The following is a 40,931-nucleotide window of genomic DNA, read 5'->3' as shown; positions in this document are numbered from 1 at the left end:
CTTTAGCTGTACTTTTAGTGGGGATAACTGTAAATTACGGCATTAAAGAAAGGAAGGAATTACAAGCTTTCTCTGAGTAACGAAGTGAAGAGGGGGCTAAAAGAAATAGAATTGTTAAAAAAAAGAATTTTTGAGCTCAGAAGAGCTCGTGAAGTTTGAACTGATACTTACCCAGTTTGCCGCCGTAGTTACCTGCAGAAATCTTCTTGATTCCGGGGACAGTTACCGCAGCTTTTATTCCGGCTTTCATGGCTGCTTTTATGCTCTCTTCATCAAGTCCGTTGATGACGATTTCATAGACAGCATTGACATCAGCAGGAATTTCGGTGTTTTCCACTTTGTCCTTTATGGAGGGGCAGAACTTTTCATTTGCAGTAGCTTTCAGGAATTTGTACTTGTTTGCTCCGGCCTTGGATCCGCTTGAGACAATGCCGCCCGGGAATGGGGTAATTGTGCCTTCAAGTTCCGTAATTGCATCAACAGCAACCTCGGCTGCAGTCAGGGCGCTCATCTGGGAGTCTCCGAAGATAAAGAAGTTTCCGCCTGCAATTCCGGCTACTGCTCCTATATTTTCTTCACTCACAAAGTCTCCTTCCATGATCGGGACTTTGTATACTTTGCGGCCTGCAATCTGGGCCTCGGACTCCATACCGTCTCCGAAGAATTTGAGTTTGAAGCCAATATTAAATTGCTTCTCAGCGTCAGGCAGCCCGTTAAAGACTGCAGTTGTAGGAGCTGTAAGTACGCACTGCCCTATCCTCTCAAGCAGCTGTTCTTCAAGAGCTTCGTATTTGAAAGTACAGATCTGGATATAGACTCCAGGCCTTCCGTCAGGGGTCTCGCTGGGGCTTGCGAACCTTTCAATTCCTGCCTCTGCAGGGCACATTATAACTGATGTCCCGAAGCCGGTGGCTTCAGTGGCTGCTACCTGTGCCCAGCGCTTTGTGACTGCTGTTATGAGAACCCTTGAAATCTTGATCGGAAACGCTTCTGCATATGTATCTTCAATTTCTACTCCATTGATTTCCATGAAAATCCCCTAGTTTACTTTTCATTATTAATTATTATGATATCCAGGCTTGACATCTGTGCTTGAAATCTGCTACAAATTAGCATGTTTTAGCATATTCTTAATCCAGCACAGTCCAGCATAATGCATTATTTTCTTTTAGCCTGCTTTAGATATTTTTGAACTATTTATGCTGTTTTTATGCTGTGTTTATTCTGTGTTCGAATTGTTTCTTCTATGCTGGTTGTTCATGCTCGGTTGGATTGTTTATGCCGTACAGAAAAAGTCACATAATCGCAGCGTTACTTAATCTCAGGCATACACTTAAAGTTTTATGGTACTTTTATCTTCGATGGTTTAATTAATCGGTTTAATCGGTTTAATCGATTAGCTAATGAATGTCTATTATAATATTTATATCAAATATATAATTTTTCAAAGAAAAGAACTTAAAAAAAGTTGAGTATTATGTTAGGATGAATCAGAAAATAGAATTAGGAAATACGTTCTGCCAGATAAACCATATATAAATTGTAAAGAATATTTTAAAAAAGAAGGTTTTTTAAGGTTTTTTATTAATTCTTAAATGTTTTCATCAATTCTTAAATATTTTCATCAATTTTTAAGGTTTTTTATTAATTTTTAAGGTTTTTTATTACTTTTTAAGGGTTTTATAGGTCCTTATAAGGTCTTTATTATTCTCATATTACTTTATCCCCTCTGAGAACTGTCTTTATGAGGAGGTCGCCAGTAAAGGTATCAAATATTATTGTACGTCCGTAGTTTTTCCCTGTATCTTCAGCTATGATTGACACTCCCAGTTTAGTCAGGGTTTCTTTCGCACTCTTTATGTTTCTCTCACCTATATTCATGTGTGAGTTTTCGAACATGCTTGCTCCCCCGACAATTTTTGCTTCAAGTTTTTTTCTGGAACCACCTTTTTTTATTATTTCGTCCACCAGGTACTCTATTCCTGCGTCTGTAAATTTGGCGGGATTATCCTTTATCCTTGCTTCTTTTATATTCGGAAGCATGGTATGGAGAAGGCCTCCAATTTTTTCCTGTCTGTCATAGAGGGTTATTCCCAGGCAGGAACCCAGTCCGGAGGTTTTAATTTTTACAGGGCTTCTAACTATTGCGCAGTCACCTATACCCACCATAACTATGCCTGAATAGGCCAATCTGTAAAAACCTCCTGATGATTTGCTCATAATTTTTCATAATTTGATGGTTCATATTCGGTACAGGGTGTTTGATCAATCATTGAATTAATTTTTTTTAATAGATGGTTCAGAGATTCCGGATCAAGTAAAGTCAATATATTTCCATTAATTTTATTTTCTTTTATGAGGAACTCTGCATCAAGTATAAGTGCAAAATCTGCTATGCAGCTCATCTCTGTAACGGCTGAATTGAAAATGGAGTCAGACATATCATATGCTGCGTAAGGTGTTGAAATAGAAAGATTGAGTTTCAAAAATTTCGCAAGGGAAGTTATGTAGGTTCCTGCCAGGATATGGCTAACTTCTTCAATTAAAGACAGGTTCATAGGATTTGTCAGGTCCCTTTTTTCTTCTTCACCTGAGAGAGTCAGGCAGAGACTTCTTGCACTGTTTTCAGGAAAAAAGACAAGGATATAACCATTGAGATCATCTTTGATACGCATTAATGTACCTAGTACCGGTAACTCTGAAAAGCCTGCTATTTTCGGTATATTTTCGATTAATCCAAACTTCGTATCGAGAACTCTGGTACAGACAAGACTGTTTACGAGTCTGGAAAGAGAAACAGCTGAGTTTCCGATCCCTATATTTCCTATCTCTTTCAGTGCTCCGTATTCAAATTCGCTCAAGCTTCTTATCTTTTCCATGAATGTCCCCTTTAATTCTCTTCAGGTCTTTTAGATCTTTCAAGACTTTCAGGTCTTTTAGATCTTTCAGGACTTTCAGGTCTTTCAGGTCTTTCAGGACTTTCAGGTCTTTCAGGACTTTCAGGACTTTCAGGTCTTTTAGATCTTTCAGGTCTTTCAGGTCTTTCAGGTCTTTTAGATCTCTTTAATTATTCTATGTTTCTTTTATATACAGTCGTTCTCTTGCATTGTAAGGCTTAAAACGGTTTGAGGCGGTTCCCAGCAGTGTTTCTGCTTTTCCTATCACAAAGAACCCTCCTCTGTTCAATGCATTATGAAAATTAAGCTGCAAATGTTCCTGAATTTCTTTTTTAAAGTATATCATGACGTTTCGGCAGATTATAAGGTCAAAATGGTTTGTACAGGATTCTGATATCATATCCTGCCGTTGAAAACGTATCATACTTCTTAACTGGTTGGAAACCTGGTATGTCTCCCCCTGCCGTACGAAATAGCTTTTTATTATACTGGCATCCACATTTTTAAGCACATTTTCACGGTAAACCCCTTTTCGGGCTTTTTCAAGGCTGAAATTGTCAATATCAGTGCCTAGAATACTTATTCTATACTTATCGAAGTCTCTCCCAAGAACTCTATGCAGCAAAATGGCAAGAGAATAGGCCTCTTCTCCTGTTGCACAGCCTGCACTCCAGATACGGATTGATTTTACAAGTGAATCTGATCTGGATTTTATCAGAAAGGGAATAACTTCTTTTTCAATTACTCCAAAGGTTTCCGGGTTTCGGAAAAACTCACTGACGTTTATGGTAAGGGTTTTAATGAGATTCTCATGTTCTGCTGAGTTCTTTTTCAGCAGCCTGAGGTATTCTTCGTAATTCTCTGAATTGGTAGCTCTGACCCGAACGTTAATTCTACGCCTGAAATGGGCTTCTTTATATTGCTCACAGTTAAAACCAGTACTTTCCGTAATCACTCTTTTTAATAGTTCAAATCCCGGGTCTTCCTCGAGATTTCTGCTCGCCTTTATTTTGTCTTCAACTATCTGTCTTCTCTCTCCGTTTACTTTTACTGATTCTCTACTTGCTTTTATTCCATCTTTGCTTCCTTTTACTCTCTCTTCATTTCCTTTTATCCCATTTTTACTTCTTTTTACTCTCTCCTCATTTCCTTTTATCCCATTTTTTCTTCCTTTTATTCCTTCCTCACTTACGTTTATTCCACCTTTATTCTTCATTCATTTTTATCCCATTTTTACTTCCTTTCACTCCTTTTTCACCTGTAATTTCTCTGCTGAAGATTATTACTGGCGTTTGCTGAAGATTATTACTGGCATTATTAGTTCCTCGAATTAAGATTTCAGATTATGGAGTTAACATCAAGAATTAAAATGACACTTCCGTCTCCCATAATTGTTGCTCCCCCAAATCCCCGGGTTTTTTCCATCAGTCGGCTTCTAAAATTTTTTATAATAACTTCCTGCTTTCCAAGCAGTGCATCTACAACAAATCCTATATCCCGTCCGGCTTTTTCCACTATAACAATGACCAGATTTTCTTCTCTCTGGTCAGCAGGTAATTGAAACAACTTACGCAATCTCAGGAGAGGGAGCGCTTTTTCGTTTATCACAATAACTTCTTCACCCCTGATATGCCGGACTTCTTCTTTCCTGACTGAGATACTTTTTACTATGCTGGTGAAAGGAATCGCATATCTTTCCATTCCGACCTTTACAAGCATAGCCTGATAAAGAGCGATTGTTATGGGCAGCTTCAGTTCGAACTTCGAGCCGGATCCGAGTTTTGATTCTACTTTTACGGACCCTCCCAGACGTTCAATCCGGTTCTTTACAACATCCATTCCAACTCCTCTGCCTGAAAGATCTGTGACTGCGCTGGCAGTACTGAGTCCCGGTGCAAAAATTAGCTGTATTGCTTCTCTTTCCGAAAGCTGTTCCGCTTCCCCCCTTGAAATGAGTCCTTTTTCCAATGCAGCTTTCCGGATTTCTTCTGTGCTTATTCCTCTTCCATCATCTTCTATTTTGATAAGAACATAATTTTGCTGCTTTGAAGCTGTAATCATTATAGTGCCGCTTTCCTCTTTCCCAAGCTCCACACGTTCCTCGGGAATTTCTATTCCGTGGTCCACTGCGTTTCTTAACAGGTGCACCAGAGGGTCTCCAATTTCTTCCATAATAGCTCTATCGAGCTTGATCTCTTTTCCCTTTATTATAAAGTTAATTTTTTTATTTTGCGCCCTTGCAAGATCCCTTATCATTCTAGGAAAAATATTGGTTATATGATCCAGAGGAACCATTCTGATCTCTAACACTTCTTCCTGAAGCTCCCTGGTTAACTTCTGAAAATCGGAAAGTGCAAGCTCCAGATCCTTTGATTTCGATTCTTCTGTAAGCTCTTTTACCCTGCTTCGGTTGATTACGAGCTCACCAACAAGATTCATCAGTTTATCTAACTGTTCCGTGCTGATCCTTGAACTCTGTATCCTTGTAACCCGTGTCTTTGAATCCTGTATTTTTGAATCCCGAATCTTTAGATCCTGAATCTTTGAATCCTGAATCTTTGAATCCTGTATTCTTGAGTTTTGCACATTTTTTACTTTGAAATCCAGTCCAGAGTAAGTAAAACTTTTCTTTTCTTTTAGTTCCTCATTTATACTTTCGAGTTTCTTTTCTTCTTCTCTTTCTTCTTTTTTCTCTACTTTTTCCTCTATCTTTTTGTCTGCAGAAAAGGACTCGAATTCACTTTTTAGAGGGAGAACTTCTTCTGAGGAATTATTTATATTCCTGAGAGTTTTCAGGACTTCTACTGCATCAGGATAAGACTTATTACCTTCACTTCTATCGTTTTTTCCCTCTACGGCTTTACTTTCCATGCCCTTGCATACATTTTCAACAAGTCCCTCCAGAGCATCCAGACATTCGAAGATGATATCAATTAAAGAAGAATCAAGGGTTAGCCTTCCCTTACGGAACCTGTCAATAAGGCTTTCCATCTCATGTGTTAGTTCGACAATCTGCTTGAACCCCATGGTCGCAGCCATGCCTTTGAAAGTATGGGCTGCACGGAACATTACATTCATCTGCTCCATATTTCCAGGGTCCTGTTCGAGCTCCAGCAGGGAATCACTGATCTCTTTAATATTTTTCTCAGATTCAGATCTGAAAATGCCTATATATTTTGACATATCCATGATTTTCCCTGCCTTTTATAGTCCTGAGAGGTACCCGGATTTCCGAAATGTTTTAAATTTTTTATCTCTCTTTATTTATCTCTCTTTACTTTCTCTTTACTCTCTCGTTGTCTTTTTTCCTTTGTTTTTTGTCTTATTTCTACTTTTTAATTTTCCGGTTAATTTTCTTTTTCCGGTTAATTTGGCGGTAAACAAAAGATATTCTATCTTTAACTTCATTCTAATATTCTGATAATTTCTTCAGCCATTCTGTCCAGAGGGAGCACGAGGTCTGCAAGGTTTCGCCTTATTATTTCTCCGGGCATTCCGTATACCACGCATGAACTCCGGGCTTCTGCGATTACTTTGCCCCCCATTTTTTTAATTTCTTCAGCTCCATCCGCTCCATCGCAGTTCATTCCTGTAAGGACAAGGGAAATAACTCTGGAGCCGTAAACCAGTGCAACTGATCTGAAAAGGACATTTACTGAAGGTCTGGATCCCAGTTCTTTAGGGCTGCAAGATAAATGTACTACTTCTTCTTCAAGGCTGTTTATTTTATTTCGTACAATTTCCATATGATAATTACCCGGGGCTATAAGCACAGTTCCTTTCTCTACTCTATCCCCTTCCTGTGCCTCTTTTACCCTGAGAGCTGACTTTTCATCAAGTCTTTTTGAAAGAGATGCTGTAAAACCCGGGGGCATGTGCTGTACTACAAGAACTGCAGCTGGAATCTCAGCGGGAAGTGAACCTATAAGTTTTTCCAGGGTCCTTGGACCTCCTGTGGACGCACCTATCGCCAGTATATTTCTCACAGAGGTTACTTTCTCCCGGAGCCTGTTATCTTTCTTCTCCCCTTTCTTCTCCCCTTTCTTCTCCCCTTTCTTCTCCCCTTTCTTCTCCTCTTTTTTCGGACTCCAGGGTTCTAAATCTCGCATGCACTCCAGGTTTTTAAGGTTAGCTTTTGCAGCTGTCCTGACTTTCCTGCAAATTTCCTCTGCCATCTCAGGCATGCTCTGACTGAGAACACCTGAGGGCTTTTCGATTACATCCACTGCTCCGTACTCAAAAGCTGTAAGGGTAATCTCTTCAGCTTTTTCCCCCAGAGCTGACACTATAATTACAGAAGTAGGATATTCTTTCATGATATGGGCAAGAGTCTTAAGACCGTCAAGAACAGGCATTATATTGTCCAGAAGTACTACATCGGGCCTAAGTTTCTTGACTTTTTCAAGACCGTCCTTTCCGTTGACTGCCGTTCCGATAACCCTTATCTTCGGGTCTTCTTTAAGAATATCGGAAAGAATCTTGCGAATTAAAGCAGAATCATCTACTATGAGTGCGCGGATAGTCATCTCAAGCACTTTTTTGTTGAATCGGTTTATTTAAAACGCGTTTTTATTTAACTCGAATATTTCGAGTCACTCTGTCTTGATCCAGAACTCAGTTACTTAATCTAAAAACTAACTGTTTAATCCAATAATTGAATACTTAATCCGGTAATTGAATACTTAATCCGGTAATTGAACGCTTAATCCATAAATTAGATATTTAATCTAAAATTAATCTAAAATTAATCTAAAATTAATCTAAAATTCAGATATGTAATTAGAATTGGACGCTTAACTTAATACTCTTCAGTTAATTTGGCTCAGCAATTTTTTTGATTACATCAAGCATGCCATCTGGCTCAAAAGGTTTTACTATGAAACCCATGGCACCTATTTTCATAGATTCTGTTATCAGAGCTTGCTGACCAAGAGAAGAGCACATTACTACTTTTGCATCAGGATCCATTAAAAGAAGTTTTTGCAATGCCTCTTTCCCATCCATATCTGGCATTATTATGTCCATTAGCACAAGGTCAGGTTTTATCTCCAGGTATGTTTGAATTGCTTCTTCCCCATCACCTATCTCAGCAACCACTTCGTGTCCGTGCTTTAAAAGAATGTCTCTGATTACCATCCGCATAAATTCGGCATCGTCCACGATCATTACTCTTGCCATTTATTTTCCTTCTTTTATTTTTTATTAAATGAGTGACAATATCTTTGTGACAATGTCTTATGTGACGGTATTTGTTCTACTGTATATTTGGAACCGCCCTGAAGTTATCTGACCACACAATTTCATAAACCCTCAGCAGAAAACCCCTGATCCTTTAGCTCAGGGTTAGTTGACTTTTGAGAATACTCAGAGTTTCAGAATAATAATGAATTCTATTGAAGCAGTCAACTGAAGGGTTCCTATTAAAGCTATTAATCAAATAACTTTTATCAGAGTACACATAAGGTTAACGTAATTGATCAATACAAGTTTTTTTGCTAACGTAAGTCTTTCTTTTTAGTGTGAAAAAGTATATGCTAGACGTGCTATATTAAACTTTTTTAATTATCTTTTGCAAATTATCTAGCTTTAAACCCTTCTTAATTTTGGAATGGTTGCATGTTAACAAAACGTTTCTAAAAGTTTGTTATGTTTTAAAAATCCTATTTATATTGTCAGGGTTTGTTACTGCATAGAATGACTTCTACAGGTTTGAATGTGCTTGTTTTCATATCATGCGGAGAATCAACTCTTCCTAAAGACACATTCAAATAAAATAGGATGTTTTTATTCTCACTTTATATATTAAAACAGTGGTATATATATTGATAAATAACTTTATATTCTACGGGAATTCATATTATCTTTATTAAGTCGGGGAATTTACTGCTATCTACTATATCGTTATGTAAAGGATCAACACTGGGAACTGAATATCTTCTTTTTGTCACTGAAATCCACTTATTTGGTGTTAAAATTTGGTTGTAAGTGTTTGAGTGCCAGCCTGCAAATTCCAATCGATTTGCCTTCAAATCTTACAAATTATGTTCAGAAATGCAATATATAATGGAAATTTGCTTGCGATATAAAATTTATAAGGGTATTTAATAGAATTTTTACTCAGATAAGTAATGATAAAATATTCCATATAATTAAGCCGTTTATCTGTTCCCACCAGTAAAATTCGTTTCACAAAATAACCCCCTGTAAGAATAGTCTCTAAGAATAGTCTCTAAGAATGGTCTCTGTAAGAATAGTCTCTGTAAGAATAGTCTTGTAAGAATAGTCTCTGTAAGAATGGTCTCTGTAAGAATAGTCTCTGTAAGAATAGTCTCTGTAAGAATAGTCTCTGTAAGAATAGTCTCTGTAAGAATAGTCTCTGTAAGAAGGATATCGTTCAGAGAATTCTTAAGCAAGCACAGGAGTTGATCAAATGCCTGAAATCCTGATCGTTGAGGATAACCTGCTTAACCTTGTTATTGAAGCTGACCTTCTGAAATCCTATGGATATGATCCGAAGAAGGCAAAAAATGGCTTTGAAGCGCTGGAAGTTCTCAGTAAGGTCAAAGTTGATCTTGTACTGATGGATATGGAACTTCCAAAGATGCATGGTCTTGAACTGCTTCAACGGATAAAATGCAATCCTGATACACGAAGCACAAGAGTGGTTGCTGTCACAGGACATTGTGATCCTGAAAGTGAGCAGGAATTCCTAAAAGCCGGATGTCATGCTGTCCTTTCCAAACCCATAAATTTTGATATTTTTGGATCGCAGGTCAAAGAGTTCCTTACAGTAACAAGTTCTTCATTGAATTTTCCTGAGTAATATCTCCAGAAGGAGTATTCTTGATGAATGCCGAACCTCCAATTCTCCTATTATTTGAGGTTCTTACTCTTTTCAAGAATCAGGAACTTTATAGATTCTTAAATAATCTATATCAGGAAATTTATGAATTCTTAAATAATCTATATTGAGCACTAGTTGGGAAATCTGGATAAAAACCTTTTACAGGCGTTTATAGCTTTCTGCCCTTTACAATAAGTATCTCCTATGGGTTATAGTTCGGTTGCGGGAGAGAAAGGGCGCAAAGGCGAAGAAGCTGGAAGCACGGGTGAAAAAGATGTACAAAAGCACAAAGATGGGGCATGTGGTGATAGGATTTGCCCTTCTCCTCGTTTTGATCTTTTTTGTAGGTTATACGGGTTATCGGGGCATGAACGAAGTCGAGGAGAAGAGCCGTGCTATCCAGAATATGACTTTTATCATGAATAATATGCAGGGCGCCCTGCAAGCAGAGGAAAGCTACATTATTCACGGCGATCCCGTTTACAAAGAAGAAGTTTATTCCCATCTTAACCTTGTGCCCACACAGGCAGCGATATCCAAAGAAATATACATAGGCTACATTGATCCTGCGAACCGCGACCGGATGGATTTAGTTCTTGCAGCTTCCAGCGATTTCAGGGAAGCTTTTGACAGATATGTTGAAGCAGATGACGAACAGGCAGATGTGAGAGATAATCTGACGGTCTATAGTGAAACTCTAATAACAAACGCAGACGAGCTTTCTAAAAATCAGATGACTCAGTACAGGGAGGAGTTCGAGAAGGGCTATTCAAATGAAACTCTCGAGAAAAAGTTCTCCAACGCCGAGAGCGCTCAGAGGATCATTGTATTGACAATGAAAGCCAGAAACGAGTATCGAAATTATGCTATGAGTCCTGATCAGCAATATGCAGATAAGTTTGATACTTTTATGGAAGAGATTATTGAACTTTCTACAGACTTGAACGGGCGAATGGAACGGCCGGAAAATATTGCTGCAGGAAAGGAAATACTTACAAGTGCAGAAAATATCCAGGCCGGTTTTGAGCAGTTTAAGGCTCTGGAAGAAAGAAAAGCGATCGAAGAGGCAAATATGACAGATATAGCTGCGCAGGTTGGGGAAGTAGCTACTGCTGCCAGTGCTGACCAGAAAGAAAAACTGGATACACTGATCGTGAACTCTATAAATAAGATCTTTCTGGTCACTTTTCTTTCAATGCTTATTGGTGCTTTACTTGTTTTTGTAATTTTGAATATCTACAGAAAGCCTATCTACGAATTGCTTGAAGCTGCTGACAGGATCTCTGAAGGAGATCTTGATGTTGATATTAAAGGTTCCTCGAGAAGCGAGATCTTCCAGCTTTCAGAGGCTTTTAAAGCAATGGTTGAAAACCTGCGCAACTTGATTAAAGAAATTCAGGGAGGTTCACTGCGCCTTGCCACACTTTCGGAAGAAATGTCTGCCTCTTCCGAAGAAGTGGCATCTGCATCAAGGAGAATTTCAGAAACCGCAGCTGAAATCTCTAACGGGGCAGAGATGCAGAGTACAAAAATTGTTGATATAACTCATGCAATGCAGGATATGACCCACAATATCCAGGAAGTTGCGGATAACACCCAGAAAGTTTCTAAAAGTACAAATCTGGTGAATGATGCCGTTCGTAATATTGGAAACGTTTCCAGAGATGTCCTGTTTAAGATGAATCTTATCAGTTCTTCTGTTGATGAAACTGAAATTGTTATAAAGGAACTTGACTCCAAGTCTCAGCAGATCAATGAGATCATAACGCTGATAACCAGAATTGCAGACCAGACCAATATGCTTGCACTGAATGCCGCAATTGAAGCTGCACGAGCAGGCGAACACGGCAGAGGATTCTCTGTTGTAGCCGATGAAGTCCGCAAACTTGCTGAAGAATCCGGAAGTGCAGCCAAAAATATTTCCAGGCTGATTGATGAGATCAGGGAGAGTATCAGTGATACAGTGGAAAGCATAGAAGCAAGTAAAAATAATGTGAAGAATGGCTCAGTATCGGTTAGTGAAGAGGTTGAGATGGTTACCGAGATCGTCTCCACAATCAATGAAATCACAAATATGATAGAGGATGTTGCAGCTTCTACAGAAGAACAGTCCGCATCCATTGAAGAAATTACCTCTACACTGGAAGATATATCCTCTATATCGGAGCAGTCCGCTGCAGGAACCCAGGAAACTGCTGCAGCGCTTGAAGAACAGAGTGTTTCAATGTCTGAGCTTGCCAGCATGGCGAATGATCTCTCTTTGCTTGGGGAAAAGATGAAAAAAGCCACTGAAAAATTCAGGCTTGGTAATTCAAAAGGAGAGCCCGAAAATATTGCTGACTAAATATTGCTGACTAAATACGGCTGGCTAAATATAGAGGGTTAAAATCCTTAAATTGGCCTGAGGGATTTAAATGTTTGAGGAAACGGCAATAAAGGAAGATTCTACACTTCCAGAAGAATCGCTTCAGCTGGTGGTGTTTGAACTGTCAGGAGAAGAATTCGGAGTCGATATCATGCAGGTCTCCGAGATCATCCCGATTTCAAAAATCACTCGCATTCCTCAGGCGCCGGAATGCATAAAGGGACTAATTAACCTGCGCGGAAAAATTATCGTAGTAATAGATCTCAACAGGCGCCTTGGTTTTAGCTCCAAAGAGAGGGACAGCCTGTCCAGAATTATTATAGTGGAAGTCAGGGATACAATGATAGGAATGCTTGTAAACTCCGTAAGTGGGGTGTTGAAACTGCCTATTACTTCTGTTGAACCGACTCCAGATATGATTAAATCGAAAATTAATGCAGAATATCTAATCGGAGTCGGGAAAAAAGGGAACAGGCTTCTTATCCTCCTGAACCTTGCAAGGGTACTTGGAGAAGAGGAAATTGACGAACTCAGCCAGCTTTCTTCTTCCGCTTCATCTCCTTCTTCCGAGCAACTTCCTGAGAAGGATATTTAAAAATTTATATGTAAAAACTGACTGATAAAAACTTTCTATTGTCTATAATTCATTGTTTATGATTTCAGAAGAATTTTATGATTTCAGAAGAATTTTATGATTTCAGAAGTGATTTATAGCTTCAGAATAAATTTAAACGAATATGCACCCTGTCCTTATTTTCCTTTTCGCCCTTATAGCCATACTGCTTCTTACAGCAAAACTCAGGCTTCACCCTTTCCTTAGCCTTGTCCTTGTATCTCTTTTCATAGGGGTGCTTGCAGGAGAACCTATGGGGGCAGTTGAAGCGGTAACTAAGGGACTTGGTAATGTTTTTTCCCGTTTTGCTATCATTATCACCAGTGGTAGTATCATCGGACTTCTGCTCCAGAAGAGCGGTGGAATGTCTTTAATAGCTTCTGACATTATGCGTTTTTCCAGAAATCCCCTACTTGCCCTGAACATTCTTGGTTTTCTTTTTTCCGTGCCAATGATGTGCTATATCCTTGCCTATGTCATCTTTATTCCGATAGCAAAAGAGTTGGCTACCAAGCTTAATTACCCCCCCATTTCCACTGCAACTGCACTTGCACTCGGGGCCGTTGCCTCATTTAATCTGGTATATCCTTCCCCTGTAATTATTTCCGCAGCAGAAGAACTTTCAGCAAATACGGACACACTCATTCTTCTTGGATTTTTTATTGCTGTTCCTACTTCTACTGCAGGTTATCTCTACGCCAGAAGATTGGGGAAGACTGAAACCGCCAGAGTTTCCGAACACGATAATCAGAGGCAAGCTCAGCCAGAATTTTCAGAAATTACAGAAACTCCACAAAAGGAGAAGACAGGAGTAATGCAGGAAAAAGGTATCGAAGTGCAGAGAAAAGATGGAGTACAAAGGAAAGATGGAGTGCAGGGAAGAGATACTGGAAAGTCAGGCAGACTTGAAGCTTATGCACCAATCTTTCTTCCTTTGCTTCTGATCCTTTTCCAGGCTGGCTTTGAGCATCCCCCTCTTCTGTTTTCTTTTCTGGGAAACCCAAATGTTGCCCTCCTTATAGGAGTTCTTCTCTCCATTTTTTCCAGCAGGGCGCTGGGGTTGGAAATGGTCAGGACCCTGGTTGAAAAAGCCGTAAGGAGAAGTGGTGTTGTCCTTCTTGACCTGTGTGGAGGAGGAGCTCTTGGTGCAACTCTTGCCATGACAGGAGCAGGAGAAGCCCTTGGCAGGTTTTTCCTGCAGATTAACCTTCCTCATATCCTTGTTCCTTTTCTTGTTGCAGCAGCTCTTCAAACCGTGCAGGGGTCAAGGGTTGTAACAATGCTTGTTGCGCCATCCCTTTTGCTTCCTCTGGTTCCGGAACTTGGGCTTCCTGCGGAGATTCTGATCCTTGCAATGGCGTCAGGTACTTTCGTGATTTCGCATGTCAATGATCCATTCTTCTGGATTTTCGGAGAGCTGGCAGAACTTGAACCATCCGAGGTTTTCAGGGCAAATACTCTTGGGGGTGCTGTGATGGGCGTGGTAAGTTTCCTGCTTGTTTCCGGAGTGTATGTTTTCTTCTACTGAATTTTTCATACCTGCCAGTTTCGCTAGTTTCATACCTGCTAGATTTCTATTCTTGCCGGTTCTTTCATACTTATTGTGTTTTTTATACTTACTGAGTTCTTCAGACTTGCCGGTATTTTATACTGGAACCTAATTCCTTTGATTTTAATGCCTTTCATTTTTTGCAGGAGGTACATTCCGGCGATTCTAAGTTTGATACACCACAAATATAATTTTGTAATTTGGTACATGACAAACAATAAATACCAGTTTTTTATATTTATCTATATGAATGAGCACAATTATCCTGATTTTACGGGCCTTGAGCTCTCTCCGAGAAAGGCAGATTACCTCAAGTTTATTTTTGAAAAAAGAGGCACGGTAAAAACTACTGAAATTTCCTCCTGCCTGCAGGTTGACCCTTCAACAATAAGCAAGACCTTAACTGAACTTGCAACTGCTGGCTACCTGAATCATGTTCCATACAGGGGGGTGGATCTGACAGAAATGGGGAAGGCATATGCAGAATTTCTTGTCCGGAGACACAGGATTTTGAGTCTTCTCTTTACCCACTACGGTCTCTCGACGGAGGAAGCATGTGCTGAGGTTTCTCGCTTTGAAGCTTTTGTTTCCAGGGATGCGGTAAACAAAATCTGCAACTCAATGGGTCATCCGATGGTCGGGGTATGCGGAGAAATAAGCCACGAGAAATGCTTTCATGAGGAGCATTGTCATTAATTGCCAGCATGAATGGGGAGTTGAATAAAGCCTTTGATCCAAGCTTTTGATCCAAGCTTCTGATCCAAGTTTTTGATCCAAGTTTTTGATCCGGTTTCAAGATGAATTTGGATTGACCCCAAAAAATTTCCTAAATAACTCATATTTTTGGACATACTACAAATTTATCTCACTTATATCAGCCTTATTTCAACTCCTTCCAGAAATGAAACTGATTGAAGCAATGAAGTAAAAATGAAAGTGAAAAAACAGGAGCTCAATTATGAAATTAAAAATCATAACTATATTAGTACTTTTGATTGTTGGTCTGAGCATTTTTGTCAGCGGCTGTACAGATGCCGGCGACACTGGGGATAATGAGACTAAAGAACAGGAAACTGAAATGTCAGGAACGGACGAGCCCATGACAGTTGCCGTAAGTGTTGTTCCCCTTGCTGAATTTGTAGAAAAAGTCGGAGGAGATAAAGTAAAAACCGTTGTCATTATCCCTCCCGGAGCAGATCCTCACACCTATGAACTTTCTCCAAGGGAAGTCCAGGAAATTAGCAAAGCCAGCATGTTAGTGACAGTCGGGGTTGGTATGCCCTTTGAGAAAGTCTGGATTGACAAATTCGAGACCATGAATAGTGGCACTCTGATTGTAAATTGCTCCAAAGGGCTCGAATTGAGAGAGCTTGAGAAACATGATGAAGAGCTTGGAGCCGGGAACAAAGAAGAAAGCGATGAGGATCATGAAGGACTGGATCCCCACATCTGGACATCTCCTTCAAACGCAAAAATGATGGTCGAAGATATTTATGAAGGACTTGTGGAACTGGACCCTGAAAACAAAGCTTACTATACTCAAAATAGAGATGCTTATCTTGAAGAGCTGGATGCTCTGGATGCGAGGATTCGGGAAAAGCTGGAAGGAAGCGAGGAAAGAAATTTCATGGTTTATCATCCATCCTGGGGATATTTTGCCGCAGATTACGGGCTTACTATGATTCCTGTTGAGGTTGAAGGAAAAGAGCCAAGTGCGCGGGATCTCGCGAAGCTCATAGATCTTGCAAAGGAAAAGAAGGTCAAAGTTATCTTTGTCCAGTCTCAGTTCAGCCCGCGGAGTGCGGAAGTTGTAGCTCAAGAAATTGGCGGCGAAGTTGTGGCTGTTGACCCTCTTGCAAAGGATTACATTGCAAACATGGACAACGTGTCCGATGTCTTTGCCAGAAACCTTGTGTAAAATCAGTATTCAGGTTCTATAGCTAAATATAAAAAGAACATAATTCGGGATAAGATAAAAACGATAGTCTGAAGGAAGGGTAATGGAGAAGGTTATAGAGCTAGAGGATGTCTGGGTCCGCTACGGAAACCAGACAATCCTTGAGGCCGTAAGTCTGGAATTAAAAGAGCCCAATGGGTTGCTTGGGATTATTGGACCCAATGGTGGGGGAAAGACCACATTTCTCAAAGTGCTCCTTGGGCTTTTGAAGCCCTATAAAGGCAGCGTGAAACTCTTTGGGAAGCCTCCGGAAAAAAGCAGAGACCTTGTAGGGTATGTCCCCCAGTACAAAGGTTTTGACTTTGATTTTCCGATCAGTGTCTGGGAAGTCGTCCTGACAGGCAGGATGAGCCATACGGGTTTTCTGAAAAAGTACAGTGACGAGGACAAAAAGGCTGCTGAAGAGGCTCTGAAAACAGTGGAAATGTTCGACCTTAAGGACCGGCAAATAGGCCAGCTCTCGGGTGGGCAGCGGCAGAGGGTTTTTATTGCCCGTGCTCTTGCAACGAACCCTAAACTCCTGCTTCTTGACGAACCCAATACCGGGCTCGATCCTCACATGCAGGATGAACTCTACCGACTCCTGGACAGGCTCAAGCAGGAAATGGCAGTCATTATGGTTACACATGACCTCAGTGCAGTTTCTGTCTATGTGGACAGGATAGCCTGCCTGAACCGCACGCTTCACTACCATAACTCAAGAGAAATCTCGGTTGAGGACCTGGAAGCCACCTACCAGTGCCCTGTCGAACTAATTGCTCATGGAGTGCCCCATAGAGTGCTGGAAAGGCACAAAGGGAGTTCCTGAAGATCAAGATAGGGTTCGAAAGAAGTCTCTCAAGGAGAAATAAAAAATGTTTGATCTTCTGCAATATACTTTTATACAGAACGCCCTTATAGCCGCAATCCTTGCAAGCGTTGCCTGCGGAATCATAGGCGCCTACGTTGTCGTTAAAAAGATCGTCTTCATCAGCGGTGGGATTGCCCATGCCTCTTTCGGAGGGGTCGGGCTTGGTTATTATTTAGGGATAAACCCCATGTTCGGAGTTCTTCCTTTCAGCTTGCTCTCCGCTCTTGTCATGGGCATCGTAAGCAAGAAATCTAAAATCCCGGAAGACAGTGCAATAGGCATTCTCTGGTCTCTTGGAATGGCTCTGGGAGTTATTTTTGTCTATCTTACTCCCGGATATGCCCCGGACCTGATGACCTACCTCTTTGGAAATATCCTTACGGTTCCCCGGCTTGACCTGTACCTGATGCTGGTTCTTGATATCGTCATAGTGGGTGCGGTCTATCTGTTCTATAAGGAATTTCTTTCTTTATGCTTTGATGAAGAGTTCACAACTGTACAGGGCGTCCCTACCGAAAAGCTCTATCTCCTCCTTCTCTGTATTATTGCCCTTACAATTGTTGTCCTTATCAAAGTCGTGGGAATTATCCTTGTGATCGCCCTTCTGACCATTCCTGCAACTCTGAGCCGTAAATTCACCAATAACCTGAAGCGGATGATGCTTATCTCCACTGTCTTCGGGATCGCGATCAGTGTTACCGGAATAGGCCTTTCATATGCTCTGGATGTTCCATCGGGCGCCACTATTATTCTTGTACTGAGCTTTGTATATGGGTTTGTAGCTGTCGGGATGGATATACTCGAGAGCAGGCATGTTTCGAAGAGCTGAAAACATGCCGTTGTTTTTTAAAGGTTTTTTGAACTTGCCGGCACCTCTATTATAAGTGTATTTAGTGAACATGTCTGACTGTTCACTAAAGTTCAAAAATAAATTAAGGTTCAAAAATACATTTTTTCTGAGATTAATTATAATGTACAGGACTCGGGCATGAGGCTCAGATATATATTCTATCATCTTTCAGTATATTATGCACTTTATAATTTTTTTTGGCCCAACTAACTGCAGCCAACTATAAAATTATATTTCGTTAGTTTTATTAAGACATAATTTTATATATGGTAAAATGCAAGAAGCCTAATTGTTAAATCAAGTTTATTTTATACGACTTCAGGATCAGAACTGCAAGATCAGCATCTCTGGAGTGAATTGGTAATGGAAAAACGGAGTCCAAAATGGAATTCAAAAACGGAGTCCAAAGCTCCATGTGAAATGCCACAAAGCCGCTTCTAGTGGGGAAGCGATGCACTTGTAGCAGGTTAAGGCAGCCTGCACAGGGCATATAGTACTTGGATGCACTTCAACTGATAAACTTATGCCACCTCCATAACAAGCCAGTAGGTGTATCCAAAAGCCACCTCTAAAAGGTAAAAGACTGGTTCCGTTGGTATAAAGCGGAAACAACCAGATCCACCTATTAAAATATAAACCCCTTTATATAAACCCCTTAATATAAACTTCATACCAGGGTGATAAAATGGACCGTGAAACAACCCGGGATCAAAATATTGAAGAAAACGAAACATTTGATGGCGAAAACCTCAATCTTCCGGATATCCTCCTTCCGGAAACCGATAATGTGCTATATTCAATCCTAAACTCCTTAAATCAGAACATCGCAGACTTTTATACGTTTGTGAAATTCAACAGCTACCTCTCTGAGGGTCACCTCAACGTTGAGCTGCTTAAAAGAAGCATGGGTATCCACAGAGACTTTACAGCCCTTTTCCTGCACACCAAAGAAGAACTGTTATTTACCTATCCGGAATTCATAGAAAAGACAGAAAAGCTGCTGTTTAAAGGTGAAGTTGGTACCGATTGCATAAAATATACACACAGGGTATGCAGAGCAATAAGTGATTATAAGATTGCTCTTCATAGAGAAGGTTATTTGCCAGACCTTAGAAGGCAGCTGCCCTTAGTTGACATTTAATCCTCAGGCAGCTTACTTTTTTCTATTTTTTTCGATTCAATTTCACTTCTACACACCTTCTCTTTTTGCCAACGTCTAAAATTTTGTAAAAGATAGGTTTTACAAACCTGAGCTTTGTAAAATCCATGCTTTGTAAATTTAAAATTGATCTAAATCTAAATCTAAATCTTTTTAAGGAGCTAATACCCACTTAAAAATTTTGAAAAGTATGCGCAAGCTCTTCTGTTTTTGATTTTAGTTTCATACGTTCTGATTAATTTACAGTACCTCTGGAGACTTATATCCAATTTTCAGTACATCCGTAGTCTTATATTTAGGAAAAGATATTTGGCGTGCAAGGCATCTGTGAAAAAAACGGTAGCCTAAAAAACGGTGTCTTGAAAAACACTGGCTTAAAAAACAGTAGCCTAAAAAACGATATATTGAAAAACACTGGCTTAAAAAACAGTAGCCCAAAAAACGATATATTGAAAAACACTGGCTTAAAAAACAGTAGCCCAAAAAATGATATATTGAAAAACGGCACAAAAACGGAATTCTTGAAAAACGGTGATTAAAAACGGCATTATAAACAGATGCCTGCACCATTCAATATGTGAATCTTTTTTAGATCAGTTAGTTTCAAACGTGGTTATATCCCTTTGTTTTTAACGGTTTAGTTTTCTAAATAGCTCTCGCGTTAAAAATGTGAATTTTGCGAGTCTATACTATTCTTAATTTCATTATGAAGCCCTCTAAAAACCAACCTTCGAAAAAAATACTTTTTATCTATTTTTCCTGGCTTTCTGCTCTTTGAAATGGACCAAAGTAGACAGCACATTTCTTGCACATCTCTTCTTGAGCTGAAAATAAAAATGTACAAACATCTTCTTTGGGTGAGAATAAAAATGTACAATTAGATGAAGGTTTAAACCCCTCATCTAATTTTTTTCTAAGCCTAGCTCTCTTTCAATGCTTTTTTATCTGATTCGCTTTGCTTTTACTTCTTTTTATACAGGAATATTGCAGCAAGCAGTCCGAATGCGCCATAAATGATTTCAAACCCAGGTATACCTGCGCTTTCCTGTTCTGGTTCCTTGTCAACATCTGCTTCGGCACTTTCAGTGTTTTGTTCAAAGTTTTTAATATCAGGTCCAAGCTGCGTTTCAGTGCCAGTTTCTCTCCATGTAGTTTCGTTCATTTCAACGTTTTTGGTAGGTTTAGAGATGATGCGGGCGTGACCAGTGCCACCGTTACCATGGTGGGCGCTACGAGTATCACCACTGTAATCAATATCATCTGAGCTAAGGACTATCAGTTGTTGCACACTGCTGCTTTCATCAGGAATTTCGTTGCAACTTACTATTGCCGTATTTTCGATAAATCCGTCCCCACCACCATTGCTGTTAATATCGTCCTGGGTTAACGTATAGTTTCCAAAGAATTTCCACGTCTCTCCCGGATTCAACACCCCTGAGTCAACATCATCTCCAGTCGGTCCTGTCAATGTAATCATGGGGTCACTTACTGAAACTCCTGTCAGGTTCGTGCTGCCTTCATTCTTCACCATTATCTGATATTCTATTATGTCTCCAGCTTTGTTGACTATGTTATCTCCGGCTTCATCAGCTCCGATTATTGATTTGTATATAATGTAATCCTGGTTCCCTTCTGTCGAATCATCTCCTGTTGAATCATCTCCTGTTGAATCATCTCCTGTCGAATCATCTCCTGTCGAATTATCCCCTGTCGAATCATCTCCTGTCGAATCATCCCCTGTGGATGCTTCTTCTATCAGTACCCTGGCACTGTCACATTTTGGCTCCAGCTGATCACAGTCTACCATTGCTACGTTGTCGATGTATCCATCACATCCCCCATTGGTATCTATGTCTTCCTGCGTTACCGTGTAGCTGCCGGTATATGTCCATATCTCTCCTGTATCAAGAACTTCATCGGTATCTTTTGATTTTGTTGGTCCTGTTAGAGTTTCAATTAACTGGTCCGTGACAGTTACATTTGTCAGGTCGACATCTCCGGTGTTAGTAACTGTTATCCGGTAGGTTATGACATCTCCTGCCTTTTTTACACTGGCTTTCGATCCACCGCAATTTACGTCTGTAATGCACTTTTCTATTCTATATGCCGGACTGGGTTCGCAAGCCGAAGTTACTTTTATAGGCGCGGTTTCAATATCAGATTCGGTTTTCAGTTGGTCGGAGGATGCGGTTGCCGATGCGACTTGCATAAATGGTGCCGCACTGGACATGATCAGCATCACTGAAAACATCAGCGCAAATAGCGCATATAGTCCGTTTTTTCTTATCCAATGGTTGATGGATAGCATGGTCATCCCCACAAAGTTTGTAATATTCTTTCTCATTTATTCACTTCCAGATTTTCTTCTCAAAATTTGAATCTATATTTAGAATTAAACTCAAAAAAATCAACATTTGTCGAAAAGATAATCTAAGCTGGACAAACACCAGTTTTTAATTCCTCACTCCTTATTGAATAAATTTTGGAAATAATATTGCTAATAAATAAATTTAGAAAATCAGTTTTTTAAACTGTAAAACCAAAGTTAAACAAACTTTAATTTTTTATTCTTTTTTTCCTTCCCATTGAGTCTTTAATCATCAGACTTATTGTATTTTATAGTACAATACTAATAACAATATTAATTATAAGATACCTTGTAATATATAATTTTAGATCTAAAATATTTGATGTAATTTAGTCTGTTTTTTAGGGTTTTAAAGCTTTATTTTTGCTTTTTAATAGTTTTTAAATGTTTTTTTGCATTCTATTTTTTCTAATGTTTCTTCTTTTTTATCTGAAAAACTCTTTATTTAATCTTTATTTAATTCACATTGTAATAGAGGAAATACTCAATTTTTTTCCATATGATGTTTAAGATTTTAGTTTTTAAAATTTTTACACCGCTTCACATTATCTTTCCCCTTATAATGCAAAAAATCCAAAAAAAAGACGAATGTTTCTTTTTTAATAAACATTCTTGACTAAAATCATTGGGGGTTAAATGGGATCGAATCAAAAAAGTAACATCCAGAAATCATATCCTGGTGATCTAAAAAATCAAAAAGATTAAAAAAACTCTCTAAAATAAATAAATAAATAAATAAATAAATAAATAAATAAATATAAAAAAGTAGAACTTCAGTTTTCACTGAAGTCCGTAGTGTTTAATATTCCAGTCTGCAGCGGCCTGGATCTTTGCGATTTCTTTGTCTCCGCCTTCCATGGTGAAGAGGTGTTTGAACCGCTTCTGGGCTCTGAGGTATTCCTCGACGGGCCTTGGGTCCTTGACTTTTCTTACCTGGGTGATCTCGCCGTTTTCCATTTCGTACATCGGCCAGAGGCAGGTTTCTACTGCGAGTTTTGCAAGTTCGATGGTCTTGGAGCCGTCAAAACCCCAGCCGGTTGGGCAGGGAGCGTGGGCGTGGATGTAGGTCGGGCCCACAGTTTCGGTGGCTTTCTTGACTTTCCTGATCATGTCCCTTGGGAATCCGATTGATGTTGTGGCCACATACGGAGAGCCGTGGGCTACCATGATAGCGGGCATGTCCTTCTTCGGGCGCTGGTTTCCAAAGGAGACTTTGCCTGCGGGGCTTGTTGTTGTGGAAGCATCGAAGGGGGTTCCGGAGCTTCTCTGGATCCCGGTGTTCATGTAGGCTTCGTTGTCTACACAGACGTAGGTGATGTCGTGGCCCCGCTCAAAAGCGCCTGAGAGGGACCGAATCCCTATGTCCATTGTCGAGCCGTCGCCGCCGACTCCGATGACCCTGGTGTTTCCTTTCCTGCCAAGGGCTTTTAAGGCAGCCTCGACACCTGATGCCACTGCGCCTCCGTTTTCGAAGAGGGAGTGTATCCACGGGACCTGCCAGGCAGATTCCGGGAAGGGTGTGGTCATAACTTCCAGGCAGCCTGTTGGGTTAATGATGATACAGTCCGAGCCTGCGCCCATAAGCATGAACTTTGCGGCAAGGGCGTCACAGCAGCCTGCACAGCCCCTGTGTCCCGGAGCAAGGTAGGTTTTAGGTGCGGGTTTACTCATAGCAACTCCTCCCTGACGTCAGCAAACTGGCTTTCAACCGTAATACCGGATTTTGCGACCTTTTTGGTCTCTTCGATTATCTTCCTGACAAGCTCCACTTGAACATCGCGGCCACCGTGGTTTAAGGTGTAGCCAATAATCGGAATATCGCACCTGCTGTTGTACATACAGGACTTGGTCTCGGTAAAGAGGGCACCTTCGTTGGTTCCGAGGGAGATGTTCTTGTCGAGCACGACCACAGCATTGGCTTTTGCCAGGGCCTTTCTGATCTGCATCTTCGGGAAGGGCCTGAAGGACCTGACTTTCAGGATACCGATCTTCTCGCCCTTTGCCCTGTACTCGTCAACTACATCCTTGAGGGTACCTATCAGGGAGCCCATGGCCATGATTACAACTTCAGCATCTTCAAGCTGGTAACCGTCGATAAGGCCTCCGTGATCCCTGCCAAAGATCTCTGCGAATTCCTTGGAAACAGCTTCGATCTTCGGAAGGGCCGCCTGCATTGCCTTTTCCTGCAGGTATCTGAATTCGGTGTAAGTCGAGGGGTCTGCAAAGGCTCCGAAGGTCATCGGGTTTTTGGGGTCAAGCACATATTCCGGCTCATATTTGGGCAGGAACTCGTCGGTAAGGTCCTGCTCAAGCAGCACCACGGGTTCGTAGACGTGGGAGAGGATAAACCCGTCCATACAGGCCATGCCCGGCAGGAGCACATCTTTGTCCTCTGCGATCTTGAAGATCTGGGGGACCATGTCTGCGGCTTCCTGGACATCCTCGGCATAGAGCTGGAGCCAGCCTGTGTCCCTCTGGGAAATTGCATCCTGGTGATCGTTCCATATATTGATCGGGGCGCTGACTGCTCTGTTTGCCACTGTCATGATGATGGGCATCCTCATTCCTGCGGCGTTGAAGAGTACCTCGTGCATGAGCAAAAGCCCCTGGGAGGTGGTTGCGGAATATGTCCTTGCTCCGACAGCTGCGGCTCCCACAAGGGCAGAAATTGCCGAGAATTCGGATTCCACGTTGATGTATTCACAGTTCGGGATTTCCCCGTCTGCTATAAACTGAGATAAGTCCTCAACGATATGGGTCTGAGGGGTGATAGGATAAGCGGAAATCACATTTGGACGGGAGACCTTTGCTGCATGGGCAACTGCGTAGGAGCCTTCCACGACGACCATTTTGGCCTTGTCAGCTGAATTGAGCGGCATTATTTCTCCTCCAGAATCATTTCAATTGCATCTGCAGGGCATTCATTTGCGCAGATGCCGCATCCCTTGCAGTAGTCGTAGTTGTATTCGAAAAAGCCGTCTTCTTTGAGATGGATTGACATGTCAGGGCACACAATCTCGCAGATTCCGCATTTGGTACATTTTTCGTAAATATATACGGGACGGAAGTTTCTCCAGCCTCCGGTTTTGTTTACCAGGGTTGATCCCGGTTCACAAACTCCTCCTATTGGGATCTTCATGCTTCTCTCCTCCTGATAAGCTCATAGGCTTTCTGGATAGCCTGTGAGTTCTTTTCGGCTACTTTGCCGGAAAAGCGGTCCCTTACGGCTTTCTTAATGGATTCCACATTGATCTCTCCGGTCGCGCCTGCAAAAGCTCCCAGGAGGACAGTGTTCACAATAGGGAGGCCTATGATGTCCATTGCCACCTTTGTGGCGTCCACGGTCATAACCCTGGCTTTTGTGTCAAGTTTCAGGCTCTCCGGCTTTTCGGTGGTGTTTACTATGATGACTCCATCATCTTTTATCCCGCTTGCAACATCAACGGTTTCAAGCAGAGTGGCATCCTGGACAATAACGTAATCCGGGGCGTAGATCTGGCTTCGGAGCCTGATAGGACTATCACTGATTCTGGTGAATGCCTGCACCGGGGCACCTCTGCGCTCTACCCCAAAAGCGGGGAAGGCCTGGCTGAATTTTCCGTCTTCAAAAGCTGCAATGGAGATCATTTCAGCCGCAGTAACAGAACCCTGGCCTCCTCGACCGTGTATTCTGATTTCCTTCATCTGGATTCTCCTTCTAAACGCGGTTTTAATTTAATGTTTTTCTAATATTTTTCGCTGTTTTCGGCAGTCTGTATGGCACCTTATAGTTTAGTTGTCGGCACACTGCTGTTAAGCGAGTTAACCTGATGTTAATCTCTATTAATTCTTGTCAGATTAGGAACTCCGTACCTACCCTTGTACGGGTCCGTATCTGGTTTTTTTCTTCAGGCACCACTGCAATATGCAAAAGCAGATTTGCAGTAATTCGAAACTTTGGACGGCAAATTGTTAACCTGAAAGTATTCATAATTAATGGATCATAGGTATCTCGAGTGTAATATATTTTCAATTATATGTTTACGCCGTTTTGTGCCTGATAGTTCATGGATAATTGTGTAGATTATTATTAGTTTTTCGGTGAAAGTCGAAAAATTGTTTATATATACTTCTAATTCATAATTATTTTTTAGACGTTTTATTATTATTTTTCACCGGTTAACCTGTCTCTTAACCATGTTTTTTACTAATACTGTTGTAAACAATGTTCATTTCTAAAAAGATAAGATCTTTTAATATTTTTCCTGGCAGGAACTTCTCATCAGTTCAGTTATGGCCTTTCCATCCGTCAAACCATTCATTTTTTCCCTGACCTGCCGCGAGCCGGGCAGTCCTTTTGTAAACCAGTGTGCGTGCGTCCTGAGGTTTATGGATGAGAGCAGGTTGTGTTCCTCAAGGAGGGCAATATATTTTTCAAAATCCTCCAGTTGCCGGGACTGCTTATTCGCTTCAAGTTTTTCACCGGTTTCCAGGTAGTGCCTGATCCTTCTGAAAATAAAAGGGTTTCCCATTGCTGCGCGACCTATCATAAGCCCGTCACAGCCTGTCAGTTCCAGAGTTCTTTCTGCCGACTCCTCATCCCTTATGTCCCCGTTTGCAATAACGGGAATCGATAGCTCATTTTTGACGGCCTTTATTTCTATAAGGTTCGAGCTGCCTGAGTACATCTGTGCTGCTGTTCTGCCGTGCACGGTCAGGGCCGAAGCCCCGGCTTTTTCTATCAGGCGGGCAATTTCAAGAGTTTTATCCTCTCTCCCAAGGAGGCGGATCTTTGCGCTGACCGGAGTCTTCAGGGTATCTGTAAGCTCTGAGATTATTGCATAGATAAGTTCCGGAGAATTGAGGAGAGCTGAGCCGCAGCCAGCTCCTGTGATGCATCTTGCGGGGCATCCCATGTTAATGTCTATAACTTCAGGACTGTATGCTTCTTCAACAATAAGTGCAGCTTCCCTCAGTTTCTCAGGGCAGCCTCCCACAAGCTGAACCCCGAAGGGCCTGTCTTCAGGAGAACTCAGCCCTCTAATATAAGATTTCCTGCTTTCATTGAGCAGGGCATTTACATTGATCATCTCTGTGTACGTCAGGTCAGCTCCGTACTGCCTGCAAAGCAGTCTGAAAGCCATATTTGTTACATCTGCCATAGGTGCAAGGAGAAGGTTTCCAGGAAGCTCTGTCCTGCCAATTTTCAGTTTTTTAAGTTTCATGTTTCTTATGATTTTTCAGCTGTTTTTTATTCCTTATCTTCTGCTTTATCCATTTTTTATTTCTAATCTCTTACCTGCTACTTCATTTTAAATTACTTCTATTTTTTAGGCTTATTTTTAGTTTGGATTCACTTATAGTTACGGTCTACTCTGATTTGTTAAAGCTCAAAAAGATTTCGCAAAATATATGGAAAAGGTTTGAACAACTGCCGAAGGTGAAAGTTTGAGTGACTATTCTAAAGTGAAACTATTTGATAGTGAAAAGAATAGAGAAATAAGTTCAGATTAAGGAATAAATAGAAACAAATAGAAACTATCTGAAGGAAAATAAGTTAAAAACAAGATGCTTGAACCAGAGATTAAAAATCTGGTTCAGGATCTTTATGAAGAGTATGGAAATTGATTGAAGTTAAATGTACAGCTAAGAGATTATACAACTCAAGAGGCTCATGAAAAGAAAAGCCTGATATGTCCAAGATAGGGAATCCTGTATCTTGCAACCCCTATTACCCATTCATCCTTCACAGGCACATAGTAACTTATCTGTCCTTCCTGATCAAAGTGCTTGTTGGTCACAGGGTTATCTCCTTTTGTAATGTATCCTGAGTAAGGGGCAGCAGGACCGTTTTTCCACATAGGTTCTCCGGCTTCAACCCTGTACATCGCTCTATGTATTATAGGAGTTGTACTTTCCTGCCCATAGGGTCGATAGAGGATCACGTCTCCGTAGTCACCAAAGGTCATATAGCCTGAATCTTTTCCATCCTCATTGGTAACAAGAGCAACTCGATCGATGTTTTTTATGAAGATAATATCTCCTACCTGCATATGCGGCTCCATACTTCCGGACTCCACTGCGACCATGGGTGTCCAGAGCCCGAACGCCAGTTTGGAAAGAATCATAAAGGCTATCAGGACAGCCGCAACTGACAGCAAATCCTTTCCAAGGGAAACCAGGAAGCTTTCTTCCTCCTGGGTACTGTTTTGTGTATTAGTTTTGCTCATAGTAAGCCTTTATTCCCTTTATCTTATTCTTCTGGTACCGTATTAAATTTCACAAACCCTCAGCAGGAAACCTGTTTAATCTTTAGATTTAGCGGGTAGTTGACTCGGTAAGTATTGCCTGTGTCAGCATTTCATCAGCTATGTAATTTATATTTATGTATCAATTCCACTCTCACGCTTTTAACTGTACAGGACTTTTTTGTTTTATTATACGACTCTTTTCAGTATATTTGCCTATGCAATTTGTTTTTATCCTATATTTAACTTACAATTTATCATCAGGTTATGATATTTTTATATGCAACTCCTTAAAAATTAGACTGAAATCCCATGGAATCCGAATAAGTTGTTTAGAAATCTGAGTTGTTTAGAAATCTGATTATGCCGATACCTGGGAAAAATTATGATGTTCAGGAAATTGAGTTTCTGGAATGCTTGCATGTTCCTGGCAGTCCCCGGTGGTCTTAATATTTTTTCAACGCTTTCGAAGTGGTCTGGATAACAACAAACATTGGCTCTAAGGCTGACAACGAAGATAAACATCCAATCAGAATCTAAAATATAATTCTGTTGATAGGTTATTCTCACGAGAATAAAACCTGATAATACTTTTAAAAATATATAAATGTTATTTTGCTGGCATCGAAGCAATTTTGTATGTGTTTAGTTTTTATATTTTAAGTGGGTCTTTGCCTTAAATCTTTTTGACCTCAGGTTGATTGATCTTAGGTTAAATTAGGTTCAACAGACGCTGGTATCCATAAGGCCAGGTCGAGAAAGTCAGGTTGGAATTATGAATGAGATCGATATTGTACGGGCAGTTATAGAGGAAGGGTACCAGATAAGCCCGCAAGCCGTAGAACTAATCAAATTAAGTAATTCCCCTGAAAGCCTTCTAAAATATATCCTTTCAACTATTGATGATTGTGTTTTCGTTATTGAGCCCGAACATGTCGATCTGAAGGGTTTTGAAGCTTCTAAAACGGTTTCCAGGATAATTTCTGGAACATCTTCCGGGACAGTTTCCCAAATGGCTCCAGGTAAAATTTCCTCTCCTGCCCTGGAACCTGCAGACTCTCACATGATAAAAGCTTTTGACTCTGCTTTGGTTGCCCTTAAGGAACCAGGAACGTTCTCAAGTGTTAAACCGGACATGGTTTCATCGGCTGAAGTCTCGGACTCCAAACCGGAGACTAAACCTTACATTCTTTCTTCTCAGGGTTCTGATTCTATTCCTGATTCCGATTCTATTTCTGATTCTATTCCTGATTCCGATTCTATTTCTGATTCTATTTCTGATTCTATTTCTGATTCCATTTCTGATTCTATTTCTGATTCCATTTCTGATTCTATTTCTGATTCCATTTCTGATTCTGATCCTGTTTCTGATTCTGTTCCTGGGTCTCTTTCCAATCCCGTTTGTCCCTCTGCTTCTTCAAGAAGTGTAGATAAACCAGCTTCCTCTTTTTTCGGGCATGCAGTTTCTCCTTCGACCTCTAACCGTGCTTCCAGGGAAGATTCTCTTTTTTCAAATCATGGAAATTCTTTTCCTTCGAGTTCCAGGGACGAGGAAGTCAGGCGTCTTCCAGGCCGTAACCCTGTTACCGTGCTTTCCGACATCACCGGGCATTCGACCTGTGTTGGAGAGTATATGCAGTTTGTACAATATTTCAGGGACAGGTACAGCAGGCTCTCTGAGATCATCCGGAGCAGGATGAATGCACGCCCTATAGAGAGTTTGAAAAGGAGGAGTTTTCGCCGCGGATCAGACGGAAACACTGAAGAGATATCGATTATAGGGATGGTTTCTGATATCAGCACCACAACCAACGGGCACAAAATCTTTTCTATTGAAGACCCTACAGGCTCTTTTTCAGTTCTTATCCGAAATAGTGACAAGGAGCTCTTCGAGCTGGCTTCGCGGCTTCTTTTGGACGAGGTCATAGGGGTAACAGGCTCGGTTACTAATGACGGAAAACTTATGCTTGCCACAAAGCTCCTCCAGCCTGATGTTCCGAACAGTGTTCAGCGCAGGACAGGAAGCCATGGGAAAGCCGTACTGATCTCGGACGTGCACGTGGGCAGTTCTCAGTTCCTTGAAGATTCCTGGCTGGATTTTCTAGACTTTCTGAAAGGCGAATCTGACTCCGAAGACATGCGGGAGATTGCAGCCCAGGTCCGTTATCTCGTTGTTGCAGGAGACCTCGTGGACGGTATAGGAATTTATCCTGACCAGGAAATGGAACTGGATATTCTGGATGTCTATGAACAGTACAGGAAAGCAGCAGAGTACTTCAGAGAAGTTCCTGAACACATCCATGTGATCATAAGCCCTGGAAACCACGATGCTGTACGTCAGGCAGAACCACAGCCTGCCCTGCCTGAGAGGATCTGCGCGGATTTTCCGGCGAATGTCACTTTCGTAGGCAACCCTGCTCTTGTGGACCTTGACGGCGTCCGAATCCTTATCTACCACGGCAGGTCTATTGACGATCTGGTTGCAAGCGTCCCCGGTGTCTCGTATCAGGAGCCTGCAGGTGCAGTCCTTGAGATGCTTAAGCGCAGGCATCTGGCTCCAACGTACGGGAGCAGGGTTTCCATATCCCCGGAGAAAAAAGATTACTTTATAATTGACCCTGTTCCGGATATCATTCATACAGGTCACGTCCATACCCTTGGAGTCCAGCGATACAAAAATGTCCTCCTGGTCAATTCCGGGACCTGGCAGGCGCAGACTGAGTTCCAGAAGCGTGTAAACCTGATGCCTGTGCCAGCCAGAGTTCCGGTTGTGGATCTTGCGGATTTTGACGTGAAAATCCTGGCATTTGATTAAGTCCAGGTCCGAAAACTCAGATCAGGTTAATTCGGGCGGCTATCAGGGCAGATAGCTTCTTCTCGAAAATTTTCGAGCAGCCCTATTCCCCATAAAATTCTCCATTTCTCTAAATCTCCATTTCTCTAAATCTCCATTTCTTTAAATCTCCATTTCTCTAAATCTCCATTTCTCTAAATCTCCATTTCTCTAAATCTCCATTTCTCTAAATCTCCATTTCTTTAAATCTCCATTTCTCTAAATTCTCTGGCCCTATGAAGTTCTCTAAAATTATTTTCCGATCCTTATATATACCACAAAGATTTAATATTCGGAAAATGCCTCTTGAAGAAAAAAAGGAAGAAAAGGAAGATTCTGGGGAAAAGTTTCCGGAAGTCCAGGGAGAAAACCGGGATGAAGAGCAGACCTCTCTTCCCTTTTATATCCCTGATTTTGCAACTCTCCTGAAGAAACAGGGTTATGCCCTTGCAGGCCGCCATTCAGCAGTAAAGACCTGCCTCTGGCTCAGGCATGCAATGAATGACCAGGGTTTCTGCTATAAGTCCAGGTTTTATGGAGTTCAGTCCCACCGCTGCCTCCAGATGACCCCTACTCTCATTTGCAACCAGCGCTGCCTTTTCTGCTGGCGTCCGACTGAGGTCCCGGTCCCTGCGCCCGGGGAGTGGGATTCTCCTGAAAAAATAGTTGAGGAAAGCATCGCCTGCCAGCGCAAACTGATCACAGGTTTCGGTGGTTCTCCAAATGCACTCAGGGAACGCTGGCTTGAAGGCAATGAACCGAATAACGTTGCAATTTCCCTGTCCGGAGAGCCGACCTTTTACCCTTACCTTCCTGAACTTATCGAAGAATATAAAAAGAGAGGTTTCACTACCTTTCTGGTTACAAACGGAACTGTCCCTTCAATGCTTGCAAAGATCAACCCTTCCCAGTTATACATGAGTCTTGATGCTCCGGATCTCGAGACCTACCTCAGAGTCTGCCAGCCAAAATCTCCTGCACTCTGGGACAGGATCAACGAGTCTCTGGACTTTATGAAGGAGAAAAGCTCAAGAACAGTCATCCGGACCACACTGGTCAAGGGGGAAAATATGTTCAATCCGGAGGGTTATGCCAGACTAATTAAAAAGGCCTCACCGGATTTTGTGGAAATAAAGGCTTACATGCACCTTGGATTTTCACGCCTCCGTCTTGACCGCTCTGCCATGCCAACCCATGCAGAGGTGCTGGAGTTTTCAAAAGAGCTTGCAAAGCATCTGGGGTACGAGATCACAGATGAATCAGATATTAGCCGGGTTGTCCTGCTTTCAAAGGACGGAAAAAAGTCTCCTGTGAAAAATATTTCATACCTGGATTAAACCCTGATTTGCGAATCTTTTTTTACCTAACCTTTTTTCTGTTTTTCTCTATTTCTCCTTTGTCCGGAAGTAAATTCTAAAGTAGAGATCTACGTACAGGAAAACTTTTATAGTCGTGTGAATATATAAAATAAGTCGGGGATAGAAACAAATATAAACCTAAGTTTCAATTAGGATATCGTCCCGGCAGGGGCTAATCCAATATTAATTTAAATCAAAGCGTTAATTCTTATATACAGTTTGAGTAAGATTATGTCTCATATTATGTCTCATATCTAGTGCGATCAAAAGAATGCGAAACCTGGCAGGTTTATGCAGCATAAATACAAGCTTTAGCGACTTGCTGAGATACCGGCTTCTAAAGGGTGTATCTCTCACTCTAAGGTTCTTCGTGTTCCAGGCGGTTTTTATACCCGGATTTCGGGTGAGACAGGAACTCACTGTGTGATTATCTTTATCAAATCCTCCGGTTATCCGTTGTATGCCAACCGACATGCTAAACAAATATCATACTGAATACCTAAATTTGCTATGATGCCGGATTTGATAATTTTTTATCGAAAATCTGCACTGGATCCAGGAATCTCAAACTAAGTTAAACAGACCTAACACTTTCACCTTAAGTTTGCCAGTTTGAAGATTAGCTTAAAAAGCTCAAATCTCAAATCTCAATTTACTACCAGAATCACGATAATAACGAATCTTACTGCCTTATTCATCGGGGAATTCTTAAAATGACTGAACAATCCGCACACGACAAGTACGAATTTAAAAAGAAGCTTGAAGGCCTCAGGGATAAGAGAGGAAGGAGCACGGAGCTTATTTCCCTTTATATTCCTGCTGACAAGCAGATTTTCGATGTTACAAACCAATTAAAAGACGAGCACGGACAGGCTGCAAATATAAAGTCCAAGCTTACGAAGACGAATGTGCAGGGAGCAATTGAGTCTCTGCTCTCAAGGCTCAGATACCTGGACAAAGTGCCTGAGAATGGGATAGTGTACTTTACAGGAGCTGTGGATATCGGAGCCAACAAGACAAGTATGGAAAGCGAGGTAATTGTCCCTCCTGACCCCATCACTGTCTACAAGTATCACTGTGACTCATCTTTCTATCTTGAGCCTCTTGAGGATATGCTTAAGGATAAGAACACCTTCGGGCTTCTGGTTCTTGACCGCAGGGAAGCAACCGTAGGGCTTCTAGTCGGAAAACGAATCCAGGCTTTCCGCAACCTTACCTCAACGGTCCCTGGAAAGCAGAGGAAAGGTGGTCAGAGTGCCCATCGTTTCCAGCAGCTCAGGCTCATTGCAATTCATGAGTTCTACAAGAGGATAGGAGATGCTGCAAGTGAGATTTTCATGGCTGTAGACCACAAGGATCTCAAAGGCGTTCTGATAGGAGGTCCCTCTCCGACAAAGGAAGAGTTCTATGCGGGTGAGTTCCTGCACCACGAGCTTCTGAAGAAAATCCTCGGACTCTTTGATACGGGATATACTGATGAATCCGGGCTTTCCGAGCTTGTTAATGCTGCAGAGGATAAACTCAAGGACCTTGAGCTTACGGGAGAGAAGAATGCCGTCAGAGCCTTTTTCAAGGAACTGATTGCCGATTCGGGTAAGGTAGCCTATGGAGAAGCCCAGGTCAGGGCAAACCTCGAGATCAATGCAGTGGACGTGCTCCTGCTCTCCGAAGACCTGCGTGCAGAAAGGGTAACTACGAAATGCAGTGTTTGCGGATATGAAAATAAGTGGACACGGCGCTGGAAACCTGGAGAACCTGCTCCCACAGCCGGGAACTGTCCCAAATGCGGCTCTTCCCTTGAGGTTACGGATGTTACGGACATTGTAGACGAATTCTCAGAGCTTGCCGACAAGAGTAATGCAAAGTTAATCTTCGTATCCACTGACTTTGATGAGGGTTCCCAGCTCATGAACGCCTTTGGAGGCATAGCTGCAATTTTGAGGTACAGTACTGGAATCTGAGCTCACTCAGGGGCAAGGTCCCCTATCCAGTAATTTTACCCAATACTTTTTTTAATTAAATTGTCCTTAGATCAGTGGATCAGAAGTTGGTAAATTAAAGTATATCTTAAGGGCTATCACATTAATCAGATCAGTAGATCAGATCAGTAGATCAGAATTTGACAGATTAAATCTATCACATAAGAATTTCATTAAAGACTTTTAGTTTTTTACGGTAATTTATACAGGTGATTTATCTTGTTCCTGGAACTCAAAGATCAGGCTACATTAATCTTAAAAGAAGCTATCCGAAAGGCCGGGTTTGAGGTTGAGGATTCCGAACTTCAATTCGAAACCTCTTCCCATGCTGACCTTGCGAGCAGAGTCGCCTTCAAGCTTGCAGGCAGGCACAAGCAAAACCCAAAAGAGCTTGCATCCCGCATCGTTTCTGCAATTGAAATTCCTGAAGGCTCGTATATAGGAGAAGTGAGTGCCGCAGGTCCTTACATTAACTTCCTTGCAGGCAGGCACTACCTGGACAGAACCGTAACTGCTGTCCGGGTAGAAAAAGAAAAATTCGGTTGTGGGGCTCCAAAGGACAGAATTCTCCTTGAGCACACCTCGGCAAACCCAAACGGTCCCCTTCATGTAGGACATATCCGCAACTCGATTATAGGAGACACTCTTGCCCGCATCCTCAGGCGCGCAGGGTACGATGTGGAAGTCCAGTATTATGTTAACGACATGGGGCGTCAGATTGCGGTAGTTTCCTGGGCATGCGAACGCTTTGAGCTTGACCTTTCCAGAAAGTCTGACTCCGCAATTGCTGACGTATATATCAAAGCCAATGCCGAGCTGGAAAAAACCCCTGAATATGTAAAGGAAATCGATGCCCTTATGGAAAAGGTTGAAGCCGGGGATGTCAGGACCATTGAACGTTTTGAGAAGGCAGTTTCCCTGGCTGTTTCCGGGATCAAAGAAACCCTCCTCCGCTTAAATGTCGTTCATGATAAATTCGTAAGCGAATCCAGTTTCCTCAAATCCGGGGCAGTGCACGATATTGTCGAGCGCATCAAGGCTACCGGCAGGACAAAAACGGACAAAGGAGCCCTTGTGATTGACCTTTCGGATTACGGGTTTGAAAAGACCCTTGTTATCCAGCGCTCGAACGGCACCTCCCTTTACACAACCCGCGACCTTGCCTATCACGAATGGAAAGCCGAGCAGACAGACCGTGTAATTGATATCTTCGGGGCAGACCACAAGCTTATTTCCGGCCAGCTCAGGGCTACGCTGAATGCAATTGGAATCAAGGAGCCTGAGGTCGTAATTTTTGAGTTCGTCTCTCTCCCCGAAGGCTCAATGAGCACTCGCCGCGGACAGTTCATAAGTGCAGATGACCTCTTTGACAGGGTCACTGAAGCTGCATTCGAACAGGTCGAAACCCGCCGCCCCGAAGCCTCAACTGAGTTTAAAAAACAGGTTGCAGAAATGGTCGGAATAGGAGCAGTGAGATACGATATAGTCAGAGTCTCCCCCGAAAAATCCACAGTTTTCAACTGGAAAGAGGCCCTGGATTTTGAGAAGCAGGGTGCTCCTTACATCCAGTACTCCCATGCCCGCGCTTGCAGCATTCTTGAGAAAGCAAAAGAGGAAGCAGCCTGGACTCCTGCGAAAGAGATTAATCCCTCTCTCCTTGTCGAGGACAGTGAAATCGATCTCATCAAGAAAATGGCAATGTTTGACAGCATAATCGACCATGGAGCCCGTGAACTTAAGCCTCACGTCCTTGCTATCTACGCCCGCGAACTTGCTGATTCATTCAACCAGTTCTACCGCTTTGTCCCGGTTATCGCAGCCGAGGATGAAGGGGTCAGGGCTGCAAGGCTTGCCCTTGTGGATTGTGCAAGGATTGTCCTTGCAAACTCTCTTGATACTCTGGGAATAGGTGCTCCGGAATCAATGTGAAAAAGAATGGGGAAAACGAAAGTGATAACGAGAAAAAGAGAAAAAAGGAAGATAGTATAAAATATTCTTTTTCCCTTTGATTTTTCTCTTTATTCTCTCTATTTTTTCTTTTTCTTTTTGATTCCCCTTTTTTTATTTCCCGTTTTTTTTTGATTCCCCTTTTTATTTCCCGTTTTTTCTTTTTGATTCCCCTTTTTTTATTTCCCATTTTTTCTTTTTGATTCCCCTTTTTTGGTTTGCCATTCGAAACACTATTAAATAGAAACAGTAACAGTAGTTTTGTACTTAACATCTTCTCGAAAAATATAAGATCTTCTATAGCAAACTGATAGTACTCTACAAAGTACCGTTGCAGAGATAAGTATGATCACAATAAATGAAACTTTTCGGACATTTTTGAGTGAACAGGAAGCCTGTTTAAAGCCTGATACCTTCATGGACTGTGAAGATGTGATTCTTCTTTACGAAGAATTCCTTGAACTCAGTGCTGAAGATTATCTTTCAGAAGAAGACATGGCTCTTTGTGCCGCCCGACCTGAACGCGAAAACAAAAATTACTTTGATGTTTTTGGCCTTGAGCATCTCAGCCCCGCCGGAATTAAGGATTTCCTTGACGACTACGTGGTTGAAGTAGGAGGAGGTAAAAAATTTATCGGAACAGCTGCAAAGGTTCTCCAGAGCTTTTTTGAATGGGCCCGGGAAAAGGGTTACATTGAAGAGAAAGCTTTTGAGGCAAATAGAGAAGTCCTTGCGAAGTACAAGAAAAGGTATTGAATATCTGAAAAATGGGGAGATTTTTGTTTTCGTAGGATTCTTTTTTCTCTTTTCTATTTTTCTTTTCTTCAAATTTTCTTTTCTTCAAATAATATTTTAGAGGTTTTTTCTTCTGGTGAAGGTTTGTGGCCCGGGAACTCTTAAAAACCAGGCAAAATCCTGAAAAACCTGAAAACGATTCTCTTCTAGAACTGTCATGAAGACTATAAAAGAAGTTTTACTGGAATTTTTAGAAGAGCAGAAGAGAGACCGGAGTCCCAGGACTTACAATGACTATGAAAATTTAGTTTCACTTTTTGAGGAATATCTGGATAACTGTGCTTTTGATGACCTGTATGAAGAGGATCAAGAGCTCTATAAAGAGAAGCATAAGAACGAACAGAAAGAATACTGTCAGATTTTCGATCTTGCGTATATTGTGCCTTTAGATATCGAATATTTCCTTGGGGATTATCTTATAAATGATTTTGGAGGGAGTGCAACTTTCGTTGAAACTTCAAGGCAATTTTTCCGTAAATTCCTTCCCTGGGCTTATGAAATAGATTACATTGATCCCGAACATTATGTTGAACTCGTTGAGGTTGTAGGGGGTATAACGAAATAAAAAAATAAATAAAGAAATAAATAACTAAATAACTAAAGAGATTATACGAGCCAGAAAAGAGATTGAAGAAGGCAAGTAAGTTTCTCTGCCTGCCTTTTTCAAATCTGATTCTAAATTTTTCTCCGCGATCTTTTTCAAGTTCTATTAGAGTTTCATTAAAGAGGCCTTTTTTCCGGGGAACCAGCCCGCTTCATAACCTTCTTGCTTCTGGACGAATAAGCTTCTCCCTCGATGCCTGCTAGGTATTCCAGAGCACTTATTCCGTTCACTGACAAAGGGTACTTTTCTTCGTTTCTGTATTCCAGAATCGTTTTCAGTAGTGGATATTCTTCAATAGTTTCGTTCTCATATCTGGAAATTTTAATTCGAAGTCTCGAGATAAGGGGGTTTTCAAAGTATCTTCCCCATACCGGGTTATTCACTTTTTCATCATAGTAGCTGTGAATGAATGTCCTGTAATGAAGGAGTTTTTCATACCTTGAGCGCTTTTCCAGGATCTTGAGGTTCAGTATATCGGTAGTACAATCGATTTTTTTAAGTATCTCCAGATCCCCTGAATACAGACAGTCTCTGGCATATTTCTTGTAGAGGTCCTGGTTTATTCTGTATTTTATCGGAACTTTCAAAAAGAAGTTAATCAATTCTGTGTCCCAGAACGGAATTCTCCACCCAAATCTGAAAAACTCATAGGCTCTGACTGAATTGATAATAAACTTTGCCTGTCTTTCATTAAAATCAAAGTATTCTATTGCGTTTGCAAATGTTTCATTATCTTTGATTTCCAGTCCGGATGTTGATTTGCTTATCCTCTGTTTGAAGATGTTTTCAAGCTCCTGTTCATAAGGCCATTTCCAGAGATTATAATGTTTTTTCAAGGAAGCTGCCAGATAGGCTTCCGAATTGAAATCCGCGGAATTGTCGAGGCAATATGGAGGAATATGGCTGCCTGCAAGCATATCTCCACTGTGTCCGGGGACGAATACTGAATTTTCTGGAATCTTTCCCTGGACCTTCAATTCTCTTACTGCCGGAAAGTCCTGCATATGTGGTAGAGATGATAGGTTTCCAGCCCATATCCGGAATAAGTCGGCTTCTTTTGAATTATAGCATTCACGCCATTTTTTCGCTGTGTATTCTACGAAAAGCCACTCATATCCGAGGGCTTCTGCAACTTGTTTGCTTATCTCTGATTCTCGGCTGCCCTTCCTTCCATAGCTCATACATATTACATCATTAACTCCAAGCCTTTTCAGCATTGCAACAATGATGCGCGAATCAAGCCCACCGCTTAAAGGTACTACCAGCCGCTTTCCCTGCTTGCTGGTGCTGTCTATAAGCCTTGAGAAGGTATTTACAAAGGTTTTGTCCAGCATCTCAAGCAATTCGGTCTCAGGCAGTTCGTAGTAGTCTCCATGTAAAAATCTGAAGTAACAACAGGATTTCAGACTCTTTTCATTTTTCTGATAATTTAAAAATTCCCCGTTTCTTATCTGCTTTATATCTTTAAAGAGTGTCTCATTACCTGTTACGTATCCTGCAACCATGAACTCTGCTGCATTTTCCTCATTCAGGTGCTGGTTAATTTTATCTTTTAAATAGTAGGCACTGTCTGATACAATAAAATTGTTTTTTGTTTTTATATAAAACAAAGGAATACTTCTTGTTTTATCAACAGCGCAAAGTATGGTATTTTTAGTTTCGGCAACAAACGCAAACTCACCGTTTAATTTCTCGAGAATATCTCTGGTTTCTTTTTCCTTGTCCTGACCCTCTTTACAGATTAAAGGGGATATCAACTCAGCAAGTTTTTCCGGACTCAGGAGGTTATTCTCGAAAAAGACGTTTCCTTTTTGATAACATCTGGCTCCCTTAAATTTTACTTCTTTCCAGGGATAATATTCATTCAGTAACTTTATTTCATTTTTCATCGTTCATACCCCCAAATTGGACATTTTACAGAAATGATCTCAAAGAAACACCTTCATTTGATCTCAAAGAAATATCTTCATTTTTTCCATAATGTGATGCTTCTCTTATGGAGAGACACATAACCTATTTTATTCCAGTTAAGGCCTTATACAGCTATTTTCCCCCAATAACGCCTTAATTTATTTCCCTTTAGTTTCCTCCTTTTTCTCCCAGGAAACTTTTAAGGGAATTTTTCCCTAAAGACCTCTTTTATTATATAATCTTCAATGCCTTAAATTTCTTTCTATACTCCATTAGTTAAATAATTTATACTTTCTTTTTTTAGAAACCTCAGGGTCCATTCTGTAATTAAAAAAGCTTCAGCATCCATGCTTTTAAATTTATTATCCAGAGTAATTCCAATACTTATAATACCCGATCTGTCTTACATTACGCATATGCAGGACATCACTTTTATCGACGGAGGCAGCCTTCCCACCCCTGAGGGTCTCACGAGGGAATGGGTGAAAGTTGCAGCTGAAAACCGGGACGAGGACGAAAAACTCTTTTCTCTGGTAAGGGAGACTTTCCAGAGAAAAATCGATGTTGGAGTGCACGTTCCTACTTATCCGCAGTTTCGGGATATGATCGGGCAGTTTCTGGACATAATCAAGGATGAAAAGAACTGTTATGAGCCTTATGTGGTAAAAGAGGAGCACGCAAAAATCCTTGAGCTGGAGATAATTGACGAGGTTGCAAAGCAGTACAGGGAAGAGACAGGGGAAACTCTGGGGGTTAGAGTTTGCGTTGCCGGTCCTACGGACCTGTACCTTCAGGCTTTCGGAGCAACTGCTTTTTCAGATGCATATCATATCATGGCTCTGAATATCGAGAATTTCATAAAGCAGGCTTTTAAAGCTGCGAAAAATTTCAAAATCAGGGTTATTTCTCTGGACGAACCAAGTCTTGGAATGAACGATAGAATCCAGTTTTCTGACTCTGATATCATCTCTGCCCTTACTCTGGCTTCTACCTACGCGCGAAAACAGGGAGCAGATATGGAGATCCATCTGCACTCTCCATTAAAGTATAAACTTGTTTGCGAGACCCCTATCAATGTTATCGGGTTTGAGTATGCTGCAACTCCCTCTTACATAGATCTCATGGACAAAAAAGTCCTGGAGGATTCGAATACTTACATAAGGCTCGGGGTCTCGAGGACTGATATTTCCAGCCTTATGGGTATGGTTAACGAGACCTATGGAGTCAATGCCTGGAAGGAAAAAGAGTACATGCAAAAGATTGTAACTGACATGGAAACGCCTGAGGTCATTAAAAAACGGCTTGAGAAAGCCTCTTCTATTCTCGGGGGCCGCATAAAATACGCAAGTCCGGACTGTGGGCTGGCATACTGGCCTGACCAGGAACTTGCTTTCAGGCTGCTTGAGAATACCGCAAAAGGCATCAACGCATTTAATGCAGAAAAGAAGCAGCTCCTATAACGATTCTCCCTGGTTAATTAATTTGTTTCACGGGAATTTGCTCTGAGAGGTAAATTCCCCGGTTTTCTCATCTGTTTTTTTATAATTCTCCTGTCTTTCCAATAATGCTAAATTCTTAAAGGTATACTAAGAGGGCATGCAAGAAATCATCTTTGACGATATCGGAAGTTATCCTCTCCCTGAAGGAGTCAGCAAGGAGTGGGTCCGAAACGCCTTTAAAACAAGAGCAGAAGATGAGAAACTCTTTACTGTAATCAATGACGCTTTTCAGCAGAAAATCGATGCAGGCGTAGAGGTCCCTACTTATCCTCAGTACCAGGATATGAATGAACAGTTTTTGAAAGTTATCCGGGACTCTGATTGTA

General features: G+C 41.4%; 32 protein-coding genes and 3 pseudogenes (1 of these 35 only partly in view). 17 read left to right on the top strand and 18 right to left on the bottom strand.

The window, feature by feature from the left end; all coding sequences use genetic code 11:
- Nucleotides 1-136: 136 nt before the first annotated feature.
- From fhcD to EO98_RS19610, 10 genes and pseudogenes are all read right to left on the bottom strand, one after another.
- The gene (fhcD, locus tag EO98_RS12565; RefSeq protein WP_048138655.1) at nt 137-1,030 is read right to left on the bottom strand and encodes a formylmethanofuran--tetrahydromethanopterin N-formyltransferase; all 894 of its coding nucleotides are present in this window, start codon (nt 1,028-1,030) and stop codon (nt 137-139) included.
- Between the two features lie 680 nt (nt 1,031-1,710).
- Nucleotides 1,711-2,220 (bottom strand): chemotaxis protein CheD, encoded by a 510-nt coding sequence (locus EO98_RS12560; RefSeq protein ID WP_048138652.1) that lies wholly within the window; start codon nt 2,218-2,220, stop codon nt 1,711-1,713.
- On the bottom strand, nt 2,217-2,879 hold the full coding sequence (locus EO98_RS12555) for a chemotaxis protein CheC (protein WP_048138650.1): 663 nt from the start codon (nt 2,877-2,879) through the stop codon (nt 2,217-2,219). The genes EO98_RS12560 and EO98_RS12555 overlap by 4 nt, the downstream gene beginning before the upstream one ends.
- Nucleotides 2,880-3,072: 193 nt before the next feature.
- A complete protein-coding gene (locus EO98_RS12550) occupies nt 3,073-4,113 on the bottom strand; it encodes a protein-glutamate O-methyltransferase CheR (RefSeq protein WP_235283498.1) in 1,041 nt (346 codons plus the stop codon).
- A gap of 122 nt (nt 4,114-4,235) precedes the next feature.
- Nucleotides 4,236-5,354 (bottom strand): annotated as a pseudogene (locus EO98_RS19625) (chemotaxis protein CheA); the annotation flags it as partial.
- Nucleotides 5,341-5,430, bottom strand: a pseudogene (locus EO98_RS19620) (hypothetical protein); the annotation flags it as partial. The pseudogenes EO98_RS19625 and EO98_RS19620, both read right to left, overlap by 14 nt.
- Nucleotides 5,431-5,807: 377 nt before the next feature.
- Nucleotides 5,808-6,080 (bottom strand): annotated as a pseudogene (locus EO98_RS19615) (Hpt domain-containing protein); the annotation flags it as partial.
- A 221-nt stretch (nt 6,081-6,301) separates the two neighbouring features.
- Nucleotides 6,302-7,423 carry a chemotaxis response regulator protein-glutamate methylesterase gene (locus EO98_RS12540; protein WP_048138675.1) on the bottom strand — a complete coding sequence of 374 codons (1,122 nt, stop codon included), beginning with the start codon at nt 7,421-7,423 and terminating at the stop codon, nt 6,302-6,304.
- Nucleotides 7,424-7,709: 286 nt separating this feature from the next.
- On the bottom strand, nt 7,710-8,075 hold the full coding sequence (locus tag EO98_RS12535; RefSeq protein ID WP_048138646.1) for a response regulator: 366 nt from the start codon (nt 8,073-8,075) through the stop codon (nt 7,710-7,712).
- Between the two features lie 980 nt (nt 8,076-9,055).
- A complete protein-coding gene (locus EO98_RS19610) occupies nt 9,056-9,310 on the bottom strand; it encodes a pentapeptide repeat-containing protein (protein WP_048160065.1) in 255 nt (84 codons plus the stop codon).
- 17 nt (nt 9,311-9,327) lie between these two features.
- Here EO98_RS19610 and EO98_RS12525 point away from each other — a divergent pair, with 17 nt between their 5' ends.
- The 9 genes from EO98_RS12525 to EO98_RS12480 all read left to right on the top strand — a co-directional run bounded on the left by EO98_RS12525 (nt 9,328) and on the right by EO98_RS12480 (nt 19,066).
- Nucleotides 9,328-9,720 (top strand): response regulator, encoded by a 393-nt coding sequence (locus tag EO98_RS12525; protein WP_048138644.1) that lies wholly within the window; start codon nt 9,328-9,330, stop codon nt 9,718-9,720.
- A gap of 241 nt (nt 9,721-9,961) precedes the next feature.
- Nucleotides 9,962-12,085 (top strand): methyl-accepting chemotaxis protein, encoded by a 2,124-nt coding sequence (locus EO98_RS12520; RefSeq protein WP_235283497.1) that lies wholly within the window; start codon nt 9,962-9,964, stop codon nt 12,083-12,085.
- Between the two features lie 70 nt (nt 12,086-12,155).
- Entirely contained in the window at nt 12,156-12,701 is a 546-nt protein-coding gene (locus EO98_RS12515) for a chemotaxis protein CheW (protein WP_048138642.1), read from the top strand.
- Nucleotides 12,702-12,843: 142 nt separating this feature from the next.
- On the top strand, nt 12,844-14,247 hold the full coding sequence (locus EO98_RS12510) for a GntP family permease (RefSeq protein WP_048138639.1): 1,404 nt from the start codon (nt 12,844-12,846) through the stop codon (nt 14,245-14,247).
- A 267-nt stretch (nt 14,248-14,514) separates the two neighbouring features.
- On the top strand, nt 14,515-14,964 hold the full coding sequence (locus tag EO98_RS12500) for a metal-dependent transcriptional regulator (protein ID WP_048138671.1): 450 nt from the start codon (nt 14,515-14,517) through the stop codon (nt 14,962-14,964).
- Between the two features lie 262 nt (nt 14,965-15,226).
- Entirely contained in the window at nt 15,227-16,186 is a 960-nt protein-coding gene (locus EO98_RS12495; protein ID WP_048138634.1) for a metal ABC transporter solute-binding protein, Zn/Mn family, read from the top strand.
- Nucleotides 16,187-16,268: 82 nt separating this feature from the next.
- The gene (locus EO98_RS12490) at nt 16,269-17,033 is read left to right on the top strand and encodes a metal ABC transporter ATP-binding protein (protein WP_048135259.1); all 765 of its coding nucleotides are present in this window, start codon (nt 16,269-16,271) and stop codon (nt 17,031-17,033) included.
- A gap of 46 nt (nt 17,034-17,079) precedes the next feature.
- Nucleotides 17,080-17,904, top strand: a complete 825-nt coding sequence (locus EO98_RS12485; RefSeq protein ID WP_048138631.1) for a metal ABC transporter permease — start codon at nt 17,080-17,082, stop codon at nt 17,902-17,904.
- A 706-nt stretch (nt 17,905-18,610) separates the two neighbouring features.
- A complete protein-coding gene (locus EO98_RS12480; RefSeq protein ID WP_048133162.1) occupies nt 18,611-19,066 on the top strand; it encodes a hypothetical protein in 456 nt (151 codons plus the stop codon).
- Nucleotides 19,067-20,045: 979 nt separating this feature from the next.
- On the opposite strand, the gene EO98_RS12470 is transcribed toward EO98_RS12480, so the two are convergent.
- From EO98_RS12470 to EO98_RS12440, 7 genes are all read right to left on the bottom strand, one after another.
- Nucleotides 20,046-21,428 (bottom strand): PGF-CTERM sorting domain-containing protein, encoded by a 1,383-nt coding sequence (locus tag EO98_RS12470; protein ID WP_048138627.1) that lies wholly within the window; start codon nt 21,426-21,428, stop codon nt 20,046-20,048.
- 804 nt (nt 21,429-22,232) lie between these two features.
- Nucleotides 22,233-23,123 (bottom strand): pyruvate synthase subunit PorB, encoded by an 891-nt coding sequence (porB, locus tag EO98_RS12465; RefSeq protein ID WP_048138625.1) that lies wholly within the window; start codon nt 23,121-23,123, stop codon nt 22,233-22,235.
- Nucleotides 23,120-24,331: a pyruvate synthase subunit PorA gene (porA, locus tag EO98_RS12460; protein WP_048138623.1), complete on the bottom strand. Its 1,212-nt coding sequence runs from the start codon at nt 24,329-24,331 to the stop codon at nt 23,120-23,122. Before porA ends, porB begins: the two co-directional genes overlap by 4 nt.
- Nucleotides 24,331-24,591 (bottom strand): pyruvate synthase subunit PorD, encoded by a 261-nt coding sequence (gene porD, locus EO98_RS12455; RefSeq protein WP_048133149.1) that lies wholly within the window; start codon nt 24,589-24,591, stop codon nt 24,331-24,333. Before porD ends, porA begins: the two co-directional genes overlap by 1 nt.
- Nucleotides 24,588-25,136 (bottom strand): pyruvate ferredoxin oxidoreductase subunit gamma, encoded by a 549-nt coding sequence (locus tag EO98_RS12450; RefSeq protein WP_048138621.1) that lies wholly within the window; start codon nt 25,134-25,136, stop codon nt 24,588-24,590. The genes porD and EO98_RS12450 overlap by 4 nt, the downstream gene beginning before the upstream one ends.
- Nucleotides 25,137-25,684: 548 nt before the next feature.
- Nucleotides 25,685-26,656, bottom strand: a complete 972-nt coding sequence (gene dusB, locus EO98_RS12445) for a tRNA dihydrouridine synthase DusB (protein WP_048138619.1) — start codon at nt 26,654-26,656, stop codon at nt 25,685-25,687.
- A 447-nt stretch (nt 26,657-27,103) separates the two neighbouring features.
- Complete coding sequence (locus EO98_RS12440; RefSeq protein ID WP_048138617.1) at nt 27,104-27,661, bottom strand: S26 family signal peptidase; 558 nt, start codon at nt 27,659-27,661, stop codon at nt 27,104-27,106.
- Between the two features lie 793 nt (nt 27,662-28,454).
- Between EO98_RS12440 and EO98_RS12435 the strand changes: the two genes are divergently transcribed.
- From EO98_RS12435 to EO98_RS12410, 6 genes are all read left to right on the top strand, one after another.
- The gene (locus EO98_RS12435; protein WP_048143984.1) at nt 28,455-30,494 is read left to right on the top strand and encodes a DNA-directed DNA polymerase II small subunit; all 2,040 of its coding nucleotides are present in this window, start codon (nt 28,455-28,457) and stop codon (nt 30,492-30,494) included.
- A 317-nt stretch (nt 30,495-30,811) separates the two neighbouring features.
- On the top strand, nt 30,812-31,849 hold the full coding sequence (gene twy1, locus EO98_RS12430) for a 4-demethylwyosine synthase TYW1 (RefSeq protein ID WP_048138614.1): 1,038 nt from the start codon (nt 30,812-30,814) through the stop codon (nt 31,847-31,849).
- Nucleotides 31,850-32,583: 734 nt separating this feature from the next.
- Nucleotides 32,584-33,831 (top strand): peptide chain release factor aRF-1, encoded by a 1,248-nt coding sequence (prf1, locus tag EO98_RS12425; protein WP_048138612.1) that lies wholly within the window; start codon nt 32,584-32,586, stop codon nt 33,829-33,831.
- A gap of 237 nt (nt 33,832-34,068) precedes the next feature.
- The gene (gene argS, locus EO98_RS12420; protein WP_048138610.1) at nt 34,069-35,778 is read left to right on the top strand and encodes an arginine--tRNA ligase; all 1,710 of its coding nucleotides are present in this window, start codon (nt 34,069-34,071) and stop codon (nt 35,776-35,778) included.
- Between the two features lie 396 nt (nt 35,779-36,174).
- Nucleotides 36,175-36,552, top strand: a complete 378-nt coding sequence (locus tag EO98_RS12415; RefSeq protein WP_235284791.1) for a hypothetical protein — start codon at nt 36,175-36,177, stop codon at nt 36,550-36,552.
- Nucleotides 36,553-36,748: 196 nt separating this feature from the next.
- Nucleotides 36,749-37,156 carry a hypothetical protein gene (locus tag EO98_RS12410; RefSeq protein ID WP_048138607.1) on the top strand — a complete coding sequence of 136 codons (408 nt, stop codon included), beginning with the start codon at nt 36,749-36,751 and terminating at the stop codon, nt 37,154-37,156.
- Between the two features lie 155 nt (nt 37,157-37,311).
- Here EO98_RS12410 and EO98_RS12405 read toward each other — a convergent pair whose 3' ends face one another.
- Entirely contained in the window at nt 37,312-39,084 is a 1,773-nt protein-coding gene (locus EO98_RS12405) for an asparagine synthetase B (RefSeq protein ID WP_048138606.1), read from the bottom strand.
- 438 nt (nt 39,085-39,522) lie between these two features.
- On the opposite strand from EO98_RS12405, the gene EO98_RS12400 reads away from it, so the two are divergent.
- Both EO98_RS12400 and EO98_RS12395 read left to right on the top strand, forming a co-directional pair.
- Nucleotides 39,523-40,566 (top strand): methionine synthase, encoded by a 1,044-nt coding sequence (locus EO98_RS12400; protein ID WP_048138669.1) that lies wholly within the window; start codon nt 39,523-39,525, stop codon nt 40,564-40,566.
- A gap of 136 nt (nt 40,567-40,702) precedes the next feature.
- Nucleotides 40,703-40,931 carry the start of a methionine synthase gene (locus EO98_RS12395; protein ID WP_048138604.1) on the top strand. 806 nt of this gene lie beyond the right edge of the window, so only the first 229 of its 1,035 coding nucleotides appear in the window; it begins with the start codon at nt 40,703-40,705; its stop codon lies off the right edge, out of view.

The organism is Methanosarcina sp. 2.H.T.1A.6 (assembly GCF_000979455.1).
Lineage (GTDB): Archaea > Halobacteriota > Methanosarcinia > Methanosarcinales > Methanosarcinaceae > Methanosarcina.
The sequence above is the reverse complement of the archived record's forward strand: the minus strand, read 5'-3'. Positions and strand labels throughout refer to the sequence as shown.

Coding starts and splice junctions, on each gene's coding strand:
- fhcD (WP_048138655.1), bottom strand. CDS start 1,030: ATGGAAATCAATGGAGTAGAAATTGAAGATACATATGCAGAAGCGTTT.
- EO98_RS12560 (WP_048138652.1), bottom strand. CDS start 2,220: ATGAGCAAATCATCAGGAGGTTTTTACAGATTGGCCTATTCAGGCATA.
- EO98_RS12555 (WP_048138650.1), bottom strand. CDS start 2,879: ATGGAAAAGATAAGAAGCTTGAGCGAATTTGAATACGGAGCACTGAAA.
- EO98_RS12550 (WP_235283498.1), bottom strand. CDS start 4,113: ATGAAGAATAAAGGTGGAATAAACGTAAGTGAGGAAGGAATAAAAGGA.
- EO98_RS12540 (WP_048138675.1), bottom strand. CDS start 7,423: ATGACTATCCGCGCACTCATAGTAGATGATTCTGCTTTAATTCGCAAG.
- EO98_RS12535 (WP_048138646.1), bottom strand. CDS start 8,075: ATGGCAAGAGTAATGATCGTGGACGATGCCGAATTTATGCGGATGGTA.
- EO98_RS12525 (WP_048138644.1), top strand. CDS start 9,328: ATGCCTGAAATCCTGATCGTTGAGGATAACCTGCTTAACCTTGTTATT.
- EO98_RS12515 (WP_048138642.1), top strand. CDS start 12,156: ATGTTTGAGGAAACGGCAATAAAGGAAGATTCTACACTTCCAGAAGAA.
- EO98_RS12510 (WP_048138639.1), top strand. CDS start 12,844: ATGCACCCTGTCCTTATTTTCCTTTTCGCCCTTATAGCCATACTGCTT.
- EO98_RS12500 (WP_048138671.1), top strand. CDS start 14,515: ATGAATGAGCACAATTATCCTGATTTTACGGGCCTTGAGCTCTCTCCG.
- EO98_RS12495 (WP_048138634.1), top strand. CDS start 15,227: ATGAAATTAAAAATCATAACTATATTAGTACTTTTGATTGTTGGTCTG.
- EO98_RS12490 (WP_048135259.1), top strand. CDS start 16,269: ATGGAGAAGGTTATAGAGCTAGAGGATGTCTGGGTCCGCTACGGAAAC.
- EO98_RS12485 (WP_048138631.1), top strand. CDS start 17,080: ATGTTTGATCTTCTGCAATATACTTTTATACAGAACGCCCTTATAGCC.
- EO98_RS12480 (WP_048133162.1), top strand. CDS start 18,611: ATGGACCGTGAAACAACCCGGGATCAAAATATTGAAGAAAACGAAACA.
- EO98_RS12470 (WP_048138627.1), bottom strand. CDS start 21,428: ATGAGAAAGAATATTACAAACTTTGTGGGGATGACCATGCTATCCATC.
- porB (WP_048138625.1), bottom strand. CDS start 23,123: ATGAGTAAACCCGCACCTAAAACCTACCTTGCTCCGGGACACAGGGGC.
- porA (WP_048138623.1), bottom strand. CDS start 24,331: ATGCCGCTCAATTCAGCTGACAAGGCCAAAATGGTCGTCGTGGAAGGC.
- porD (WP_048133149.1), bottom strand. CDS start 24,591: ATGAAGATCCCAATAGGAGGAGTTTGTGAACCGGGATCAACCCTGGTA.
- EO98_RS12450 (WP_048138621.1), bottom strand. CDS start 25,136: ATGAAGGAAATCAGAATACACGGTCGAGGAGGCCAGGGTTCTGTTACT.
- dusB (WP_048138619.1), bottom strand. CDS start 26,656: ATGAAACTTAAAAAACTGAAAATTGGCAGGACAGAGCTTCCTGGAAAC.
- EO98_RS12440 (WP_048138617.1), bottom strand. CDS start 27,661: ATGAGCAAAACTAATACACAAAACAGTACCCAGGAGGAAGAAAGCTTC.
- EO98_RS12435 (WP_048143984.1), top strand. CDS start 28,455: ATGAATGAGATCGATATTGTACGGGCAGTTATAGAGGAAGGGTACCAG.
- twy1 (WP_048138614.1), top strand. CDS start 30,812: ATGCCTCTTGAAGAAAAAAAGGAAGAAAAGGAAGATTCTGGGGAAAAG.
- prf1 (WP_048138612.1), top strand. CDS start 32,584: ATGACTGAACAATCCGCACACGACAAGTACGAATTTAAAAAGAAGCTT.
- EO98_RS12410 (WP_048138607.1), top strand. CDS start 36,749: ATGAAGACTATAAAAGAAGTTTTACTGGAATTTTTAGAAGAGCAGAAG.
- EO98_RS12405 (WP_048138606.1), bottom strand. CDS start 39,084: ATGAAAAATGAAATAAAGTTACTGAATGAATATTATCCCTGGAAAGAA.
- EO98_RS12400 (WP_048138669.1), top strand. CDS start 39,523: ATGCAGGACATCACTTTTATCGACGGAGGCAGCCTTCCCACCCCTGAG.